We start from the raw sequence: 57671 nt of genomic DNA, 5'->3' as shown, positions 1-57671 counted from the left end.
GAATGCCGCCAGACTCGTCTTGAAACAAATTTTGCTCGATATTAGCGGTTACTTGCATATACATATGACCGATTTGGGATCAGATCGTATAGTCGTCATCATCACGCCGAAAGACGAAAGCGAGGAAGCCGGCAAGGAAGATGTCGCGCAATTGGTTGCTGCGCTAACCGATGTTGCCTTTAATGAGTATCGGATCTCCCTTACTGCGGCATTAAGCGATTCCTTTGCTTCCGTTATGGAGATTAGCCGTTCTTATGAACAATCGAGGCAGGCTTTGGAACACGCCGCATATATGAATAGAAAAGGAATCGTTTGGTTTAGCGATACGCGTGTCGATAGTCTCACGTACTATTACCCGATGGATGTGGAACTGCGATTGATGAGTACAATCAAGGCTGGAGACGTGGGTGAAGCCGAACGAATCGTTCAGTCCGTTATCGAGCAGAATACGCAAAACCGGGAGCTTTCCATGGTGATGAAGCTTCAGTTTATCGGGGAATTGAAAGGCACACTGCTCAAATTGCTTGATCACAAGGCGCTTATGGAAACCAATATGGTTGAGAAAGTCAAAAATCGGATCTTAAGTATCCAGCCGCAGGAAGCAATTGAACTTATTTCGCGCGAAATCAGTGAAATTATCGTAACCCTGTGCAGTCTCATCACGAGTAAAAAGAACGATGCTCATATTAAAACGGTAAAGCAGATTAACGATTATATCGCAGAAATGTATAAAGACCCGGATTTGAATTTATATCGAATTGCCGAGAAAGTGGAGCGTCCTGAAAAATACATCTCCCAATTGTTTAAAGAGGTGACGGGGACGAATTTATCCGATCATTTGGAAAAAGTGAGAATGGACCACGCCGCTGACTTATTAAAGAGAAACACGTATAGTGTTGATGAAATAGCATCGCATGTCGGCTATAATAGTTCACACACGTTTCGCAGGGCGTTCAAACGGGTTATGGGAGTATCGCCCAGCTCGTTCAGACAATCCGCAGAACAATGAAAATCCTAATCGCTCATGCGGTTAGGATTTTTTTGTCTGGAACGGCTGGACGGCGATAATTGGAGGTTCAAAGGGAGAAAATGTCCTGGGAAATCGGGTTATTTGTTCGCAAAACGACGCAATTGTACCTATACGGTGGACGTTGTCCCCCCCTATAATCAGTCGTATGGTAAGCGCTATCAAAAAAATACGGGAGGCACTAGGGGGGAGCGGTTTGGAAGAAAGCATTGTCATTGAAAGCAGACCGGCAGTGCCAAAAGAAAGAGGAGGCTTCTTTTTCTCGGCAGCAAAGAGTTTTAAAAAGCATTGGCAGCTTTATGTCATTGTGGTACCGCCGGTATTATTTTTCCTTGTTTTTAAGTACTATCCGATGTTGAATGCCGTCCTGGCGTTTAAGGATTACAACGTTACCAAAGGAATATGGGGGAGCCCTTGGGTGGGATTCAAACATTTTAAGTTGTTTTTTGATAACCCGATATTTTGGACATTAATGAAAAATACGATTTTAATAAGCGGATATTTATTAATTGCCGGGTTTCCAATCCCTATTTTGTTAGCTTTAGCTCTAAATGAAATACGCAGCGGAAAGTTTAAGCGGCTGGTCCAGTTGGTATCATTTGCTCCCTATTTTATTTCCACTGTCGTCATGGTATCCGTCATTATGCTTTTTCTGGCCCCCAGGCTGGGATTCGTAAATGTCGCTATGCACCATATGGGCCTGCCCTCCATCAATTTTCTCGGAGAACCCGGAATGTTTCGCTCGATTTATGTTGGGTCCGATATTTGGCAAACCGCCGGTTATTCGGCGGTCATCTTTTTGGCTGCGCTCGCCGGAGTAGATCCGGCGCTTTATGAGGCGGCGAAGGTAGACGGCGCATCGCGCTTTCAGAAAATCCGTCATATCGATTTGCCCGGCATCATGCCGACGATCACGATTGTTTTTATTTTAAATGCGGGCAGCGTAATGTCCATCGGGTTCGAAAAGATCTATTTGCTGCAAAATCCGCTTAACAAAATAAATTCTGAAATTATTGCTACTTATGTCTATCAAATCGGATTATTGAACGCTAACTATAGCTTTGCAACGGCAGTGGGTTTGTTTAATTCCGTTATTAATTTGATTCTTCTCCTTGTGGTAAACATGATGGCGAAGCGATTATCCAACACAAGTATTTGGTGAAATAGAGGGGGGAGCCAGATTGAACGCGATGAGATCTACGATTAAGGATTCGGTTGGAGACAAGCTATTTATGATCGGCATTTATACAATATTAAGTCTTGTATTAATCGTAATCCTTTATCCGCTCATTTATATTCTAAGCAGTTCGTTCAGCAGTCCCTCGGCGGTCACATCCGGCCGGGTCTGGTTATGGCCTGTAGAATTTTCTTTCAAGGGATATGCAAGTTTGATGGATAATCCCAAAATCGTGACCGGCTATGCCAATTCGCTGTTTTATACGGCTGTCGGCACGACTGTCAGCGTAGCTCTTACGGTGATGATTGCTTATCCGCTATCGCGTAAAACTTTTTTCGGCCGGAATGTACTGATGATGATGATTACGTTCACGATGCTGTTTAGCGGCGGCCTGATTCCTACCTATCTGGTTGTGAAGCAAATGGGACTTATCGACACGAGATGGGCTTTATTACTCCCTAACGCGATATGGGTATGGCAGGTGATCATTACAAGAACTTTCTTTCAAGCCTCGATTCCGGCCGAATTGATCGATGCAAGCGAAATGGACGGATGCAGCGATATGAGGTTTATGTGGAGCGTGGTGATCCCGTTATCCAAACCGATTCTTGCCGTTCTTGTGTTGATGTATGCGGTAGGTCAATGGAATGCTTATTTCGATGCGCTCATTTATTTGAAAACCGCTAACCTGTTTCCGCTTCAGCTTGTTTTACGCAGCATTATCATTCTCAACAATAGCTCGAATGTGACGGATGCGTTAAAGCTGGTGGAAAGACAGCAGTTGGCGGAGCTTTTGAAATATGCCTTGATCGTCGTGGCAACGCTCCCCGTACTCATTATTTATCCGTTTGTGCAGCGCTACTTCGTACAAGGGATGCTGGTTGGTTCCGTAAAAGGGTAGCGGGAAGAGGGAACGATGCTCGCCTCGAAGAATTGAAAGGGGTGATCTCTATAGGATAATGACAAATGACATTCTTTTGCCTGGCAGACCAATTAAAAAGGGAGCGGTTTTACATGAAAAGAAGATCAATCATCGCATTGTTTTTCGTCTTAATGGCAAGTCTATTTGCTGCCGCCTGTTCGAAAAACGACCAAACACCGGCATCGTCGAAATCTTCTGCAGAACCGGCATCGTCCAGTGCGGCACAAGCCGGCAAGCCCGTAGAGATCAGCGTTTTTGCCCAGCAGGCCAATGACATTGATCTGAATACGAACCTTTTTACGAAACATTTGGAAAGCAAATTCAACGCAAAGTTCAAGTTTGAGATTATCCCCTATGACGGAGCCAAAGAAAAGCGGCAAATTTCGCTTGCAAGCGGCGACTATCCGGAAGCGTATATGTTAACTGCCTATATCGATCAATTCTCGCAAGCTGATCTTCTGAAATTTGGCAATCAAGGTGTCCTGCTTCCGTTGAATGATCTGATTAATCAGTATGCGCCCAATATTAAAGCGGCGATGGAAAAGGATTCCACGTTCAAAAGCTTTATCACCGCCCCGGATGGTAAAATTTATGGACTTGGCGCTTACACACAGTGCTTCCATTGCTCCTATCCGAACAAGATGTGGATCAATACGAGCTGGCTGAAAAAATTAAACCTTGAGATGCCAAAAACGACCGAGGATTTCAAGAAAGTGCTTGAAGCTTTCAAGAAAAACGATCCGAATGGCAATGGCAAAGCCGATGAAGTTCCGCTTAGCGGCTCGATCGAAGATTTCGGCGTGCGCGTCATTCCATTCCTGATGAACGGGTTCATCTACGACGATGACCGTAATTATTTGAACCTCGTTAACGGGAAAGTAGATACTGCGGCCAATAAGCCGGAGTGGAAGGAAGGACTTACTTTTATTAAATCCTTATATGATGAGGGATTGATCGATCCCGGGGCGTTCACGCAAAATGCCGAAGCCTTCAAGAAAATCGGCGAGAACGCAAACGGACAAATTTTAGGTGCGGGCGCCGGCATGCATCCTGCCATATTCGTGAACATCGATAAAGGAAATAAAAATTCCGCCGATTATAATCCTGTTCCTCCGCTTACAGGTCCTCATGGTTCATTGGCAACAAATGACGGAGGCGGTCTGACTCCGGGCGCCAAATTCGTCATTACGAACAAAGCGAGCAAAGAAGCGCAAATCGCATTGATCAAAATGGTGGATTACATGTTTACCATGGAAGGCCAAACGAATGCGGCATCGGGGATGGAAGGCATCGACTGGAGAAGACCGAAGGAAGGCGAGGTAGCGCTCGGCAAAGGCGTTAAGCCTCAAATTGCGACGATTCCTGCCGTTGACGGTCAGCCTCCCCGCAATGCAGGATGGAGCGGGATGGGCCATTTCTACCAGCCTAAGGAATACAGAGACAGCTTCGTGCAAGGGACAGATATTTACGACTCGGCTAACTACGAACGCAGACTGTACGATGCGACGCTCTTATATCAAGGCCATGAGCCGAAGGAACTTTTCCCGATGTGGGCGATTTGGATTGATCCTGCACTCACCGATGAGGCCAGTATTTTACAAACCAATCTTAAGAACTACATTGAGCAAAGCGCGCTTCAATTTATTACCGGAAACAAAGATCTGAATAAAGATTGGGACGCTTATGTAAAAGGGTTGGAGAATTTGAAACTCGGCAGGTATCTCGAAATTTTGCAGAAAGCGTATGATGCCGCCTCTTTTAAAAAATAGCGATGGTTAATGTCAGGTCAGGTGTTTTATCCGGAAATAAAGCATCTGACTTTTTTACGGCGAATTTATTGTGAAAAAGGGGATGAATGATGTGGCTGAACGATGGAATAAAACGAAAAGCCGGCATTTGGTTTTTGGATTCTTGCTGGCGCTGCTTGCCCTCTTGATTCCAAATACGACTATGGTGAACGCGGCCGATAACGGATTAGCTCAAAAACCGTACATGGGCTGGAGCAGCTACAGCATGCAGGTATATCAGAACAGCCCGAATTGGATAACAGCCGCACAAATTATGGCTCAATCCGACGCTATGCATAGGACACTGCAACCCCATGGCTATAATTATATCAACGTAGATGCGGGTTGGAGCGGCAGCACGGATGCATATGGACGGCCGCAACCAAGCACTGCGCTCTATCCGAACGGTATTGGCGAGGTCATTGATCATGTGCACAACAATGGGCAAAAATTTGGTCTTTATTTTATTCCGGGGTTGTCTCCCGCAGTTTACAACGCCAACTTGCCGATTTATGGAACCGCTTGCCATGCGCAGGATATTGTCGTTTTGCCTTTAACGACAGCGGATTATTGGAATTTGGGCTATAAGATTGATTTCTCGAAGCCGTGCGCGCAGAGCTATATCAACTCAATTGCCGATCAGATTGCCTCCTGGGGCGTCGATTTCGTGAAGTTTGACAGCGTAACACCGGGCTCCGGACATAACGATACGTCCATTGATGCGCGCGATGATGTCAGAGCCTGGTCCCAGGCGCTTAAGCCTCATCATATCTGGTTCGAGCTGTCGTGGGCGCTGGACATTAACTACGCGGACACCTGGAAGAAGTATGCGAACGGTTGGCGCGTCGAATGGGATGTTGAATGCTACTGCGGGAAAGCAGGTTTAACCAGTTGGGGGAATATCGCACGTCTATTTCCGAAAGCCGAGCAATGGTGGCGTTACGCCGGGCCTGGCGGTTGGAACGACTTCGACTCCCTGGACATCGGTAACGGTGCGATGGACGGCATCACGCCGGACGAGCGCCAGACGGCCATGAACCTTTGGGCAATATCTTCAGCTCAATTGTATACAGGCAATGATCTGACGAATTTGGATAGTTACGGTATTCAACTGCTGACGAACGATGAAGTTATCGCTGTCAATCAGGCCGGTCATCCTGCACATCCGGTATCTACATTAACCGAACAGCAGGTTTGGTATGCCAATAACGGCGACGGAAGCTACACAGTCGGGCTGTTTAATCTTGGCAGCGCTAACGCGGCGGTCACTGTGAATTGGAGCGATATCGGGTTAAGCGGTGCGGCGTCCGTAAGAGATTTATGGAGCCATTCCGATCTTGGCGTTTATAACACAGGTTACAGCGCGACGAATTTGGCGCCCCATGCTTCGCGGTTGTTGAAAGTGGTGTCTCAAGGAGGCGTATCCTCAATCAATGATGACGATACCGGCATTTCGTATATGGGCAATTGGCAGCGGGACCCGAATCGGGGGCTTGGAGTTGCGCAAACGCTGGCAATCGCAGTAACCGATTCCTTGGCACAGAACAGTGCGATTAGCCCGGCTGCGGCAAGTTTTGACAAGAAGCAGGATTTACAGGCTGATGTGATAACAACGATGACGTTGAACGGGAATACATTGAGTGGCATTGTGAACAATGAAACCGAATTGGCGCCTGGCACGGATTACACAGTATCCGGCAATCAGGTAATCATTAAGAAAGAATATCTGGCTTCCCAACCGGTGGGAACTACCCAGCTTACTTTCAATTTCAGTGCAGGAGCCAGGCCGATTCTCGCCATCGCAGTAAGTGACTCCTCACCTTTGAACAGCACCATCCTTCCATCGACGAGAAATTTCGATAAGCAGGCAACTTTGCAGGCGGATGTCACAACGACATTGAACCTGCAGGGCAATCAACTGATTGGTATCGTAGCCGGGGGGAATCCTTTGGCAGCTGGGACCGAATATTTCGTTTCAGGCAGCACAGTGACAATCAAAAAAGAATATTTGATCAAGCTGCCGACCGGAACGAACAACCTGATTTTCAACTTCAGCGCCGGTCATGCCCAGACGCTCGCCATTGTTGTTAGCGATACCTCCCAAGGGGCTTCTATTACACCAAATAATGACGATCCTGGTATTTCCTATTCAAGCGCTTGGCAGCGAAGTACGAATCGGGGGCTTGGCGATTATTTAAATGACGTGCAATTCACCGAACGGAACGATGAGTACTTTGAATATGCATTTAACGGGACGGGTATTGAATTGATTACAGAAATGGACGCCTCCCAAGGCGACATGGACATTTTTGTAGATAACGCCTTTAAACAAACGATAAGCACCTATTACACCAGCAGATTAGTTCAGCAGCCCGTATATGGGATTTCCGGATTAGCGAACGGTCCTCATACGATTAAAGCTGTCAAAAAATCGGGATCATATATGCTGCTGGATAAATTGAGAGTTTTAATCCCAGATCTGAGTGGTCCATCAACGGGAACTGCGCCAGTTATTGTAAATGACAACGATACGGGGATTACGGTTACCGGAAACATCTATTTGCCTGCGCAGCCGATACCGTCGATACCGTTGGCGTTCGCGGCTCAACTCGCTCCCGCATCCCAAGGCGCCGCGGCTTCCATTAACGATAACAATGCTGCGATTCAATATACGGGCTCATGGGGGTATAGCACGAATAGAGGGCTTGGCGATTACCAGAACGATGTTCACTTCACCGAGACGAACAATGATTATTTCGCCTATACCTTTAAAGGAACGGGGATTGAAGTCGTCACTGAGAAGGATTCTTCGCAAGGGGATATCGATATTTATATAGATGGTGCATTCCAACAAACGGTCAGCACTTATAACGCCAGCCGGTTAGCTCAACAAATCGTATACAGCATATATGGACTGCCGAACGGCTCCCATACTCTTAAAGCAGTGAAGAAATCCGGAACTTTTATGCTGCTGGATAAATTAAACATTGTTGCGGGGGATCTGATCACTCCGACTGCGGGAAGTTTTGATAAAAAACCGGACGCGCAAGCGGATATTAGCATCACGTTGTCATTGGGAGAATACGCATTAGAGCGAATCGACAACGGCAGAAAAACGCTTGTACCAAGTATCGACTATACGTTATCAGGCAATAAAGTAACGATCAAGAAGGAATACCTTGCAGCGCAGCCTGTCGGCATTGCTAACCTGACTTTCATTTTCAGCGGAGATTATCAGAATGACGTGCATGTAACCGAAACCAACGGCGATTCCTTTGCCTACACTTTTAAGGGAACCGGAATTGATGTAATTACAGAAATGGATACCTCGCAAGGCAGCATCGATATTTACATAGATGGGGGATTCCGGCAAACAGTGAGTGCTTACAACGCTTCCCGCTTAGTCCAACAAAAAGTATACAGCGTTTCGGGACTTGCGAATGGTTGGCACACGATTAAAGCTGTGAAAAAATCAGGAATCTATATGCTTTTAGATAAATTGAGCTTCGCCGTTGTACCAGGTCCGATAACAGCCACAGTGAGCACCGCCGATTATAAGGTAAAGCGCACAAAAGCCGCAATTAAAGGCAAGGTTGCAGCAGATGGGGGCGCCGCCGTCACATCACGGGGAATTGTGTACTCAACAGTGCCTTCTCCGGCAATTGACGATAAGGGATCATTACAAGTATCCGCCGGTTCCGGATTAGGCATGTTCAGTGCAAAGCTGACAAAATTAAAGCCTAATACAGTTTATTACGCTAGAGCGTATGCGACTAACTCGGCAGGTACGAGCTACGGGGCTGAGATTCGTTTTATGACGCAAAAGAAATCCAATCAGCAGGCTGAAAATTCGGATGACGATGATGCTGATATCGATGTGAATGATCACCAAGACGTACTTAAAGACGAATAGAAGCACTAAGTCTATGCCTAAGGAAGCCGCGAGCCCTTCACTAGGTTAAAGGAGGGCTCACGCTTCTCATCAAATTGAAAACCTTCAATCATACATGATATATTTATGGGAAAAATGATGGGTGAGGGTTCGATGAGAAGCAAAATTAATCGAGTTAATTTAACGGATGAAATTTATCGGATTGTTAAAGAAGGCATACTGTCTCATAAATTAAAATCCGGAGAAAAAATAAACATTGACCAATTGGCACGCTCTCTGGAGGTAAGCAACATTCCTGTTCGCGAAGCGCTCTCCAGATTGCAATCGGAAGGGTATTTGCATGTTATTCCATTTAAAGGGATGTTTGTTAATCTAATGAGTATTAAAGACTTGAACGAATTATTTGAAATCAGATTGCAGCTTGAACCTCTGGCAGTAGAAAAGGCAACGCTACTCATTCCCGATGACAAACTCAGGGGGCTGCTGGAAACAATGAATGCTCTTAAAATCAATGATTCCTCATACTCAGTTAACGGATTAGAGAGAATAACGGAAATGAATAGTTCCATACATGGTACTATCCTTGAATATTGTGAAAATACAAATTTGAGGAATTTAGTTATTGGATATATTGAACAAATTCAAAGATATGTAAGCTTTATTCAATTAAATCTGGATGTAGATTTCACGAACGTGGAATGGTCGGAACATCATTCAATCTTGGAGAATTTAATGAAGCGGGATCCAAAAGGCGCCTCCGCAGCCATGATCCGTCATTTGCAAAGTTCTCAAAAAAGGACAAATGATCATTTTATGAACACGGGTAACTGAATTGACAATTGGGAGCAGAAGAATGATCGAAATAGCAGGTAAGGAATCGCAGGTCTCCGATGAAAAAAGAATCGTTTTTCTTGGCGACAGCATTACAAATGAAGGTACGTTTATCGCTTTTTTGGACGCATATTTCCATCTGTATGCTTCCAATGTTCATTTTACCTTAATAAATTTGGGCGTTAGCAGCGAAACTGCCTCTGGATTAACAGAGCCGGATCATCCGTTTCCGCGTCCTTGTATCCTTGATCGACTGGCAAGGGCGCTGCAAGAAAGCAAGCCGGATTGGGTTGTTATGGGATATGGAATGAATGATGGCATCTATTCCCCATTTTCCCAAGAAAGGTTTCAAGCTTATCAAAATGGTATTCTTGCAGCAATCCGCACCATCCATCAATACGGAGCAAAAGCCTTTGTCATGACCCCTCCACCATTTGATCCAGAGTCTATAAGCGATTGCGTTCTATCTCCCGATAACCAAGAAGGATACAGCTATATAGCTCCATACGAAAATTACAACGGCGTGCTTCGCTACTATGCGAATTGGGTACTTACTCTTGATACAATTGCCGATCAAGTTGTGAATATTTACGATCCGCTTCTTCAGATGAGAGAACTTGAACGAAAGATTAACCCTAGTTATCGTTCAGGTGATGGTATCCATCCTAACTCAGGCGGTCATTGGATAATAGCTACAACGTTATTAAGCAGTTTGTTTCATACATCTGTAAAACAAATTCCTGATTTTGTAGATCAACCGGAAAAATTGCAATTATTTCAGTTTGTTTTACAACGACACAGGATGTTAAGTTCCGCCTGGAAGGAGCATGTCGGCCATAGTAATCCTAATAAAGAGGAAGCCTTGCCTTTAGAAGTTGCCTTGAGCAGAGGTGAAGGAATAACAGCGCAAATTAAAGTGTGTGTTACGAATTCAAAAAATAATTCATGATGATATATGATTTTTGAAAATTGCGCATCTTTTGATTGCGCAGTTTTTTTGTCGTTGAACAATCTGTATCCGCGTCACTTTAATTCTGCATTGTAAACATTTCATATTGCAATTGAAAAAAAGCTGTGATATATTATGTGTGTAAACGGTACCACATATTGAAATGCCAATAAATATTGGATTTCATTAAAGTTGAGGTAACGATACCATAAATATGAGGTTGGAAGTGAACCCAGGATGGCAACTATTCGCGATGTGGCCAAGTTAGCCGGAGTCTCTGTTGCGACAGTATCTCGTTACTTAAATAAAAGCGGTTATGTAAACGCTGATACGGAATTGAAGCTAAAACATGCGATTGAAAAACTGAATTATATACCCAGTGTTGTTGCAAGGGGACTCGCTGGAAAAAGCACGAAAACAATTGCTTTAATTTTACCCGACATTTCAAATCCATTCTTTCCGGAACTGGCACGGGCGGTTGAAGATGTTGCCACTACATACGGATTCACCGTCATATTTTGCAATTCGGACAGTCAGGTCGGAAAAGAAAAGAAATATATAGATGCGTTGAAGAGTAAAAATATCGATGGGATTATTTTTGCTTCCAATACGCTGGGACTTGAAGATGTAGATAAAATGATGTCCTCTAACATTCCCTTTGTTTGTCTGGACAGGGCACCGACCAATACAACCTGCAGCGTTGTTCGTTCGAACAATCGTGAGGGTGGCCGATTAGCTGTAAATCATCTTCTTGAGGCAGGCTGCAAGAAAATCGGGCACATTTATGGTCCCCAGGATCTGATCCCTGCAAAGGAGAGATTAATCGGATATGAAGAATCCGTACGTACGTTTGATTGGTTCAGCCCAAGCTTAATGGTTCAAGGGGATTTTGGGGTTCACGGTGGAATCCAAGCGACGGAACTGCTAATGAAGCGGCATCCTGATGTTGACGCTATTTTTGCCGGAAATGATTTAATGGCTGTCGGAGCTTTGAAAGCGCTGCATAGAATGGGCCTTAAAGTACCTGAACAAGTGGCTGTTTGCGGATTCGACGGTATTAACATGACCGAGATTACTGAGCCTGAATTAACTACAATCGCACAGCCCATCTATGATATGGGGGCTTTAGTTTCGAGGATTTTAATTAAGAAGATCGAAGGCACCATAGAAGAGGACAAAATTTATGAGCTGGATGTCAGAGTAATCCCAAGAGATTCAACGAAAAGGAGCAGATAACATGAAGGCGCCTCATATAGTTGTAATTGGCAGTTTGAATATGGATATCGTTATTGAAGCGGACAGATACCCGCAACCGGGAGAAACGATTCTTGGCTCAAACGCCAAATTCATACCGGGCGGCAAAGGTGCCAATCAAGCGGTTGCGGCCGCAAGGCTGGGAGCAAGAACGACGATGATCGGAGCTGTCGGAAATGACAGTTTCGGTCAAGAGCTTCTACAAGCTTTAGATAATAATAAGATTAGCAGAAACTCAGTTAAGATCGTGGATGGCACAGCATCCGGAATAGCTTCCATCTATCTTTCAAATGGAGACAATAGCATCGTCGTAGTCCCGGGCGCCAATCATCAATTGCTGCCAGGCGATATCGATCAGCATGACGACATTATCCAGGATGCGGATATTGTTCTGCTTCAGTTGGAGATTCCTTTAGAAACGGTTGTTCATGCTGCGAAAAAGGCAAAGTTATTTGGAAAGACGGTGGTCTTAAATCCGGCACCCGCTCAGTTGTTGCCAGATGAACTGTTAAGTAATGTAGATTACATCACTCCAAACCGATCTGAATTGTGCTTGCTTACAGGGATTCATGCAGATGGCGATGAGTTGGAAACAGCAATGACAAGCTTGATGCAAAAAGGGGCAAGCAACGTCATTACGACTCTGGGTGGTGACGGATCTGCCTTTTTAGAAAAAGGTAAGCTGCACAAAGTACCCGGTTATAAGGTGCCTGTTGTCGACACGACAGGGGCAGGGGATTCGTTTAATGCAGGTCTAGCTTTTTCACTTGCCGGGCAAAATAACTTGGAACAATCCGTGTCATTTGCGGCGAAGGTATCTGCGCTGGCCGTTACGAAGTTTGGGGCTCAAGCCGGAATGCCAAGCATAGAGGAAGTGGAGCTATTTTCGAAAAATTCCAAGGGAGAATCAACATGAAAAAGATTGGAATTTTAAATAGCGAAATTTCTAAGGTGATCAGTGAACTTGGGCATACCGATACCATTGTCATTTGTGATAGCGGGCTGCCTATTCCTGCCCATGTAAAACGAATCGATCTGGCCTTGAAACAAGGCATTCCTTCTTTTATGGATTGTTTGGAAACCGTGCTTTTGGAAATGCAAGTTGAGCAGGCTTTCGTGGCCCGTGAAATGGAACAGGTAAGTCCCAAGCTAAAGAAGCAAATGGAACCATCGTTGAATGGGATACATGTCTGCGAGGTCAGTCATGAAGAACTGAAGGCAATGACACATCAAGCTAAAGCAATTATAAGAACAGGCGAGTTTACTCCATATGCCAATGTCATTCTTCAGGCTGGAGTTATCTTCTGAAAGGAGGAATTGGAATGACGTCCAAGCTGTTGGAAATGAAGGGAATCAGTAAAAGCTTTCCTGGAGTTAAGGTGCTGGAACAAGTTGAATTCACCCTGAATCGCGGAGAAGTTCATGCGTTGATGGGGGAAAACGGCGCCGGCAAATCTACGCTGATGAAAATATTGGGCGGGATTTATACAAAAGATAGTGGAACCGTTTCCGTTAGTGGAACTGTCTACGACATAAATACACCTTCTATGGCACAAAATTTAGGCATTGTTATTATTCATCAAGAGCTGAATATGATTCCGCACTTAACGGTTATGGAAAATATTTTTCTCGGTCGCGAATTCACTTACGGAAAGTCAAGGCTAATTAACTGGAAAAAGATGCGGCAGGAGTCCAATCGCTATTTATCCCAATTGGGCTTGAATATAGATCCGGGTACTATCGTCAACGAGCTCTCTGTAGGCCAACAGCAAATGGTGGAAATTTCGAAAGCTTTATCAATGAATGCCGAAATTCTTGTTTTGGATGAGCCGACGGCCGCACTCACGGACCGTGAAATCGAGGCGTTATTCGAGGTCATCGCTTCATTGAAAGAGAAGGGTGTTGGAATGATTTATATTTCCCACCGGATGGAAGAAATATTCAGGATTTGCGATCAGGTTACGGTCATGCGGGATGGACATTATATTGGAACCGAATACATTGCAAATACGACGATGGACAAGCTCGTTAAAATGATGGTAGGCAGGGAAATTAAAGATCGTTTTCCTAAAGTGAAAGTCGCCCTTGGAGAAGAGAAACTGACGGTCAATGGGTTGACACAAAAAGGGAAGCTTCATGATATTTCCTTTTCAGTAAGAGCAGGGGAGATTGTAGGGATTGCCGGCCTAATGGGTGCCGGAAGAACCGAACTGGCGAAAGCACTATTTGGAATAACCCCGATTGATCGGGGGACGATATCCATTAACAGTCAACCGGTCTCGATTCGAAAACCGATTGATGCTATTCAAGCAGGTATTGGCTTAGTAACGGAAGACCGTAAAGATGAAGGTCTGCTCCTTGCTCATTCTGTTAACGACAACCTGGCCCTTCCGAACTTGAAGCTATTGTCCTCATTCGGTTTCATGAACCGTTCAAAGGAGAGGGAACTGTCCGAATCCATGATTAAAAAGCTGCTGATCAAAACGCCGAACAGTGAGCAGAAGGTCGGCTCTCTTAGCGGAGGCAATCAGCAAAAGGTAGTTATCGGAAAGTGGTTGGCGACGAATCCGCAAGTACTCATCTTGGATGAGCCAACGCGCGGAGTCGATATCGGGGCGAAGAAAGAAATCTATGATCTTATGAATGAGCTTGCTTCGCAAGGCGTAGCTATTCTAATGATTTCGTCCGAGCTTCCCGAAGTGTTGGGAATGAGTGACCGCATACTCGTCATGCACGAGGGTAAAATAAGCGGTGAATTTAAGCAAGAAGAAGCAAATCAGGAAAACATTATGTTAAGTGCAACAGGGGGAGGGAACCGGCATGCAGGTTGATGGTAAAATTTTAAACAAACCCCAAATCGGTAAGTTTCAGAGTCTGGGACCTTTATTGGGATTGTTTCTGATAGTTGTAATTTTGTCGGTAGTTAGCGGTGACTTTTTAACCGTCGGTAATATTTTTAACGTTCTACGTCAAATTTCGATTAATGCTCTTATCGCCTTCGGTATGACCTTCGTTATTTTAACGGGAGGCATCGACCTTTCTGTAGGATCCGTACTGGCTTTATCAAGCACTTTTACGGCAGGCTTAATGGCAAGCGGTATGAATACGTGGCTGGCTGTAGGGATCGGTCTCATTGGAGGAATGGTCATGGGGGCGGTCAACGGTATCGTGATCACGAAAGGTAAGGTAGCTCCCTTTATCGCGACTTTGGCAACAATGACAGTATTCCGCGGACTCACCTTAGTTTATACGCAGGGAAAGCCAATCACGGGCTTCAAAGAGGATTTTGCCATATTAGGAAAGGGATATTTTCTGCAAATTCCAATGCCGATTATTTGGATGGTCATTGCATTTGCAGTATTATATATCATCTTAAAGCATACAACTTTTGGCCGGCGTGTTTATGCGCTCGGCAGCAACGAGGAGGCGACTTGGCTTTCAGGGATCAGCACATCGAGAGTAAAAATTATGGTGTACTCGATAAGCGGTTTATTAGCTGCAATTAGCGGTATCATTCTAACTTCCAGATTGAACTCCGCACAACCGACAGCAGGAGGAGCGTTTGAACTGGATGCGATTGCAGCCGTCGTCCTTGGCGGAACTAGCTTATCAGGGGGAAAAGGTTGGATTGTCGGTACATTAATTGGCGCCATGATCATAGGCGTGTTGGATAACGGTCTTAACCTACTGAATGTATCGTCTTTTTATCAACAGGTTGTCAAAGGTATCGTAATCTTAATCGCAGTCCTGTTAGACCGATCAAAGTCTCGTAAATAAAATTCATTAAAGGGGAGTTTACAATGAAAAAAATGAATCTCATTTTGTCTGCCGTAGTAGCGGTGTTCCTGGTTCTGGCCGGCTGTTCGACGCAATCCAAGCTTGAGGAAGGAGCTTCCACGAAACCGTCTGCTACAACGGACAGCAAGGCGGCTGCCGGTAAAATGACAATCGGGCTTTCCGTTTCCACACTGAATAATCCGTTTTTCGTTACTTTGAAGGATGGTGCGGATAAAGCGGCAAAAGAAGCCGGCGCGAATTTAGTTGTAGTAGATGCGCAAAACGATACAGCGAAACAAATCAGCGGTATTGAAGATTTAATCCAGAAAAAAGTAAATATCATTCTGATAAATCCCACGGATAGCGATGCTATCGTAACAGCCGTACAAGCTGCAAATAAAGCCAATATTCCTGTCATTACAGTGGATCGCGCAGCAAATGGCGGACAAGTTGTTACACACATTGCATCTGACAATGTGAAAGGCGGCAAAATGGCAGGCGACTTTATTTTGAAAGCGCTTGGCGATAAAGGTAATCTTGTGGAACTTCAAGGAATTGCAGGAACTTCCGCAGCGCGTGACCGTGGGAAAGGTTTCCATGATGCTGTGGATGGAAAAGCCGGCGTAAAAGTAATTGCTTCCCAACCTGCTGATTTCGACCGTGCAAAAGGCCTTTCCGTTACGGAAAATATTTTGCAGGGAAATAAAGATGTTCAAGCTATATTTGCCCATAATGATGAAATGGCATTAGGTGCACTTCAAGCTATTCAAGCCTCGGGTAAAAATATTTTGGTCGTTGGTTTTGATGCTACAGATGACGCAGTGAAAGCCGTAAATGACGGGAAATTGGCAGCAACCGTTGCTCAGAAACCGGCATCCATCGGAGACACAGCGGTGAAAACAGCGTTGAAAGTGTTGAAAGGTGAACAAGTAGAGAAGTTTATTCCGGTAGATTTGGATTTGATCACGAAAAAATAAGAATCAGTAAATATTTTGCCAATTTGGCGAATATTGAGTGGCGATGAGCCACTCTTTTTGTTATTGTCAGGATAGAGTTAGATGTTAGTAAGATTGAACAAATAACGGTAATCAAAGGAGACAGCCATGTGCCGAAATATCAAAACACTATTCAACTTCGATCCTCCCGCTACTGACGATGAGATTGAGGCAGCTTCGCTCCAATTCGTGAGAAAGATTTCGGGCTTCACCATTCCTTCTAAGGCGAACGAGGAGGCGTTCAATCGCGCCATTATGGAGGTGTCTGCGGTTGCCCGGACTCTGTTAGACTCACTGGTCACCAATGCCGAGCCACGCAATCGTGAGATCGAAATGGAACGCGCTCGTGCGAGATCTGCGAAAAGATTCGGCATCGGAGATGATTAAAATACATGGAGAAACACTTCAAGCCACCGAAAATCAAGCAACTGATCGAAACATAATTTGCAAGACGAAGATAGGGTTAACACGGCTCTATCTTTTTTTCATGCCCATCAAAATGAAATGCTTCATGGAACCGAAATACTCTGGTTGGAATATCTGGACTATTACTATCTCATGTGTAAAAAGCAAGCTATGGGACGACTTGTTTCAAGTGGCAATTGAAAAGTCGACCATATACAAGGAATTTTATGGATAATTTGAAGCGGGGAATATATACTGAGGATACGGGTATTAGTGACTATTGGGTTGCAGTGATTTTATTTGAAGTAGGTGTTTGTGGATGTACGAATATCATGGTTGGGCGCCCATTCGTGAAACTGCAACATGTGATGATGAAGATAACTTGGAAAATAAAATCCTTAACATTAAGGAATATATTAGAAAATGAATGGTGAGGTGATTTGATTGAAGACATTTGAAAAACGATTCAAAAAAGTAACTGTGAATGGTTTTCAATTCCATTGCGTAATTAATGAATATTTTAGAAATGAGTTTGTCTCTTTTCGGGTATATCCTAGTAATACCAAGACATCTTTTTTTGAAGTATTCTTCTCATGGAAAGAATCATGGTACTTCAACCTTAACTTACCATCTACATGTACAACTTTAATAAAGTATGCTATTGAAAATGGCTGGGTCTACGATCAGGAGAAACAACAGATGAGTATACGACACGGCGACTTTCTTAGAAAATTAATAGAATTACAAGATTGAATACAAAATTAAATGGAAAAAGATTTACAATGAAAACTGACTTTCATTGTATTAGATAGAGGTGAAATAAATGATTTGGGGAGTGATTAGTCAATGACGACATCTTGCGAAATGGAACTAATTCAACGAAGGATTGAAGATGGAGATACTTCCTTGACTGATAACGATATTGTTGAAAAGTATATTTCTTGGCTTCCTAGCTACAATTGTACTACAGCCGCGGAAGGATATTTTTCATTTCTTTCGTCAGTTGCAACATACAAACCTCAATTAATCGAGCCTCTTTTAAAGAAAGCAGTAGAACCAGTTTACTTTTTAGGTTATGAGAATTCCGAGGGTATTATTAGCTGGGCGAGTAAATTTACTGAAAGTAAGAATGTTATCTACATGCCTTCTGATTTAGGTAAAGTATGGCTACTTCAAGAATTACCAAATTACAAAGAATTCATTGGAAAATGTCTGATAGAATATATGAATGAATAAAAATCAGGATTTAATTAGAGGAGCATGGATGAAGATTTTCTTTTCCATAATACTTTGATGATTTCCCCACTAATGGAACAATACGTTCCTGCAGCTCTACGATGAGCGATACAGTGATTATTAATTTTGAAATGAATTCATTAATCGGAGGGGCTTGGATGAAAAGCAAGCAGTATTCCATTTGGATTGAGGCGGAACAGTGGGCTGAAGGAGAGTGGAACATCCACGATGATAACACTGATGCAATAGTTACATTTGAAGATGGCTCAAGATGGGTTGCTTCATTTTATACATACAAAAACATTCAAACGCTTGCTGAAAAGAATCAACATACTGGCGAATGCTTACATGGAAAGTACTATTGGGGAAGTGACATGCTACTTGTAGATGAGTGTAGTCGTAATCGCATTGAAGAAGTGATTGAACATCTAATAACCCAAGGTGATTTTGAAATGATATTCGATAAGTGTGATGAAAATCGAATCTGTACGAATGAAAGCACTATTTTATAAGGGAGAAATTTACTATGGAAGAAAAACAGTTTATTGTTTCCATAGGGGATTATAGGGTACATGACAGCAAGATTGAAGGAATACATTGGGAAAACCAAAATCTAACCGTATCTTTAAGAAGCTTTGACGGCGAAGCGATAGTCGTGAGATTTTACGGCGTAAAAACAATCCATTCCAACAGACCAATTGGTATGATGCTTTATGCTATAAGTGAAATGAAGGAAGATGAACCATTACGCAAGTTTATTTTTGCAAATTGGCATGAAGAAGATGATGCTTTTCTTGAAATCACCGCAGAACAAGTAGACTTTTAAATCCAAATTGAATTGTACTGAGTAAAAGAGCAACTTTATCCTTGGGGTTGATAATGTGATAAATTCTGCCGAAGAGTTTGTGAAATTGAGAAACAGTGAAAATCCTGAGGAATATCTTAGAGCAGCTTGGGATGAAGCGCCATTGGAGGTTTGGCTTGCAGCTATTGAAAAATATTCGGATATGAAATTTTGGGTAGTACAAAACAAAACTGTTCCAATAGAGATACTTGAAATCTTGTCTGATGATCCTGAATCGAGAGTTAGGCACATGGTTGCTTCAAAGAATAGACTGTCTGAAAAGCTTCAATTGAAACTTGCGAATGATAAAGACACTTCGATCAGACAAAGAATTGTTCATAACAAGAAAGCTACATTGAGGGTTTTACAAATATTATCGTTTGACGAAGATGAAGAAATCAAGGAGTTAGCGTCGAAAAGAATAACTGAAAAGCGATACAGATAACGCGAGATAAACCTCGTCCCTTTATAGGATGGAGGTTTTTTAAATTATTTTAATAAAAACATTAAAAGGGAGTGACAACATGACTTCAGTAATTGACTATTACACTGGCTTTGGAGAAAAAGAATGGAGTAGGTTGGATAGAGAACCATTAGAATTTTTGATTAATTTGCATTTTATAAATAAATATTTACCGAAAGGTGGTCATATTTTAGACAACGGGGCTGGACCAGGAAAATATTCAATGTATTTAGCCCAAAAAGGCTTTCGAGTAACTTTAACCGACCTAACTCCTACTCTTGTTGAAATCGCTAAAGTTAAAGCAAGTGAACTCGGATTTATGGGAAAATTTAATGGTTTTTTCGTTGCTGATGCACAAAACTTATCTATGTTCCTTGACCAATCATTCAGCGCTTCGTTAATGCTTGGTCCACTTTACCACTTGCAAAAAGAAGAGGAACGTGTGAAAGCAGTTCGAGAATTACACCGGGTTACACAGAAAGACGGATATGTGTTCGTAGCATTTAGATCAAGAATAAACCATGTATTATATTCTCTCTTGCACCCTACTCACTGGAAGCCCAATGATAATATGGATTCTATAAACGATTTCTTAGATACTGGAATTTTCAACCATAGTGATGAAGGGAGATTCACAGGAGCATATTTTTTCAATATTGAGGAGATCAGAATGTTTATGGAATCAAATGGTTTTGAATTCGTGGACTTAATTGGTTCAACAAATATGGGAGCAGTTTTAAATCAGGAACAATGGGATTACTGGAAGCAAGATGAAAATGAATACTCTAAATTACTAAACTTACTCATTAAAAATGCAAAAGAACCTGCGGTTTTGGGAATGTCTTCCCATTTGCTATATATTGGTCGCAGAAAATAAAAGACTTATTGCATTGTTAAAGATAGAGTTGGAGTTGGCGAACATAGAAAAATTAATTCCCAGAGATAAGTTTGACTTTGAAACTGTGAACGAATTGAAGAAATTAAGCAAAGAATCCTTGAAGTCAATTGTTCCACAGTTAATGGAATTCGATATTATTGAAGATTTAAGAACGGAACTTGAAAGATTTTCATTACATTCTACAGATTATGAACAGTATGTTGGATTAGATGTTGAGGCGCAAAAGATACTTAAGAAAATACACTATCACTAGCGCAGGAAAAGTAATCCAATATATCTCTTTCACCGTCTCGACACATGTGGAGTGCGTGGTAAGGATATATCGAGATGAGAAGCATTGATGTACAAGGGATGAAGAGTTTTTGAGATTATATTCCTGCATTCAAAAAATGCTAGTGGAGTTGAGTGAGGGAACATATATCCCTTTTACGCACAAGGCATGTCGAGTGCGTGGTAAGGATATATCGGGAGGATTAAACATAATAGTCATAAAGCCCTCTTCATTTTGGAGAGGGTTGTTTTTTATTCGCAAAAATTTAATTTAAACTTTATGTATTTCGACTTTATTAGACGGTTTCTCTCATAGACATAGAAACGAATGTTTGGTATATTGGAATTTGCTGGAATAATATATCGAAGGGAGTCAAAAAATGACTTGGAAATGGAGAAAGACAATATCAACTGCAGTACTAGGTTCATTATTACTTGGATTATTACCGCTAGGAGGTGTCTCTGCTGCTACTGTTTCGCCAATTGCTGAGGAGAATGCATATATTCTATCGAGCCAAATTACCCCAAAAAATCATGTTAGGTTACCCATAAAAATCGTCTGTAGCTGGAAATGACGACATGGTTGACATGGAGCCTCTACGGGCATGAATCCCTGCTAAAGGGCGAAGCCACGGGCTTCGCAGAGTCTTGTTAGCCTACTATGCCCGCCCCTCCATGTAAACCATGTCTACTTTTCTGGAAATTCTCGACGGCAGAGCATGACGATTTTTGGGGGGGATTTTAAATGATTAAACACAAGCCTCGTGAAGATCGGGTTGGCGGAAAATCCTCCTGCGCCAGCACCCGCAGAGAAGAAGCGGGGACGGGTGAAGCAGAGCAAGACGCGAAGCCTGCTGCTTCGTCTGGAGACCAAGTGGGATGCGGCGCTTGCGTTCATGCACGATTTCCGGGTTCCGTTCAAGAACAACGAAGAGGAACGGGCCATTCGGATGATCAAGAGCCAGCAGAAGGTGTCGGGTTGCTTCCGCAGTGTCCAGACCTTGCTTAGGATACTGGCGCAAGTATGTATCGATCGTACTTTTCCTTCTACCGATGTTTACTGCAATCGCAGCATTGTCGTGGCCGGGAAGATGGAGACGGACGGTTTGCTCGAACATTCTTCTGCTTTTCTCATGCTTAAGCCTTTGCTCAACGTCTTGCAATTGTTCGCCAATCGTTTTCATTTTTCATCACCCGTCCAGCAGAATGGTCTCTACCAATTCGACAGGATTGGGTGGGACTTCCTTCGATGTAACTTTAGTTCAACTTATATAGTTAGATAAACAGGGTTTTGCTTACTAGTTGATTATGTAAAACAGCGATCTCAGAATTCTTTTCAGTTGTTTATTCTCATTGCAGCAATAGTTTACAACGTTAAATAAGTTTTATATTTCAGAGGGTTAAGAGTTTTTCTAATAAGTATAGGGTGATCAGTTGCTTACGTCGTAGCTTTTGTATAACGATCTAATTTTGATGGTACTGTTGATTTTCACTTCTTCTAAACAAGCCTTAAGAAAAAGGAAGTACATACCCTAAGGAGAATAAAACATGAAAAATTCAAGTATATTTATCAAAATTACAATGAGCATAACTTTCTTAGTAATAGCTTTTTTAATTTTTCAGCCATCGGAAGCAGAAGCGGAAACTGATACAACCCCCCCGAAAATTGTAGTATCGTTAGGCACAAAATCTGTAGATAGACAAACGACTGATGTGTGTCCGTATGTAACAGATAGTAGTGGCATATTGATCATTAAATATGCAAGTGGTTCGCAAACGTCTAGTTATTTTGCAGAAAATGGAACGACCTTAACTAATATTTGTTTTAAAGTACCTGCGACTAGTAAAGGAATTTATACAGTTTATAGTAAAGACAAGGCAGGAAATGAAGCTGTTGCGACAATAGATGTCACATGGGATTCGACCTCGCCTACAATAAAGTTAACCACAGAAACACCAACTTACAGGTACGGGGTTACAGTTAGGGTTATCGCTCAAGATGATCGCTCGATACCACGTATTAAGTGGGCATCTGGAAACCAATCAGCAGCCTACTTTGCTTTAGCAGGAACGGAAATTACAAATCTATCTAACTTAGGACCGAATACTAGAAGTGGGTCTTTTGATGTATCTTACAGTGGTACGTATACAGTTTGGGCAAGTGATTTTGATGGAAATCAAACTATTCAAACTATCACCTTGACGGTCAAGCCAATAAAATTTTCGCTTGATTACATCTTAAGTAGTGATAACCAAATAGCAGCTGTATCCATGACCACATATAGTGAAAAAAGTATAACGGTCAAGAAGTATGCGCGTGGCGAGCAACCGATTAGCTATTTTGCGACAAATGGAACAATAGTAGATGGCAGCAATTTTCTTGTACCTGCGACTGCTAAAGGAGTGTATACATTATATGCTAAAGACATTGCTGGTAATGAGGTCGTCGATACGATAGATGTGACGTGGGATACGATTCCCCCAGTTCTTACTTTAACTCCTAGTACGACTAGTCTAACAAATCATCCCGTCACAGTGAACGTCCTTGTCTCAGATGACAGTGGAGGTGCCCCTAGTTATCTTAAATGGGCAGCTGGGAATCTAACAATTGATGATTTTAAAGCCAAAGGGACAGGAACAGATATCTTAAATAATCGTTCCTTTTCTGTGAAGAATAATGGAATTTATACTGTTTACGCTTCCGATAGAATGGGGAATCAGACAGTGAAAACGATCGAGATAAGTAATATCGACACTTCTCCTCTCACGATGCCAGTTTTTATACCTGATAACTTATCTCAGACGAATCAGAACGTGAATGTGACGGTCAATTACCCATCAGATACGTTTGTGAATGAATACCGAGTTAATGGCGGAAATTGGATAATATATTCCAATCCAGTTAAGATGACGGAAAATGGAACCATTGAGGTTCGATCGACCAATGCGTTAGGCATTAGTGTTGAGAGTTCTTACAATGTAACTAACATTGATAAGCTGCCTCCTACTGCTCCTTTTCTAATTGAAAGTAAACCAGGTTATAAACCATCATCATTTTATATTCGCTGGAAGCAATCTACAGATAATGTAGAAGTAGTAAGCTTTGAGGTTTATGATGGTACTACATTAGTTCAAAGCTTACCAGGTGCTTCTGACAGTTTTACTCTATTCGATGTAAGCCACAATGTTCCACATCCTATTACAATAAAGGCAAAAGACGCAGCAGGGAATGTTTCAGAAGCAAGCAATATTTTAGCTTTATTTATTGATTCACAAGCACCAACAGCACCGACTTCTTTAATAACAACAGGAACAACATCTACAAGCGTAAGTTTAAAATGGAATGCGTCAGAAGATAATTTAGCCGTAACAGGCTACGATATATACAGTCTGACCATGTCACCTACGAATAACCCCAATATAACGGCGGAAGGAAGTGTTGACGGAAGCACAACAACATATACGGTAACTACTTTAGCGGCAAACAAATCTTATAGTCTCTTTGTAAAAGCAAGGGATGCAGCCGGGAATGTATCTGATGCAAGTAAAAAAGTGGATGTATATTTGGATACACAAGCGCCAACAGCACCTGCTTATTTAAAACCAGGAAAAAGAACATCTTCAAGCGTTGAGTTAATATGGGGAGCGTCAGAAGATAACTCAGCCGTAACAGGCTACGATATATACAGAATAACAAATACCGGCCAAAGTGCAGAGATGGTAGGAAGTGTAAGCGGAAGCACAACAACGTATAGGGTTACTGGTTTAAGAATAAACACATCCTATAGCTTCATTGTAAAAGCGAAGGATGCGGCCGGAAATACATCTGGTGCAAGTAATTTAGTGGATGTATTTTTGACGCTAAAGGCACCATCAGGGCTCCTAATTAAAAATAAAACGTCCAACTCGATCAGCTTATCTTGGACAGCACCTGCTGATGAAGAAGTTTATTCTTACAATATTTATAATGGTAGTACACTATTAGGAACAACTAGTGACAATAACTACACTATTCAAGATATAGCAAGTACACTGTATATTCTAAAAACTACAGCGTTAGATAAAACTGGTAATGAATCAAAGGCAAGCAATATCATTTATTATTATACTGGTAATTATCAATATTATTATGATGTAACAGGACGTTTAGACTATATTAAGTTTTCATCGGGTCAAAGGCTAAAATATAACTATGATATTACAGGAAATCTATTAAACGTTCAGCTTCAGGAGTAAATGATAAGCATTTTAAAATAATTATTTACATGAATTTGAATTACTAGTATAAGGAATTTGACCTCTTTGGCCTTTAAGCGTGATGTCCCTGAGCCAATCCGTTCTATACTGTGTTGTCCATTTGTCTTCCAGTGTAATAATTTGAGCTAACATTAATTAATGAAATTGAGGTATTAATTTGATGAAAAAAATACTTAGCCTTCTAACGCTACTATGTCTTCTATCTCAACTTATTCTTCCATTTTCAGCACAGGCAGATAATAGTAACGCATCTCCTCTCTATTCAACTGATGGGAATAAAGAAAATCAAATCTTAACAATAGAATGGCTCAGTCAAAAGTTTAATGTGGACGAGAGTATCTTGTTGAATGAGCTAAATAAAGGATATTCCTTAAGCAATTTGCAGTCAGCTTTACAAATACAGCAAACTTCTAACCAGACACTGGATGCTATTCTCAATCAATTAGATCCTGATGTTAACATTCGTTTGCAGCAATTAAACTATACGGCTGAGCATTTCACAAATAGCGTTCAATCGGACACGTATCAAAACGTCCCCTCCGTTACAGATTACACATATGCAATGGGGGAATTCGTTGACACATCGGGGGCCAAGGTTACGATAAATGATCCCGTTCTCAATTCAAGCGTATTCCAGAATACGTATTCTTCCGGTACAAAGCAATTACGTAATGCTTTGTCTGCATCTTCCCTGCCTTTTCCAACAAGTTACGATCAAGTTGCTGTCAATCATCTTAATGTGAAAGCAGATAATGCGCCATATTCCGTTGGCAATGAAAATATTTCTTCGGTAAGTGGCTCCTTACAGGTGCAAGCGACGGATATGGTTCTTCCTGGGAGAAACGGACTTTCTTTCTCGCTTACCCGCAGATATAACAGTGACGATGCCTCTTACTATGATAAAGGCTATTTCAGCGATTATTCTTATCTTGTCAATTATTTTCCACAATTGGCTGCCAGATTATATTTTAAAGCTCCCTATCAACAGGTCACCAGTTTAGGTGGCGCTTCGGACTTCCAACTTCTCCCGGCATGTTCGGGATGCGAGGGCTTTGTATACCAATCGTTTATACAATACAATGGACAGTATACCAAATGGAATTATAGCAACTATCCTGGACCTCGTGTAGCTGATTTTAATTTTCAAAACAAGAATAAATTGGGGGAAACGTGGAAATATGCAAACCCGAATGATCCCAATGGCTTTATTGCTCAAATGAATGTATCTTTGGGGAACCAGGATTTAATCGTCAATGCCTATCCGACTGGGTATGTTATGGAGACCAATCGGGAAGTTGATTTCGCACATGGGAAATTTTATGCGAATCAATCGAAGCTCAAATATGAAAATAGATTTGCCATTGGCAAAGGATGGAGTTGGGACATTCCGTATATCGAGTTTAAAGATAATAAAACATTTATTCATCTCTTTGGTGGTTCTTCCTATGAAATCGATAATGCCAATACACTGATTGGTTACCCATGGAAGGACTTGACCTTTACTAGGGATACATCAGTGACCGTCAATGGGAAAACATCGTATTATGCTCTGCAATCGCTAAATGGTCAAGTTCAATATTTTGCTTCGGATGGATACCTGATTCAAATTGCAGATGCGTATAAAAATACGATTCAGTTTGAGTATCAGTATGTTTCCTTATACGGTCAAGTTCTTTCCAAAGTTAGAGATGCTATCGGCAATGAGATAGTTATTCAGTACCCTTCTGATTCCGAAGTCAACATTATAGCGGGAAATCGAACTGTCAAATACGACAAAATAAAAGATGCCAAAGGTAATAAGGAGCTGCTATCTCAAGTAACAGATCCCGAATCGAGGAAAACTCAGTATATATACGACACTGTTGCTACTCCTTATGATTTGGTGCAATCCCCTTCTCATTTAGGAGATAACTACACAGCTTTATTAAAACAAATTTATCATCCTACAAAAGCTCATACCGACTATAGTTATGATCCTTTTACAAGAAGCATAGGGCCAAATGCAACAGAAACTGTTTACCGCGTAAAATCAAGAGAAGATGTGGTGACCTATACAGACCTAAGTGTAAAAAAATATAATCATATAGACTATACGTACAATGGAGACGGAGCCGCTGTTCTACAAAGAGGGTTTAGTTTCTCTACAATGATTGATAACGGTAGAATAAAAACTACCCATTTCTATGACAAAGTCTATATTGACGATAAAACGCCGGAGGTTCTTTATAATACTCAAGTTACTCAAGATGACGGAATTCAACAAACCATCACGTCCATGGAGTACAATCGAACCAACCGCTGGCCAACGCCTACTAAAATTACAACGAAGACAGTTCGAAGCGGCAACTCTAGTGCTGATAAGGTTGTAAAACGAGACTACGATGCGTTTGGAAATATGACGAGTGAAACGGATCCGAACAACGTGACAAGCACCTATACCTTTGATGGAACGACACATCTTCTTTCTTCCGTGTCTCAGCCTCTGAATGGAAGCCAGACTCAGCTTGTTCAGTATTCTCGAAACAGTGCGGGCAGTGTCACACGAATGACTGTGGTGAATGAGGCCGGAACATTACTGGCTCAAACCAATATGGGGTACAGCGATGGTTTTGGCAATGTTACTTCGATCACGATAAAAGACGATAACCGTGACATTGTAGTTAATAAGGAGTATAGTGCCACTTATGGAAATGCCTTTTTAACCAAACAATACGTTAATGTGACGGGCGTTGATTGGAAAACGTCGACCATTACGGAACAAATGGAGTACGATAAATCCCTAGGAAAAATGATGAAATACACCGATGGCAAAGGCTATCAAGTATCGTATGGATATGATAAATTAGGACGTGTTAAGTTAGAAACGTTCCCAGATAACAGTAATGTTACGCTAACCTATGACGATACTTATAATAAAGTGACCACGATCGACCAAACGGGACTGACCACCTTTACGCAGTGGAATGCATTGGGGTGGAAAGAGTCAGAGGGTATTAGCGGCAGCGGTTCTGTCACTTATGATTACGATGCATATGGGCGTTTGGCATGGAGTAAGGATACCCTCGGCCATACCACTAATTACGAGTATGATTTATGGGATCGGCAGACACAAACGAAGTATCCTGACGGTTTTACCGCGGCGGTGTCCTACGATGATATCAATTTTACCAAGACGGCTACGGATGCTGAGGGCAACCAGACCAAGGAAACGTATGATCTGTTGAACCGATTGACAAAGAAAGAATGGTTGAAAACAAAAGAGAATACTAAGCTTGCAGATTACACGTATGATTATGTGGGCAATGTGCTTACGAGCACGGACGGCGAGGGCTATACAACGACATACACATACGATGTGTTAAGCAGATTAACATCTGTAACGGATGCGTTGTCTCAGACTACTTCTTATGCGTATAACCTTGCCAATAAGTTGACCCAAATCCAATATGCAGATGGAAAAAAACTACAAAAAAAATATGATGAAATGGGTAGACTTATTAAAAAGACCGATCCCTCAGAACTAAGTGACAAATACTACTACGATGCAAATAGTAACTTGAGTAAGTACGTGGATCGCAAGGGACAAACTCAGACATACGGCTATAATAATCGGAACTTCCTGACAAGCAGCGTTTCCAGCAATGAAACGATTTCATACAGTTATGATGCTGCTGGCAGACGTTTGACGATGCAAGATGGAACAGGAATCACAAAATATGACTATTATCCTTTAACGAAGCGCCTGAGCACACTCACCTATCCGGATGGAAAAACAATATCGTACCAATATGATGATCAGGGCAATCGAACCCAAATGATCGATCCGTTTGGGAACAATACGACATACAACTATGATGTTCGTAACCGGCTAACGGATGTTGGCGCAGCAAAGAATAACTGGGATGCCAGCTATACGTACAAGAAGAATGACTTGTTGTCTACCATCTGGCAAGCCAATAACTTAACTTCAACGTTTGATTATGACGGAGCTAATTTGACCAGCTTGACCGAAAAAAAATCAGGAGGGACAGTCGTCAATACGTTTAGTTATGAATATGACAATAACTTTAATCAGAAAACCAAAACAGAAAATGGTACAATCAACTCGTTCACATATGACCCGTTAAGCCGCATTCATACGTCCACCCAGTTTAACGAGCAGTATACGTATGATACCCGCGGCAATCGTCATACCCTTCAAACGAACGGAACGATGAATCTAAATAGAGCGAGCTACATTTATGATGACCGCAACCGCCTAACTGAAGCTGTAACTGATGATGGCAAATACGTATCTTATCGCTATAATGGAGATGGGTTGCTGTACGAGCGTACAGAAAATGGGCAGACAATACGCTACTATTACGATGGCGCGAATATGATTGCCGAGGGTACAGTAAACAATGGTGTTGCTGCGTTAAAGGCCAGATACATCCGAGGGAATGGATTAGTTGCCCGTTCAGATGCAAATGGAAATAAGCAATATTACCTATCAAATGGCCACGGAGACGTTGTAGGACTCACTGATAGTTCAGGAAATACACTGAACTCGTATAGCTACGATATGTGGGGCAATATTATCAGTCAGAGTGAAACTGTAGCCCAGCCGTTTAAGTACAGTGGAGAATTCTGGGATAATAGTACGAATTTGCAGTACCTGCGTGCGAGATGGTATGATCCAAGTGTAGGGCGGTTTATTAATGAGGATACGTATGAAGGTAAGTTGGATAGTCCGTTAACTTTGAATCTTTATACGTATGTGCAGAATAATCCTTTAAAATATCACGATCCAACAGGTAACAAAGTTTGGCTCATTCATGGAACATATTCATCACCAGTCACATGGACTAATGATTTCCGCGAGTACATTAGTGGTGTTTTTAATGAGCAGTATGAAGCATTGAAGTGGAGTGGTGAAAATAAAGATGAAGCTCGAGTCGAAGATGCTAACGATTTGGCAGAGAAAATTACTGCTTGGCACGATCAGAATCCGAATGAGCCAATACGTTTAATTGGTCACAGTCATGGAGGGAACGTGTCTATAATGATTGCAAACAAACTAGCTGAACGTGGAAAAAAAGTCGATACGCTTGTAACAATCGCAACCCCAGTAAGGGAATATCAACTAAATACAGAAGTAGGCCAGCATATTAATGTCTACAATAATCATGACGTTGTTCAAATTCTTGGTGGAGATGTAGATTTAAAATTACGATCATTCGAAAATGCAGAAAATGTTAAGGTGGATTTACCTTTTTGGCGGTGGCATGCATATTTTGGTATTTCAAACCATTCTATTATGCACAGTAATGTTAAAACGTGGAAAGAGTATATTGAACCATTGTTGAAGAAGAAAGAATGATGCGGACATGGGTAGCGATTTACGGAGGTGATTAACAATTCCAAACTATATAAAAATTACATGGTGGATTTCTATTGTGGTCAATATTGTAGCGATTATTTGGTTTATTCTAGGGGCCTCAGCTAACTTTCAACGAAGCTTAGATCTTGTGGGAAGGCTTACACTGATAGTTTTTTGGATTCCTGCAATTCTTCTAGTCACTTTATCCATTGTTCTTCTGGTAATAAAGTGGTTTCCAGCTAGAATGACCAATATTGGATTCATTCTTATTATAGTTGCCCACTTGATACTCTCGGCACCACTATTTATAACAGTTGAGACAACAGGTTGGTTGTATGATGATATTAGTAGTGACCCTATTCATACAACCGCGGATGGAAAATATGAGTATCGACTCGAGCTGATCAATCTATATCAAAAAAATAGTCGTGAGCAACTGATGGTCAGGAACGTTAAAACAGGCGAAGAAAGTTTTGTTCCTATCGAATTAAATTCTAAAGAAATGGATGGCATTCGAGGAGGTGGGAATGATTGGTCTTGGGCAATATTGAGTCCTACGGAATCATCGGATATATATTTACTCATAACAACAGAGGTCCTCAGTATGCCTCAAAAGAAATTTATCGTAGATATAAAAGATGGTACTTCTAAAAGAATAGAATGATTTAAATTTATGTGTCACCACAATGCGACTAACCCTCGTGTTGTGGTTTTTCTTTATCCGCCGCTACACCGCTAACAACAAAAACAACCGCTCAGAGAATATGAGCGGCTTAATAAATTTAAATGTAAAATATACAAATCTCCACCTCATATTCACATCAAAAAATAACCGGGAACACATCGTAATCAATTCTTCTTTTATGTATTTCCACATCACCCCATAAACACAAATAAAACCTTGTAATCTAGGTTTTCGCTGTGATATCCTATAAAAGTGTGTGTCCAAAATCTGACACGCATCTATTTTCCTATTCCCATTTCAGGAGGCGTCTTTCATGCTACCATTTTTTAAATTTCCACCCTAACAGTAGCAAGCGTAAATCATCGTGATATTCATAATTTACATTTATAAATTTATCACGATTCACGGTAAAAAACAAGCAATTTTTAATCTGTTTTTGTATTTTTTATTTTGAATTTTTCGCAGTAGAAACGTGAAATCCCTTGTCCTATAAGCTTTTTTCGCAAAACGAGATTTTGTCACAGACACATCTCTGCTTAAGTCATGCATTTTTTATTAATTATTATATCATACTTTACTTTAACTTGGGGGTAAAATAGTTGAAACAAAAACAATGCAAAGTATATAGGTTTGGACGAGAATGTATCTCTGAAGGAGCAATAACTACTGAAAATTTAGATGCACATCAAATTACATTGACCGATAGCTTTCTCCTCTTTGCTTTTGAATGTTATAAGAATGAGAGATTGATGGATGGGCAACTCATAACGGAACTCATCAAGGTTATGCTCCCCCACTCAGAAGAAGCAGCCAAACTTGAATGGGAGCATGGATTAACCTTCAATGGTTATCGATACTATGCGTGGTTTGCCACAACTGGCGGTATGAAAAAAGAAGAACCGACTGGCAAGTGTGAAACGATATTCATTCGAGAGGATTATCGAGCTTTTGCAGAAGAGTTTGAGGATTTAATTTCTTTAGGGAAGTTTAAGGAAATCGAAGATAGCAAAGAAAAAATCTGCATCAATAAAGATATCCTCAGCCGAATATCCTTAGCTGTTAGCAGTTGTTATATCGCAGGAGCTATGCCTGATTTTATTGTATTGCCCCAACCTAAACACAGGATAATCAAGGATTATAAGACTGTGGGGAAGTTTTCCAAGCAGGTCGATGGTAAGACATGGATAGATTATACATTGGTAAACTATCCTTTCAATAAAGATATTGACGTTTTCGATGGAGGCTCCATTGCCACTCCAAAAGTATTTTCACAAATTGGGGAAGCATTGGGGTTGGATTATTCAGCCGAATTTGCCATCATCAGAGGTTACGGAATTGGCATCAAAGGTATGATTACAAAGTTTGATATTATCGGATATTTGAATGCCACCTATACGGAGGATACGGCATATTGCAGAAAAGTAAACGGCCAATTTCAACTATTGGATATGTGGAATCAGTGGCAAACCGTAACGGACAATACGATGCTATTGAACGAGAGTATGGTCAAACTGGCTACATATTATGACTCCAACAAAGGCGAGAACATGAGTACCTATAAGCAAAGACTCGCTACAGTTGATCCCAAGTATAAGGATATCATCGGTAAACTCTATGTCACAAAGGTTAATAAACGAGATGCGGACATTGAAAATTACAGACGAACCAATTATCAATTACTCAATGCGCTGGCATTAAGCAAGGCCGATTATTTTGAATTAATAAAAAACGAAGTTAGGTCTTATAAGAAAATTCTAAAGCCATTCGATAAATCCAGCGACAAGGATGAATGGACAATCCATATCGATGCGATCCGATTGTTTTTCAAGAATATCGTCAAAAACGACAATGAAGACAGCATGGAGTTTCAGGATGAAGTGAGGAGCATGAGTCAGAATGTCGCCACAAAGTGCGAAGAGCTGCTTCATATATCTGAAGATTTTGTGAAGTTGCGCTATGTCAGGGCGACTCTCGCCAGACTGATCGAAAAGAAATGCCGAGAAATGGCTAGCGGCAAATTTACAGTGAAAGCGAAGTATCCATATATCGCTGTATGCCCCCTCTCCTATCTCAATTGGGCGATCACTCGCCATCAAGGGAGTAACGGACTTCAAGCTGGAGAGTTCTACAGCGCAGATTGTCATTATGGAGATACAAGAACAATCGCAAGGAATCCATTGTGTGCCTATTCCGAAGTTCATAACGTATCATTTGTCAGACATGCAGAATTGGATAAATGGCTGAGTCCTTGTCGTGAAATCATTTACTTCAATCAGCAATCGGATATATTGGCGCTCATGTCATCGGCAGATACGGACGGAGATGCTTGTACGGTAATTGATAACGAAATCATCAAGAATGCAGTCGTTGTTCCGAAAGATGGCAAGTATTTCATCAATAAAGATGATGGACATAAAGAGTTAATGGCATATAACTCAGCTAACAGGTTCCTGGCTACCTATAAAGCAAGTGGTAACTTGATCGGAAAAATTAGCCTAAAAGCAGCCAGTATTAATTCCAACAGCCAAGCAACGCCAGATTACTACGACATGCTGAACGATAAATTCTTCTTTTCGTATGAGCTGAACGACATGGAGATTAAGAAAGACTACGTAAAAGGTAAACTTGACAGCGGTGAATGGGTTACGACTTATCGAGCAAGTGAGCAGCATAGAGAGCTTATTCGGCAGCGGTTCTTTGAGAATGAAAAGGACATCTATGCTGTGCTGTATAATGCTATGGTCAGCATAGATGCTCCGAAGACGCTCTACTTCCCAAGTTCCGCTGATATGGAAATGATCAATAAGAAGTATGGCCGGAAGGCATATTTTTTGCAGTTTCGTGAGAATAAAGAAGATGTCGATCTCAATCAGTATGAGTATACCTATGGGCTATTGGATCATTTTACAAAAGAAATCAAGAAGCAATTATTGAACGACATTGATGCTATGCAGACGGAGTTTGCTAACCGAGCGCAACTCATACAGGAAAAACTAGTTAATGGCGATTACAACGTAAACGATTATGTCGCCTGTTCCGCGGCGATTGGTGAACTTTATAACGGATATACAGGTGAAAGAGAAAATGCCGACAAGCAAGCTTCTAGCAGAAAGAGAATGCAGGATAAGAAAAGAAAACAAGAGGAAAAACGTGGAACCTGGGATCAACATAAGGACGAAGAATATGATGCCATGATCAAGCAAATCAAGGCTGAAAAGTATCAGAAGTATAAAGAAATTGACGCCACGTATATCGTCCTGTCCGATGCAATCATGGGGAAATATGACATAGCGACAGTAGCGAATGCAATCGCCAATTTGGAAAATTGTACAGAGAATTTCATCATCACTCTCTTCTATCCCGTGTTTGAGTATCTCAATCAGAAATTACAGAACAATCGGTATGGATACAGAAAAGATGCAGATGGGAGCATTTCGTATTTGGGCGAACGTTATGTGAAAGTTCCCATCGGTGTTGTTGAGAATAGCAACATCGTGAAGAAGCTTCATGTCGAAGAGAAGACAAGGTTGAAGGTAATTAGCATTAAAGCTGACATAAGAGCTAGGGTGCTGGAGAAGTCAGTCATTCCATTCATTGAATCTGAATTAAAGAATCAGCAATATATCGAATTTGGTATTCAGGCGGATGCTGGAAAAGTGATATTGTCGAGAGATGATAAAAAAATGCTGGAGGTATTTCCTGATTGGATACAGATCAAAGCGTATAACCTGCTAACATGCAGCAGCGTCAAAGTTGAAATTTTGGTTGATGTCGCGAAGACCAAGAAAAGTTTAAAGTTAACTGTAACTGAGATCCATGTATAAGGTGGGCAAGCTTACACTAGGGTCACTAACACTTTGTGTTAGCTCCCTCGTGCAAGTCGTCCCGACCCATTGTTGTGAAGTATCATTCAAATTTACAGATACTCAAATTGAATCAAAGGAGGGGAAACGATATGAACTATTTTTACTGTTACGATGGTCAAATGATGCGGAAATTGCAGGATAAAAATATCCGATACATTACTCGCGCTTTAACTATCGATAAACATCAGAAATTTTGGCTGTATGAAATTAACAATGAATTTCAACAAGCATTAAAGGAAATTAAGCATATACAAATGTAAGGAGTGAGTCTGTGGTAGTGAATCAACATAATGAAATTGAGAAAATGTTTGCATATCTAGATAAAGACCGTCAAGGGAACTTGAATATGGATGCATTTAAAGAAATCAGCAACGTATTTCTTAAATTGTATGATGAATACAAAATTCAATTTGCACAATTTTCAAGCGGCATGGAACAAAATGGGAAAGTTTCTTGGGTTTGTGACGCTAGTATGGGACATGGTAAGTCAACCGTTTTAGAATGCTTCTTGAAATGGTTAATAGACGAGCCGAAACCAAGACAGCGTGCTCCAGTTTTACTGGTCATTCGAGAGAAATTGGAAGCTGAAAAATTAGCAGTCAAATTGAATGAATTTAAGGCTAATTCCTGTTTGAAATTAGATGCGGAGAACAGGGAAACCATGGAAAAGTACGTCAATTTATATCAAGTTATCATTATCACACATAGCCGTTTGGACAATTTAGCGTTAGGAATGGGTAAAAACCGTCTATACAAAGTTTGGGAGCAATATGAAACCATTGATTGGGCGTTTGGTGGCACGAATGAACCGAAGTTGATCAATAAGAGCCACCGTTTATTAATTGTAGATGAAAAACCTACGTTTGTGAATGCAGCTACTTTTGATGTCGGTCAAGCTAATAATTGCCTCAAATGGTTCGACAGTATCATTAAGGATGAAAATGCTGATCCTGTTTCCATGCAATCTATTCGGACTTATATCATGATGCTGATGCTTGAACAATTGGAGAAAAACCCCACAACTGTTACGACAGCATTAGCAAGCCGGTTGGATAAACAAACTGACAGACATAAACGATTAATAAATCTCATTGGAAAAGCAATAAAGGATAGAAAAATGGCCGATCTTAATGAGTTCAAAACGATGAAATTATTTAGCAAGCTCTTACGTAAAGATGGTATCGGGCGTATTGACCGCTATAAAGAAAAATCCAGAATCGGGATGAAAATAATCGTATCTGAAAAAATTGATTACAGTAAACTTGGATTAAACATGCTTGTTCTGGACGGTACTTGTCATGCAAATAAGATACAATACCAAATGTCTAATTTTAAATTACAGCATGTAAAAAATTTCAACAACTATGCACGATTAACGTTACATCAGCGTGGAATAAAAACGAGTGCGAGCGCAAGAACAAAGGAAAGTGAATCCGTACAGGAAACAATAGCGAATGATATCAAAAAACTTCGCTCACAGTATGGAGATCAAATGTTTATTATTCCATTGGACTCGGATATTGAAAAATACCGCAAATTCGAGGTTTATTCAAAATCACATTTGAAATACTACGAGGATACCAATCAATCTAAGAAAATTCATTTATTGAATACAACAGGAAAAAACTATCTCCTTACTTACAAATCACTGTATTTGACTAGCCTTCCCAGAATGCATCCAGATTTCTATAAAGAGATAGGAATTGCATTTTACGGCGATGATTTGAACCTAGAATTTAATGAGGACAATCATTCTTTAAAATGGTTTGCTGATCATCGACTTGATGAGATTTACAATGGAATGATCTATGCCGAATTGTTGCAAATCATCCATAGATGTAGTTTGAGAGTTATTGAACCGTCACGTTTAAATGATGAGATTCATATCTACATTGCGTTTGACGATTCTAATGGTAGTGATGTCCTAGAGTTTATACAACCGTTTTTATATAATATGAATTCGTTATACTTGTTTAAGCAAGCAGAGGTTGAACGTGCGAATTTGAATAATATTATAAACTATGGTGTTAGGGATGGCGCGGAAGAATTTATTCGAAAATCCGACGAGTGGATTAAGAATAATGTTTCGACCATAAGGAATTCATTCAGGGAAATTTTAGTGTCCGAAATAGGTAAGAAATCTGACGGTGATGATAAATTAGGAGAGAAATTCAGGAAGTTCATTCAAAGACATAAGGGCAAATTGGATGAGTTAAACGAAGTATTCAATCAGTATGGATATCAAATTAAAATGGGCGAGAATCCTAAAGGTAGACCAGCATATGTTTTACGCTCATGTCATTGAAAGTTTACCATGTTTAATGGCACGAGTTTCCTCTATATAATAGAAAAGGAGAGCCATTACATTTATCGAGATGATGCATTCCGAAAAATCCAATTCAAGAATCTTAACTTGCACACTTTTCTATAATAATATATATAAGAAACAGTGCAAGTTGAGAGATTTAACTTAGCCGCCCATGGGGTTGGGTGTGGGAGGGGAAACGGCGGCAGCAATTTATAAACGTAGCAAAGCGGAGTGAATAAATTGGTGGAGTGTTCCCCTATCCCACAGAGTCATATGTATAAATTTTGATTATTATTTTTTCATTTAATTATTCTTGATCATTCCATATGTATGGGCTTGTCAGCCCGTAGATAGGCAATTGTGTGATGGAAAAATTTTGGTTTATCATATGTTGTCAATCAAACAATTGAATGAATAATTGGAGCCGTATTCGTATGGCTCTTTTTTGTTGTTTAAAATTTGGAAAGTGTCATGTCCCCTTTCCCTACCCAAAAAGAGGTGAGCAAATGAGCAAATTGAAATGGTACAACAATTTAAAATATTGGACATACCAGATGCAGTATGATGATTTAAAATGGCGATTCAAGAAGTCAATTTAGAAAATGAACATTTATGGGAACTCTAGCCGAATGTTAGGGTTCTTTTCTATTTGGAGAGGAGAAGGAATTATGGATATTTTACTATTATTAGCGAATTTGTTTGGAATCGTTGTCATCATCATTGTTTTGGAAGAAGTATATAAAGGAATTAGAGGGTTGGTGAGATGGATTGGAAATAAGATGGCTAGACGTAAATAGGCTAATACCCTACGTAAATAATGCAAGGGACAATGAGAAGGCCGTAGATAAGGTTGCGTCAAGTATTCAGAATTATGGATTCAAAAATCCAATCCTGATTGACAGTAACCATGAAATTATAGCTGGTCATACTCGCCTATTAGCTGCTAAGAAACTTGGGCTGAATGAAGTCCCGACGATCCTGGTGGATGATTTGACGCCTGAACAGGTGAAAGCCTTCAGAATCGCTGATAATAAAACGGCTGAATATGCAGAGTGGAATTTTGAATTGTTGGCTCAGGAGATGCAAGAATTAAAATCGGCTGATTATGACTTGAGTTTGACTGGCTTTGACTGGTCGGAAGCTGAGAAATTGCTGGATGAATTTCATACAAGTGATGATCCAGAGGAAGATGATTTCGACGTTGATGAGGCATTACCAGATGATCCAATTACACGTAAAGGCGATGTTTGGTTATTGGGGAAGCATCGGCTCATTTGCGGAGACAGTACGAATGAACATGATATGGCAACATTGATGGATGGTAAGAGAGCCCGATTGATCGTCACTGATCCCCCTTACAATGTGGATTATACAGGTAAGACGAAAGATGCGCTGAAAATTGAAAACGATAAAATGGGCAATGATCAATTTTATGAGTTTTTATTGGCTGCTTATACAAGAATGTATGAGGTTGCTGATGATGGAGCGAGTATCTATGTGTTTCATGCGGAAACGCAAGGCATTAGTTTCCGATTGGCATTTAAAGCTGCTGGATTTAAATTATCTCAATGTTGCATTTGGGCGAAGCAGACAATGGTGCTCGGACATTCTCAATATCATTATATGCATGAGCCAATTATTTTTGGATGGCGTCAAGGAGCTGCTCATTACTGGAACTCGGATAGGAAGCAAACTACCCTGTGGCAATTTGATCGTCCTTTCCGAAGTGAGCATCATCCAACTTCAAAACCCGTTCCCCTTATCTCCTACCCTATCAAAAACTCAAGCAAAATTGGTGATATTGTACTTGATCCATTTGGTGGCTCAGGTTCGACTTTGATTGCATGTGAAGAGACTGATCGGATCAGCTATACATGTGAGTTAGACCCGAAATATGCAGATGTGATTGTTAAGCGGTATATTGCCCATATTGGTAGCGATAGTGAAGTATATTTGATTCGGGATGGTGTGAAGTATGGGTATCAGGATGTTGTTGCTGAGTCGGCTAAGTCAGAGGTATCATGTGCTGACTAAACCGAAAGGGTGATCCTATGGACAAAGCGAAGATCAATATGGTGCTTCAATTTTTACGAGATATGCGGATGGAAAGGGTTAACGTACTTGGGGAAGATGAAGCCAAGGAGGATAATGAGCAGATTCAAAAGGTGATTGAGGATATCGAATTGTTTTATGAATGGGAGTTGCAGGGTCAGGAATAGGGGCTGAGAAATCAGTCCTTTTTATGTTACAGGGAGGAAGTATGTACCTTTTTGTTGAAAATAGATAAATCGGCAAAGCTCGTGTTTAACGTTCAAGGCAGGATAGATTAATTAGAGAGTCAAATTGTTTACCAATGCATAGCATCTATATGAAATAAAAATTGAGGGTGAACACTCCATGATGAATCAAGAATTGATAAATGCGTTCAAAAATAAAGATATTGAGATTGTTAAAACATTAATATCTTCAGGTATCGACTTGAATTATCGAGCCCCGGGAACTGCTACATACTTAGATTACAGTTGGTGTGGATTTCGCGAGTATGACTTTGAAATAGTAAAGTTGTTGATTGACAATGGAGCGGAACTTAATGAATCACACTCCCCTGCAATTGTTTGTGCATCTAGAAGGGGGAATATTGAAGAAATACAATATGTACTAGACCGAGGAGCGAACATTAATGCAACATCTCATGTGGGAACATCAGCTTTATGGCACGCTTCTTATGATGGAAATATTGATTTAGTGAGGTTTCTGCTTCGCAATGATCTAGATATTCATAAACACGGAGGCATTGCCCTCCAAGTTGCGTCATCAAGAGGGAATCGGGAGATTGTCCAACTGTTGGTGGAGGAAAAAGCTAATATCAACTATCAAGTGTTTGACAAACACTCGGATGAATCCAATACTCCTCTCCATTATGCCGTTCTATTTGGACATTTAGAAATTGCTGATTTCTTATTAAAAAATGGTGCAGATCCTGTATTAAAAAACCATTTTGGTTATCGTCCGTACTCCCTAGCAAAAAAACAAAAAAATAAAGAAATAATGGATTTAATAGCTTTTTATGAACCAAAAGAACTGCATGATTTGGATAATAAGATAGCAGAAATTAAAAGTGCGGGGTTGCCAACTGTAATCATAAAAGGTCTCGGTGAGAAAAGAAAACGTGTTGAACTTTCCGACTCGAAATATATAAATTATATCGAGTTTTGTTCAATCATGGATGTTACAGAGATAGAGTTTGAAGGTACTAAGATGTTAAATCTTCTATTTGAAGTTGATGCGTATGATTCACTCGGATTTTTGGTGTGGATTCCATCAATGAAAGTGCTTGGAAGCTATGATGTTGAACACCAAAAAATGGTGATTCTCCATAATGTAGATTGGAAAAAATTTAATAAGTCTCCAAGTGTGTTTATTGACCACATTTTCGATGGTACATACGAGATTGATGAAGAAGACTGAATAAAATAGTCATGCTTGTTCTAACGAAGAGTTGAATGGATGCAATGAATTTGAAACAAAACAACTATATGTAAAAATATAAAACCAGTCTATGCAGTAATTGCATAGGCTTTTTTGTATTGGAGGTGAGGTGATTATGGCAAGAGAAAAGAACCCAAAGAAGCCAACCAAGTATGAATTGAACGTGTTACCGCGTCTGGATGAGATCAAGCAATGGGTCAAAGAAGGCATAACGGATGAAGAGATAGCTGTCCGGCTGGATATACACGTTTGGACAATAGGTGACTATAGAAAGAAGCATCCGAAATTTGCAAAAATAATGGAACGTCCATCGAAATATGAAACCCATATTGTACCGCGATTTAACGAGATTCGAGATTGGTGCCAAGAGGGATTAACCAATGAGCAAATGAGTGAGAAATTAGGCATCCATCCTGCATCGTGGTATGAGAATACCAATAAGCATCCCGCGTTTGCCGAGCTAATAAATTGGAGCAAGTCTGTTACTATCAATCGAGTGGAAACTTCACTTTTTAAATTGGCAATGGGTTATGAATATGAAGAAATCAAAACTATTGTTGAAGAGGACAAAAATGGCAAGAAGCGAACCCGTATCGAGAAGATTAAGCGCCATCAGCCCCCTAACCCTACAGCGATGATCTTCTATTTAAAGAATCGCGCTCCAAATGAATGGAGTGACCGCCGCGAGATTGTTGTCGATACGAAAACACTGGAGCAGCAACGCAAGCAACTATTCCTTGATATGATCGAATCTGATGCAATAGAAGCCGAAGGTGAATTACTGGAGGAATCGGTCATGGTAGACGATGGATTCGAGGAGCCGGATGACGATACTCCTTAAGGTTATGTCGTCACTAATTCGATAGATAAACGCCAGTTTCAGCCCGAATAATCCTCCAAAATCGCCCATTTACACTGCATAAGATAAGTTATGTGAGTCTTGACTCTCTCCCCTGCCCCACGCTATCATGTGACACAATGATGCGAAAGGTGGGGGCGCTATGCCGTATTTACAAGGGTTTGAGGCGTATTTACGGAGTAAGGATCGGAGTGAGAATACGATTTCCTGCTACATTCGGGATACGTTGCAATTTGTGGCTTGGTATCGAGGGAAAACGGAGTATGGATTAGAAAAATTAATTGAACTGGATGGCGTAGAATACAAAAAGTATCTGCAAAGTACCGACCAAGCTGTTATCACGATCAACCGCAAGATAGCCAGCATTAACGTATTCTGTCAGTGGATGCACAAACAAGGCTATATACAGGAAGCCATACATATTGAAGCGATTAGAAACAAGGATACTAGACAATATAAAGGATTAGAAGATAAGGATTTGTGGAAGTTGAGAAATGAGATCCATCGTTTTGGTAATCGCATGCACATTTGCATGATTGAAATATTAATTGGAACCGGCATACGAGTAAGTGAATTGGTCGGCATTAGGCTGAAGGATATTGACCTGTCCGAACGTAAAGGAACATTGATGGTATATGGCAAGGGAAACTCCTTCCGAACGATACCGATTAATAAGGAAGCGCGAAAAGCGATAACGAGATATTTGGAAGTCCGGCCAGAATGTGAATCCGAATATTTATTTATCGGGCAGCGCGGCGCATTAGAGCGGAATGCAATTAACTTGATATTAAACAAATATGGTGATCGGGTAAATGTGAAGGTGACTCCCCATATGCTGCGCCATACTCTGGCGTATAGGTTAGTAAAAACGACTCCTCTGACGACGATTCAGCAGATACTCGGCCATGATCATGTATCAACGACGAATATCTATACTTTGACTACACAGCAGGATATGGAAATGGCATTGGCGAATATTGAGTGGTGATGAGCCGCTCTTTTTGTCGTTGTCATGGGAGGGGTACTTCTAACGGTGAAACTGGAGCCGCCAGCAGGTGGTGCAGAAATTTTTTTGATGATTTTAAGGAGAAAGTACAACTATTGAGAAGTTTTAGTTGTCCTAAAATAGGGTGAAGATTAGAGGGGGTAAATAGCTTGATTGTGAAGGTCGATTTTGGAATGCACCAAGAGTTTATTTATATCGCAGATGAACTGGGGGAACGAATTGAACTACTACAAAAGGAGTTTCTTGAATGGCTATATAATAAAGAAATAGATCATAAGTATTGGATTTATAGGGATGGATGTAAATGGGGTGTTAATTATAGAGCATCCGCTTTTGTAGGGTGGTTAAATGATAAGATGACGGTAGCCAAGGAATCCATATTACTTGAAGGTAAGCAATTTCCTTCAACAAAAACCATTTATTTTTAAAAATCTAATTCATCGACATAATGAAAGGAGCCAAAATCATAGAGTTTTTAAACACAGAACAACAACGGCAGAACGCATTACTCAGACACTATATGGAGAAGCACTTCAAGCCAGCTAAAATCAAGCAACTGGTCGAAACCTTTTCCTTCTCCGAACTTCGTAAATTAATTGGTGAAATAGACATTGAATTTTTTGCCCTGTGCTATTTTCCGAAATACTTTGATCGAGAGTTTGGACAGTTTCACAAAGAGCTATTCATAGAGTTAAAACATATGCTTGCCAATGCAGGACTGATTACGGCTTTCGGACTCCCTCGGGAACATGGAAAGTCTACGATCAGTTCTTTTTTATTTCCGCTATATGCGACTCTTTATGATAAATCTCAGTTCACGCTCATTATATCTGCAACGGAGCAGATTGCCCTCCCCTTTCTGGATATGATCAAGGATGAGCTTGAAACGAATATGATGCTCATAGAGGATTTTGGTATCCGTAAAGGAAGCAGATGGAATTCGAATGAGATATGGCTTCGGAGTAAAAGTGGATTAGATTCTTGCATCATGATTCGTGGGATCGACGGTTCACTTCGTGGCATCCATTATAAGCATCACAGACCGACATTGGTTTTGATGGATGATCTACTCAAGGAAGATACAGCCCGATCTGAAACGAAACGTGAACAAATTAAAAGCACCTTTACAGATGTCATCCTCCCTATTGGTACGCGGGACACGAACATCTTAATCTGCGGCACAATTCTAAATGAAGAAGACTTGATGGCTGACTTACTCAAAGGGAAAATACCTGGTGTCAGAAGTATCCGTAAATCAGCAGTCATTCAATTTTCCGAACGTGATGATTTATGGAGTGAATGGGAAGCCAAATATAATAATTTGCAGGACGAAGACAGGGTTAACACAGCCTTGTCTTTTTTTCATGCCCATAAAGAAGTAATGCTCGAAGGAACCGAGATATTGTGGCCTGAATACCTCGACTACTATTATTTAATGTGCAAGAAACAGGCAATGGGAGAGAAGAGCTTCTATAAAGAATTACAAAACGATCCGCGCTCAACAGACGAGTACATTTTCCAAAATCTCATGTATTGGGAGAGTCTGCCTGAGTATGAGGAAATGGAGAATGCCATGTACATTGACCCCGCAATCAAAGCCGGTAAGAAAAATGATTACTCGGCTATCTCGATTATCGGGCAGCATCGAAAGACGAAGCAAATTTATGTGATTGACGGTAACGTGTATAAACTGCTGCCGGATGATTTGTTTCAAGTGGCAATTGAAAAGTTGAGCATATATCCAGTGGATAAGATTGGATTTGAAACGGTAGCTGCCCAAGATTATATGAAGCAAAAGTTTGAGGAAGCGCTATGGAAGGTTAGCATACGTAAGCACGTTGAAAGTGTAAACAGCCGTGGGCAGAAGCATGAGCGGATTATCAGCTTGGAGCCGGATATCAAGAAAGGACACATCCTATTCAATCCAGCTAACATCCAGTATAACAATCAAATTAAGGATTATAACAGGAATTGTAAATACGATGATGCAGTAGATAGCCTACATGGGGCAGTAAAAATGGCTCAAGAGGTTAAAAGTTTAAAGTTTTATGATCGAAATTTACTATTTTGAAAGGAAACGATGAAATGCAGATTACCGAAACGATGATTCAAGAATGTTTAAACGAACTCAATCGAGCAGCCATAGCGAAACAGAAATATTTTGATTACTACAACGGTCAACATGCGATTCTGAAGGATTACGCGATGCAGGAGAGCCGAAGCAACCGCAAACTGATATTCAACTTCCCAAGAAAATTCGTCGACAATGAAGTAGGATATCTCCTCGGCAAGCCAGTCAACTATGTATCAAAGTCGGATCACGATGAAATCACTCATAAAATGGATCTGCATATGAGCCATTGGGATAAGGAGCATAACATCAATCTGCGGAAACAAAGTGAAATATTCGGGGAGAGTTATGAGTTGAATTACATTGATTCCGATGGGCAATTTTCAGCAACGGTTCTCTCCCCGCTTAATGCTTATGTTTTAGAGGATGGAACCGCGGAACGAAACGTGCTATTGGGGCTACACAAGTTTACTCGACGATTTGATGACAAAGTTTACTTGGACGTTTACACCGACAATGAGATTTTACATTATGAAATCAGTAGTGAACTCCAATATATCGGCAAACATAATCACATCTTTGGAAGAGTCCCTCTTATCCCCTGTCCAGCCAATACGGAGAGGAAAAGCGGCTTCCAAGATGTGATTTCTTTGTTTGATGCGTATAATGCGCTCAATTCAGATTTGGTTAATGAAATTGCCGACCACAGAAATGCTTATTTGGTTATTGAGAATGCCAAGTTGGAAGCAGAGGACTTACTCAACATGAAGAAGATGGGCATTATTCAAGTTCCAGCGGGAGGTAAGGTTAGCTGGCTTACAAAAGAAATCAACGATTCGTTCGTAAAAAACGAATTGGACAATATTGAACGTAAAATCTTCGACATGATGGATCAGGTTAATTTTAATGAAAATTGGGCATCAAATACCTCCTCCCTTGCACTCCGAAACAAACTGCTCAATTTGGAGAATCGAGTAGCGATACGTGAAGCATTAATGGAAAAAGCGATCAAGCAGCGTCTACGAAATTTCTTCACGTTTCTGCATATAAAAGAAGGCGTTCAGTACGATTACCGGGATATCGCTGTGAAGTTCACCAGAAACTTGCCAACTGATTTGCCGGGAGTAGCTGATGTAATCGTGAAGCTGCAAGATGTGGTATCGCAGGAAACTTTGCTCACGCTGCTACCTTTTGTCGAGAATCCGAAGCTGGAATTAAATAAATATCACGCTGAACAGCAACGTTTAGCTAATGGAATTGGAGAAGTACAGCATGCAAAATAAAAACAAAATTAAACAACTCGTCAAAAATAACTGTGCCTCCTATCTGGGCGATAAACATGGCATCTCGAATTATTGTTGCTGGAAAGATGGCTCATGCGTATTTTTTAGACAAGATGATCAGCTAACAAGTTGCCGATATTTTGAAAATGGCGTGTTGCCAATGGATGAAAAGTTGGAGCGCGAATATAAGATGGAACGGAATATGGAGGTGGAGTCTAAGGCAGCCAAGCCAAAGGTTAATTGTAAGAAATGTGGTGAAACATTCTCGGCTAATTCTAACCGGCAAGCTTACTGTGAAAAGTGTAAGCAAAAGAATCGTAATGAAAAGTCCAAATTATGGATGAGGCAGATACGAAAAAAACAGGCTTAATGTTGTTCATTAGAGCTATCAAAAAGCCATATAAATCAAGGGGAAAATATAGGCAAAAATGAGGGTATGGTATGTTTGTACCTTTTCCTCGTTTTTATGATTTCTAAAGAACAACATTCCGTTGCCAGAAAAATCTCATCCAAAGCAATCGAAATGACGGGTGCGGCAGATACGACAAAAGCAAGCTTGATGTTGTTCATTAGGCGCATCAAAAAGCATTATAAATCAAGGGCAAAATATAGTCCAAAATGAAGGGTTAAGGGATTTATACCTTTTCCCCATTTTTACAGTTTCTATTGCGTAACATTCTTGTCCTGAGTATGACGTTAAACTGCTCCAAAATAAAAATCATGCGTGTTCGGTTCAGAAGAGTCGAATGGGCTATAAAGGAGATTAATGAAAATGAACGTTAATGAGGTTAAACAATTTATCGAGGACAACAAATTAAATGAGGAATTGCAATCGTATCTTCAGGGCTTGAATCCTTACAGCGTTGAAGGTATCGAGCAATTCATCCAATCCGACAAGGAAGTCAAGAGTTGGTTCGACAGCACCGTCGATAAGCGATCAGCAAAGTCATTAGAAACGTGGAAGTCAAATCATCTGGAAAGTTTACTGGATGCGGAAATTAAGAAACGTTTTCCTGCAAAGGATGAAAAAGAAATTGAAGTCGAGCGTTTACGTGCCGAAGTGGAGAACATGAAGCAAGAAAAACTCCGTGAGCGATTAACGAATCAAGCCATCAAAATAGCCAGCGAAAAGAAACTTCCACTCTCATTAGTGGATTTTTTTATTGGCGCAGATGAGGATAGCACGACAACAAATCTGGATGTACTCGAACAGTCACTCCAATTGGCGGTTCAGCAGCAAGTCGAACAACGGCTTAAAGGCGACGGCTATACGCCTCCTGCTGATCCAACAGGGAAGACATTCACGATGGATGCCATCAAAAGTATGTCCCAAGACGAAATCAATAAGAATTGGGAACAAGTCAAACAAGCCTTACAAAACAAACAATAAAATGAAAAGGACAAGGTGAAAACATATGTCAGTACAAAATTTTATTCCAACCATTTGGAGCGCACGTTTAAATGAAAGTTTTAAGAAAAATCTCGTTTTTGGAAATTGTGTCAATCATGATTACGAGGGCGAGATCAAAGGACAAGGCTCCACGGTTAAAATTAATTCGATTGGTGCCGTAACCATCGGTAACTATAACAAATCTACAGGCATCGGTAATCCGGAAGAACTTGACTCTACGCAAAAAAATCTGGTCATCGATCAGGCGAAGTATTTTAACTTTCAAATCGATGATGTAGATAAGGCTCAAGCCAATGTTAATCTACTGGATGGCGGGATTGTCGAAGCATCCTATGGACTCGCTAATGTGGTCGATCAATATATTGCTGGATTTTATACGGAGGTTAAAGCTGGCAATACCATTGGTAACGATACGACGCCGATTGTTCCGACGAAGGACACAGCTTATGATTTACTTGTTGATCTGGGCGTCATTCTCGATGAAAACGATGTACCCGAAGGAGATCGTTTTGTCGTGGTTCCTGCTTGGTACTACGGCCTCCTTGTCAAAGACCCTCGCTATACGAAAGATGCTAATGTGATGCGAACAGGCTTTGTCGGCAATATCGATAATATGGCGGTTTATAAATCCAACAATGTGCCTCATACAGCGGGAGCCAAATATAAAATCATCGCCGGTCATAAAAGTGCCATCTCATTTGCAGGACAAGTGGATTCAGTGGAGGCTTATCGTCCTGAGAAGCAGTTTTCCGATGCCCTCAAAGGCTTGCAGGTGTTTGGAGCAAAATGTATCAAACCTGAAGCATTAGCTGTGCTTACGGCAAACAAGTCATAATCGAGAACTCATTATATATAGAAGAAACACGTTCGGGGTGTCCGTCTTGGATGCCCCCATTTTCATTTCAGGAGGCTGATGTACATGTGGTTTTTAAATAAAGAGACAGGATTAAAGTGGGAAGTTGTGGATCAGGAATTAATGCTTCGATTGCAGGCCAACGCCAACTATGAACACATAGATGAACCCAAACAAGAAACGAAACAGACTAAGCGCAATGAGAAAGAGGTTACGATATGAATGGACAATTAGATCTGATGAAACGGCTGCTTGGCATAGAATTAACGGACGTTTCGAAAGACGACATTCTCGCGCATTACTTGAACAAGGCTAGAAGTAATATTCTTGGCTACTGCAACATTGGCCTCCTCCCTCCTGCTTATGACGAAGTAGTTGTCGATTATGCGGTATACCTGTATAAAAATAAGGATTCAGTCGGTCTTACGGACAAACAGGAAGGTGAACGCTCAGCCAAGTACGAGCCGGGTATTCCAGAAAGTATTCGACTCGCCCTTCCCCTGCCAAAAATACAAGTGGGCTATTGAGCATGTTCAATGATACAAAACTGGAGATTCTGGATTCAGTCAATTTGGCAATGATAAAAACAATTTATGCAGATGTGCAGCCACATAGTAAAAGCATCTCTTATGAAGATGGATATACGTTAGAAATCACTCATCGAGCCTTTTGCGATCAGGCATCTGGTTTACACTGGAACAGTTACGTCCGAATTGCCGATCACATTTTCATCATCTTGGACTTGAAGGAATGGAGCGATTATCTGGAACTGTATTTGTATCGTTGTAAGCCAGACTTTGCATAGGAGGAAACTAATGACACGAAGCATAGAACCTTTGCTGGACTTTTTCCTTCGAGAGAAAGGTGAACCTGTACATATAAACGGCGTGCAACAGTTAGCGCTAATCCGGGATGCAGACAATAACATACAGTCAACTGATGAGAAAATCATCCGAACTGTAACTCTCTTACATACTGGTGATTTTATTGATTATCGGAATGAACGTTATTTAATCACAAGTGAAATAGATCGTAATGAACATTCGTATCGCGGCAGAATGCGTAAATGCAATTATAGCATCGCATTTAACTTTCAAGGCAATGTGAAATGGTTTGATGCCCTCGTAGAAGGGAAGACATTTTCAATTCATGATGAAACAGTGATATCGATACCCGAGGGGAATATTAACGTTTATTTGCAGGATAGCGCCGATACAAGGGATATTGTGCTAAGCCAGCGCTTCTACAATACGCATCAGCCTTTTAAAGTGGTTGGCATAGATCGTACTGTAAAAGGGATGATCCAACTAAGCTGCATACTGGATTTAAAATTAGTAGAAGATGACGTAGATAATAACATAGCTGAGCGCTGGAAATATGAGATTGCTCATAACTACGAATTAACGATAGATAATGGAGCGACAGCAAGTGTGCTGATCCATGATACTTTACAGTTGAAATGTACAGTTACGGACAATGGCTCTCTTCTCCCCCATGCACCGATTGCCTTCACTTCAAGCGATCCGAATGTAATCAGCGTGGATCATCAAGGCAAGGTTACGGGGCTGCAAATTGGGCAAGCGACAATTACTGCAAAACTGACCTATCATCCAAACGTTCAGGCTGAGATCCAAATTACAACAGTTGAGGCTCTGACGCATAATTATTCAATTTCGATAACCGGCAATTCAACAATAAGAATAGGTCAAAGCGGTTCTTACATCAGCCATGTTTATGATAATAGCAATGAGGTGTTTGATCAGTCGGTGCAATGGAGTATTCGAAACCAGGATAACTCCACACCTATTATGGCGACAATTACGGCAAGTACAGAAAATAGCATAACGATTAGAGCAGGAACTTCATCCAGCTATGTGAACAAATACATCGTATTGTCTGCCACCTTATCGAGTGACCCAACTGTAACAATTGAGAAGACGATTCAACTTAAAAGTCTATTTTGATTTCATACATATTCGGCTTGCCCTTTTGGGTAGGCCATTTTTTATTTTCAATTATAAAAGGAGCCAATTACATATGAAGAAAAAATCCATCGACTACATGCTCAGCTTGAGCCTACTCAAACAACTGAAATCCCAAAATCTAATCACCGAAGAAGAGTTTTTGGAGATCGATTTATTGAATAAAAAATCCTTCAACAGCCCGTAGATTGGGTTGAAATGGACTTGATGATGTGCCGGGACAATTATAACATGTGACTGCAAAAGGAATATACGTTAAGGGGGAAATGTATGGCAAAAGTATTAAAGAAGGTTGTTGTCGTACCAATTAGGACATTAGAGACACTGGATGGGATTCAGCAGATTCAAAAGAAACGAGTCGCAGCATATTGCAGAGTCAGCACGGAGCATTTGGAGCAAAAGGAAAGTTACGAGAACCAGCTACGACATTATACGAAATATATTCAAAATAATGCGGATTGGGATTTCGTAGATGTCTACGCGGACGAGGGGATTTCGGGTACTGGAACCAAGCATCGAACCGACTTTAACCGAATGATACCGGATGCTAGAGATGGTAAGATTGATTTGATATTGGTCAAATCGATATCGAGATTTTCAAGGAATACATTAGATTTGCTCAAGTATGTGCGCGAACTGAAGAGTCTGGGCGTAGCTGTCCTATTTGAAAAAGAAAACATTAACACACTCGAATCTTCCGGCGAAGTCTTCCTGACGATTTTCAGTTCCATTGCCCAAGACGAGAGTCGGAACATTTCCGAAAACTCACGTTGGGGTATTCTGAAAGGATTCCAAAACGGCAAAGTATTCTGCAACACCACTCGCTTCCTTGGCTACGATAAAGACGAACATGGCGAACTGGTCATTAACGAAAAAGAAGCCGCGATTGTACAGCGCATCTACGAGGAGTATCTGGAGGGCAAAAGTTACGAAGCTATCGCCAAAGGCTTGATGCGAGACAAGATCAAAACGATCACCGGCGGCGATAAATGGTGGGACTCTTCAATCACGATTATACTCACCAATGAAAAATATTACGGAGCCTTGCTTCAGCAGAAAACAGTCACAGTTGATTTTCTCACCCATAAGCGCATCAAAAATCACGGACAAGAACAGCAATATCTCATTGAAGATAACCATGAGCCAATTATCTCCAAGGAAATGTTCGAAGCGGTGCAGAAAGAAAAAGAGCGCCGCGCTATGCTGAAGGGCAATACAATGGGCAAACGTAAAAAATACTCCAGCAAATATGCACTGAGCAGCAAAGTGTTCTGCGGATGCTGCGGAGCCAACTTTAAACGGCGTACATGGAACAGCAACAACGCATACAAAAAAGTCGTATGGCAATGCAGAACTTATGTCAATGAAGGTAAAGAAGCATGTGCTGCCAAGGCGGTTGATGAACATGTGCTACAGGATGCATTTGTGCGAGTGTTTAACCGAATGCATGAAAATAAAGATGGATTTATCCAAACACTCAAAGCAAATATTGAAACAATCTTGTCCAAGCGATCAGGCCATGAGCCACTGCTTCAATTGGAGCAGAACATGGAGCAACTAAAGACCGACCTCAAGGGATTGGTAAATTTGAAGCTTCGGGATCAGATTGACGAGACGGTGTACAATGAAGAAAACGCTCGGATATCCCAAGAGTTGGATACACTTCGTCAGAAGAAAGCTCTCCTTGAGAAAGACATCGATCAAAAAGCCCAAATTACACAACGTGCTCATGAAATCATACAAGTAATGAATGCGCGGCAGGATTTATTAGAACAATTTGACGATGACGTATTCCATGCGCTGGTTGAGAAGATAACCCTTCTCTCGCCAGCGCATTTTGTTTTTACCCTGAAAAGTGGACTAGAGATGGAAGAAATCATCGAGTAACCTAAAGTCTCAAGTATCCAACAGCGACAGATAGCATGGGTCGATTCCATGCTGTTTGCTCGTTAATATTCCAGACGATTCTTGTTCAGATACAGATTTATTTCCTTCATCATCCCCATGCCATCCTTAACCCCTCTCAAATAAAGCCATTCCTTTTCAGCCGATTGCTGATATTGAACAGCCTCCTCCCACTCCAGCACAATCACCAAAGCAGATTCATCTACTTGGCTTTTCAAACTCGTTAGCAATTTTGAAGACTTTTTGATTAATGGGACAATGTGCTCCTGCTGCTCCACGATGAGCGATACATCATCAAACCTCTGACGTAACCCCTTAACAACCCATTCCGGCCAATCTTCCATGTGTCTCTCCCCTTCCCTTCTTCGAGTGTGTGTATGTTAACTCTGATGGGACGGGATGGCAAGTTCATTTTAATAAACAATTCCTCATTCATTCTTCAGACATATGGTATAATTTTACTACTTGCATGAGTATCACTCAAGGCGGGCTTAAAGGTATTAGATTCTATTTGATGAGAAAACTTGAAATTGAAGGCGGTATTTATATTGGGGAATTATGTTACAAACGACTCGATAGATAGTAATTTTAGTATGAGTAATGGAGGGTTCACAGTTTTTCTTACTGTACTAGGTTTAAGTGGCTCTGTTCTTGCTACTACTAAAAAAGAAATGGAATTAATATTGTGGTTATTGGAACACGATATTGAAGTAAGAGGTCTTGGAAATGGTGGTTTTGATGTAGCTGAAATGCCTTGGGAGCATACTAATTTTGATACTGAACAAGGGTTTTTAATTGATGTAATTAAAGGTGCAAAATCTAAATTGGGATGGGATAAATTAAATTATAATCCTAATGAAGAATTAGTATTTGGGTTTCTCAATAATTTCATGGAATTAATATCAAAATTTGACTCTGAATATATTGATGATAAAGAATATCGCGAATGGATTAGTGATAGCATTGCAGATTATACTTTTAATCCTTCAGAAGGATATCAGAAATGCGATAGACACGGGATTCTACTTCACTTTGGTGGTTGTATTGCTTGTAATGATAAGGCATAACAACACCACACTAAAACAATTAGATGAAAGCACGATTTTATTTGAAGGAGAGTGGGATATGTGAATGAGGAAAAACATGTTGAAAGCGAATCTTCTAATAAATCGTTTATTTGGTGCTTGATTGGAAACATCATTCAGGAAAGATATTATGGCGAAAATAAAGAAATAAAACAAGGAACAAAGAAATTCAGTCCAAATGCTAAAGTATACTGCTTTCCTCCACTTTGGGGTGATGGCTATGAAGAAATAAAAGTTATTGGCAGGACAAAGAGAAGGAAGAGTTTTCAAACAGTCATAACTTCCTCTAAATACATAACAAATTGGCGACTTCAAAAAGTATATGAGCCATTTATTATCAGGAAAATGAAGGAAAGTCGTGGTTGGACTGATTCGGAAGAATCAAAAAAAAATATTGAAGAAATGTTAAAATGGCTACCAAAAATAACGATGAAAATCAAAAAACGGTGATTTTCTAGATAAATGAGCAATTTAGCAATTTGATTGCGGAGGGTTATATGCTTCTATATAAAATGATACATGAAATAAGGTCAAAAGAGGATTTCATTAAGTTTCTTTCCGCCCTTAGGAAGGACTTAGCTACAAGTAACGACGATTGGGAAAATCCAACGTTAGAAAGATACCTTGAAAATGTGGAAGCATGGATAGGAACAATGGATAGTTACTATAACAATACTAATCAACCCATTCCAGAGCAACCATCATGGAAGATGCTTGCTGATATTCTATACGCATCAAAAATATACGAGTAATAGGACATAGAATTTATAAGAAACCCTATAGAAGAGGTTGGAGCATTATAACATGACAAAAAAAACAAAATTCTTATCGTATGGCGGTTCTTTACTCTACGCAATAATCGTTTATTTACATATTGGATATAAGTGGCAATTCCTCGCTTTGTGTTTAATTTCACTCTTATTATCATTCTTGGTTGATGAGCCAAGTAAAACTTACATTAGAAAATTAATTAAAGTGTTTCTTTTTATTCTATTTGTTGGTTCATTAATGTTTATTGCAATTGCTTTATTAATGGTTTTAGCAAAGTATTTGTTCAAATAAAGAGCAATTTTATTCGTTGGGGATGATTCGTGAATTTATGAAAATGTTATGGTGCTGGCGATGCAATAGTGAAATGCCCATGTTAGAAGAAGATGAATACACAAGGATATATGAACTTTATGGGGAATGTTTCAAAGCAACAAAAGAATTTAGACAAGAGCATAGTCTGCCACTTGATAAGATTTCGATGAATGAGAGATTTAGTCCTGTTGTTAGGGAATATGAGAAAATAACAGGGATTGCAGGGGTGCATCATAATGCAATAATGCACCATAGGTTTTCGCTTTATGGAGAGCCATGCAAATATTGCGGAAAACCATTAAGAACGCCTAGTGCGAAGCTATGTGCCAAATGTGGCAAGTATAAATAAAACATGGATTTCATTCTGCTAAGGTCAGGATAAAAAGTGTCTTATTTCACCAATAATCAGGAAGTGACGAAATGAAACTTATCGGTAGTAAAACTGAACAAGACTTTAGACGGCAGTTAATAAAATCGAATGAAGCTTTGTTTAATGAACAAGCTGGAAATAAAACAGAAATAAAGACATTACGAAAACATTTTCCTAACATGATTACAGTATATGTAATAGATTGGACACCTGAACAAGCCGAGGATATTTATACATATCTCATTAACACTGATATAGTTGCAATTATTGAGACTGATCGATTAGATTCAAGTTCTGAACCAATTATTAAAACTATGATGCTTTCAGAATATATGAAAGGTAAAAGTAAGATTAATCGTATAAAAATAGCTGTAGCTCTGGAGTTGGCTCGAAGTGATTTGAAACGAAATGAAAGGCATGAGGGTTGAAATTAATGGATATTTCATTTCAATAAAAGAGAAGTTTTATCGAAGTGAAGGCGGCTAAAAATGCAGTGGGATAGACTACCAGTAAAAACTAATAGGGCTAGAGACATGGAGTGGCCTATGGTTCCACATTTTTCAACAATATAACTGCGAAAATTCTTGCGGATGTGGTATAATTTTACTAATTGAGCGAGTTGTGGATCGCATAAGAAACCTTAAATAAAATTAGAACTCGTATTCAAATGCGAAAAGAGGGGCTTATATGTATCTTGATAGGGTTAAAGAAATCCAAGATGAGATAGTTAGCGTTGCTCAAAATGCCCGTACATATAGAAAAGCCGTTGAGCAAGATGCTGCATATGAAATCAAAGATGTATCCAGACAAATAGTTATTAAAAGGCTTGAAGCATTGAACTATTCAGATGTAATTTTGATTGAATCTGTTATGTACATAGGTCGTGACGAATATATTCTTAAAGATCGCTATGAGAGTCTTAATGACTACTATAGAGAAGTAGAAGAGTTCTATGAGCGCTTTGACGCAAACAAAGCCTTAGGGAGCATATATAAGTTTCTTGAAGGCAAAGATACAAAAGAGATTGTTATTGATCATATGCTTGCTAAGATGCCTTTTGCTGATTATTTAGAACAGGGTCTGCATGTGTTAAAAGTTAGGCGAATCGTATAAATAGATTATTTATCGGGGTTGTATCATGAAGGATACTCTAAAATTCGTCTTTCATGTGTGTCTGGAGCTATATTAGTTTGTGATCCTTTTTTGTAAGAGTATTTAGCATAACGCTATAGTAAATTTACAATAAGTACTAAAGTACAAACAAGGAGTAAAGTTGTGAAAATCAAAAAAATTAACATAAAAAATTGGAGATCTATCGGTGAGCAGCCAGGTGTATCCCTCGACCTTGGAAGCAAAGAGTTCACCCTCGTATATTTTCCTGTAAATTGTTCGTGGCGAAAGGTTCAAATAATAAGCCACTTCTTCAATCGTCATTAACCTGTCGGATATCACCCCCTAGAATTGCTCGGTTACATTATAAGAAGAAAGATGTCATGGTTTAACAAAGATTGAGTAAAGATCTCAACCGCAAATATCTGTAAATAATGCGAGAAAGCGAAGGTAACCATTTAGTCTTTCTTAATGATGGAATCTAGTGATTTTGGGTACATGGTAATAATCGAGATTGCTTCGATTTGGTTATAAAATTGCCTCCTCGCAAATTTTCTTTCATAGGTATTCAATTCTAATTTTTTTTGTGCGGAGCTAACAAGGGAAAAGTATATTTTTTTGATAAAAACCCAAATCATTAGGTACTGGCTACCACCACCCAAGGGTGATTGATACCTTCCTTAAAGGGGAATAGAAAAACATGACGAATAAATGTAGTATATATCGAATGATGTAAGGGAGTGGGTTTAATGCCATTTAGCGCAAATGTATATAAAGTATTGATTGCGTCTCCTTCCGATCTGAAGGAAGAAAGGAAATTGATTACTAATGTAATAAATAATTGGAACGCAATTAATTCTGAAGAGTATTTGATGGTGCTTCTTCCCGTAAAATGGGAAACACATTCGTACCCTGAACTTGGGGATAGGCCACAAGGATTGCTAAATAAACAATTTGTAGATAGCTGTGATATCCTTATTGGTTCTTTTTGGACGAGGATTGGTTCCCCAACAGGTGTAGCTGAATCGGGTACTATTGAAGAAATAGAACTTATGCGCAGTAACGGAAAAATGGTAATGTTATATTTCTCATCGTTACCAGTTGAGCTTGATTCAATCGACTTTAAGCAATTAGAAGCGCTAAGAGCATATAAAAATAGTTTAATGAGTAAAGGGCTATTGGAAACTTACGGGTCATTATCTGAATTGGAAAAAAAGATAACTGACCATCTAACTTTTGTAGTAAGAACGCTACAAAGTAAAAAATCTCAATCCAGTGTTCCCCTCTCCCAACTAGTCGAAGAATATTATGAAAAGTGGAACGAGATAAAAGAGAATTCACCTTCTGCAGTAGCAATCAAGGACTTCCTTGGTAAGTTTAGAGATGGTATTGAAAATGCGAATCTAAGCAAAATTAACGGGCAGGAAGTTCTTCTTACTATTAAGAATGCTCAGTCTTTCATTATTACCGATATAGATTCACAACGAAAACTATCTAAAGTTATTGATGCAATTTTTTCGGAATTGAATGATACGTTGTGAAAGGCAGGGTAACTAGATATGAAGGTAAGTAAGTTGGGGTCTTCAGAATTTATCTTCAATATTTTTTCTGAGGTGTTTGGAAGTAATTTATCTAAGTTAGAGGAAAAAACACTTCATAAATTTATAAAATATGTCGAGGTGGGAAAAAAGAAATATAGCAAAACAAAAACAATACTTTATAAAGACAAGCCAGTTCCATTGCAAGATTTTTATATTGATATTACTCTAAAATGTGAAGAAGATTTAATTGATTCAAGCCATCTTAGTTCCATTCTTAGTATAAATAATTGCGGCTCTTCGCTCTACTGGATGGGTAATGCCACATAAAATAGGATCATAGTTACCTCGGCAATTACGAGTTTCTTAAAAAATGGTATAAAAGGGAAAAGGGTTAGAGACGGATTTAGGACCTGCGTGC

At 40.4% G+C, this 57671-nt stretch carries 57 protein-coding genes (1 of these 57 running past the window's edge); 55 read left to right on the top strand and 2 right to left on the bottom strand.

Annotated features, from left to right (window positions below; all coding sequences use genetic code 11):
• The 46 genes from AC3G2T_RS02935 to AC3G2T_RS02710 form a co-directional block, all read left to right on the top strand.
• Window positions 1-1009, top strand: partial view of a helix-turn-helix domain-containing protein gene (locus AC3G2T_RS02935; RefSeq protein WP_488434478.1) — the 3' portion only. 1292 nt of this gene lie to the left of the window's left edge; 1009 of the gene's 2301 nt are visible here — the last part of the coding sequence; its start codon lies off the left edge, out of view; its stop codon occupies window positions 1007-1009.
• 325 nt (window positions 1010-1334) lie between these two features.
• Window positions 1335-2189 carry an ABC transporter permease gene (locus tag AC3G2T_RS02930; protein ID WP_488434723.1) on the top strand — a complete coding sequence of 285 codons (855 nt, stop codon included), beginning with the start codon at window positions 1335-1337 and terminating at the stop codon, window positions 2187-2189.
• A gap of 28 nt (window positions 2190-2217) precedes the next feature.
• Window positions 2218-3105: a carbohydrate ABC transporter permease gene (locus tag AC3G2T_RS02925; RefSeq protein ID WP_488434722.1), complete on the top strand. Its 888-nt coding sequence runs from the start codon at window positions 2218-2220 to the stop codon at window positions 3103-3105.
• A 113-nt stretch (window positions 3106-3218) separates the two neighbouring features.
• The gene (locus AC3G2T_RS02920; RefSeq protein ID WP_488434477.1) at window positions 3219-4895 is read left to right on the top strand and encodes an extracellular solute-binding protein; all 1677 of its coding nucleotides are present in this window, start codon (window positions 3219-3221) and stop codon (window positions 4893-4895) included.
• Between the two features lie 91 nt (window positions 4896-4986).
• A complete protein-coding gene (locus AC3G2T_RS02915; protein ID WP_488434476.1) occupies window positions 4987-8826 on the top strand; it encodes a X2-like carbohydrate binding domain-containing protein in 3840 nt (1279 codons plus the stop codon).
• Window positions 8827-8958: 132 nt separating this feature from the next.
• Entirely contained in the window at window positions 8959-9636 is a 678-nt protein-coding gene (locus tag AC3G2T_RS02910; protein ID WP_488434475.1) for a GntR family transcriptional regulator, read from the top strand.
• A gap of 22 nt (window positions 9637-9658) precedes the next feature.
• Window positions 9659-10585: a GDSL-type esterase/lipase family protein gene (locus AC3G2T_RS02905; protein ID WP_488434474.1), complete on the top strand. Its 927-nt coding sequence runs from the start codon at window positions 9659-9661 to the stop codon at window positions 10583-10585.
• A 237-nt stretch (window positions 10586-10822) separates the two neighbouring features.
• Window positions 10823-11821, top strand: a complete 999-nt coding sequence (locus tag AC3G2T_RS02900) for a LacI family DNA-binding transcriptional regulator (protein WP_488434473.1) — start codon at window positions 10823-10825, stop codon at window positions 11819-11821.
• Window position 11822: 1 nt separating this feature from the next.
• Window positions 11823-12755 (top strand): ribokinase, encoded by a 933-nt coding sequence (gene rbsK / locus AC3G2T_RS02895; protein ID WP_488434472.1) that lies wholly within the window; start codon window positions 11823-11825, stop codon window positions 12753-12755.
• Window positions 12752-13147, top strand: coding sequence for a D-ribose pyranase (gene rbsD / locus AC3G2T_RS02890; protein ID WP_474681299.1), 396 nt, complete (start codon window positions 12752-12754; stop codon window positions 13145-13147). The genes rbsK and rbsD overlap by 4 nt, the downstream gene beginning before the upstream one ends.
• A gap of 14 nt (window positions 13148-13161) precedes the next feature.
• The gene (locus AC3G2T_RS02885; protein WP_488434471.1) at window positions 13162-14670 is read left to right on the top strand and encodes a sugar ABC transporter ATP-binding protein; all 1509 of its coding nucleotides are present in this window, start codon (window positions 13162-13164) and stop codon (window positions 14668-14670) included.
• Window positions 14660-15616, top strand: coding sequence for an ABC transporter permease (locus tag AC3G2T_RS02880; protein WP_474681297.1), 957 nt, complete (start codon window positions 14660-14662; stop codon window positions 15614-15616). The genes AC3G2T_RS02885 and AC3G2T_RS02880 overlap by 11 nt, the downstream gene beginning before the upstream one ends.
• A gap of 23 nt (window positions 15617-15639) precedes the next feature.
• Complete coding sequence (gene rbsB / locus AC3G2T_RS02875; RefSeq protein ID WP_474681296.1) at window positions 15640-16593, top strand: ribose ABC transporter substrate-binding protein RbsB; 954 nt, start codon at window positions 15640-15642, stop codon at window positions 16591-16593.
• 126 nt (window positions 16594-16719) lie between these two features.
• A complete protein-coding gene (locus tag AC3G2T_RS02870) occupies window positions 16720-16998 on the top strand; it encodes a DUF2277 domain-containing protein (RefSeq protein ID WP_488434470.1) in 279 nt (92 codons plus the stop codon).
• A gap of 337 nt (window positions 16999-17335) precedes the next feature.
• Window positions 17336-17443: an Imm7 family immunity protein gene (locus tag AC3G2T_RS02865; protein WP_488434469.1), complete on the top strand. Its 108-nt coding sequence runs from the start codon at window positions 17336-17338 to the stop codon at window positions 17441-17443.
• A 419-nt stretch (window positions 17444-17862) separates the two neighbouring features.
• The gene (locus AC3G2T_RS02860; protein WP_474681293.1) at window positions 17863-18252 is read left to right on the top strand and encodes a hypothetical protein; all 390 of its coding nucleotides are present in this window, start codon (window positions 17863-17865) and stop codon (window positions 18250-18252) included.
• Window positions 18253-18410: 158 nt separating this feature from the next.
• Window positions 18411-18764, top strand: coding sequence for a hypothetical protein (locus AC3G2T_RS02855; RefSeq protein ID WP_488434468.1), 354 nt, complete (start codon window positions 18411-18413; stop codon window positions 18762-18764).
• A gap of 14 nt (window positions 18765-18778) precedes the next feature.
• Window positions 18779-19078 carry a hypothetical protein gene (locus AC3G2T_RS02850; protein WP_488434467.1) on the top strand — a complete coding sequence of 100 codons (300 nt, stop codon included), beginning with the start codon at window positions 18779-18781 and terminating at the stop codon, window positions 19076-19078.
• Between the two features lie 85 nt (window positions 19079-19163).
• Window positions 19164-19541, top strand: coding sequence for a hypothetical protein (locus tag AC3G2T_RS02845; protein WP_488434466.1), 378 nt, complete (start codon window positions 19164-19166; stop codon window positions 19539-19541).
• A 79-nt stretch (window positions 19542-19620) separates the two neighbouring features.
• Window positions 19621-20436 carry a class I SAM-dependent methyltransferase gene (locus AC3G2T_RS02840; RefSeq protein WP_474681289.1) on the top strand — a complete coding sequence of 272 codons (816 nt, stop codon included), beginning with the start codon at window positions 19621-19623 and terminating at the stop codon, window positions 20434-20436.
• 13 nt (window positions 20437-20449) lie between these two features.
• Window positions 20450-20710, top strand: coding sequence for a hypothetical protein (locus AC3G2T_RS02835; RefSeq protein ID WP_488434465.1), 261 nt, complete (start codon window positions 20450-20452; stop codon window positions 20708-20710).
• Between the two features lie 781 nt (window positions 20711-21491).
• Complete coding sequence (locus tag AC3G2T_RS02830) at window positions 21492-22010, top strand: IS66 family transposase (protein ID WP_488434464.1); 519 nt, start codon at window positions 21492-21494, stop codon at window positions 22008-22010.
• A gap of 265 nt (window positions 22011-22275) precedes the next feature.
• Window positions 22276-24963 (top strand): fibronectin type III domain-containing protein, encoded by a 2688-nt coding sequence (locus tag AC3G2T_RS02825; protein ID WP_488434463.1) that lies wholly within the window; start codon window positions 22276-22278, stop codon window positions 24961-24963.
• 181 nt (window positions 24964-25144) lie between these two features.
• Window positions 25145-30346, top strand: coding sequence for an RHS repeat-associated core domain-containing protein (locus AC3G2T_RS02820; RefSeq protein WP_488434462.1), 5202 nt, complete (start codon window positions 25145-25147; stop codon window positions 30344-30346).
• A 76-nt stretch (window positions 30347-30422) separates the two neighbouring features.
• Entirely contained in the window at window positions 30423-31010 is a 588-nt protein-coding gene (locus tag AC3G2T_RS02815; RefSeq protein ID WP_488434461.1) for a hypothetical protein, read from the top strand.
• A gap of 620 nt (window positions 31011-31630) precedes the next feature.
• Window positions 31631-34855, top strand: coding sequence for a hypothetical protein (locus tag AC3G2T_RS02810; RefSeq protein WP_488434460.1), 3225 nt, complete (start codon window positions 31631-31633; stop codon window positions 34853-34855).
• Window positions 34856-34986: 131 nt separating this feature from the next.
• Complete coding sequence (locus AC3G2T_RS02805) at window positions 34987-35157, top strand: hypothetical protein (RefSeq protein ID WP_488434459.1); 171 nt, start codon at window positions 34987-34989, stop codon at window positions 35155-35157.
• Between the two features lie 11 nt (window positions 35158-35168).
• Window positions 35169-37202, top strand: a complete 2034-nt coding sequence (locus AC3G2T_RS02800) for a hypothetical protein (RefSeq protein WP_488434458.1) — start codon at window positions 35169-35171, stop codon at window positions 37200-37202.
• A 671-nt stretch (window positions 37203-37873) separates the two neighbouring features.
• Window positions 37874-38002, top strand: coding sequence for a hypothetical protein (locus tag AC3G2T_RS02795; protein WP_488434457.1), 129 nt, complete (start codon window positions 37874-37876; stop codon window positions 38000-38002).
• Window positions 37974-39239, top strand: a complete 1266-nt coding sequence (locus tag AC3G2T_RS02790) for a DNA modification methylase (RefSeq protein WP_488434456.1) — start codon at window positions 37974-37976, stop codon at window positions 39237-39239. Before AC3G2T_RS02795 ends, AC3G2T_RS02790 begins: the two co-directional genes overlap by 29 nt.
• Before the next feature lie 17 nt (window positions 39240-39256).
• Window positions 39257-39424 carry a hypothetical protein gene (locus AC3G2T_RS02785; RefSeq protein WP_488434455.1) on the top strand — a complete coding sequence of 56 codons (168 nt, stop codon included), beginning with the start codon at window positions 39257-39259 and terminating at the stop codon, window positions 39422-39424.
• 178 nt (window positions 39425-39602) lie between these two features.
• The gene (locus tag AC3G2T_RS02780) at window positions 39603-40673 is read left to right on the top strand and encodes an ankyrin repeat domain-containing protein (protein WP_488434454.1); all 1071 of its coding nucleotides are present in this window, start codon (window positions 39603-39605) and stop codon (window positions 40671-40673) included.
• Window positions 40674-40809: 136 nt separating this feature from the next.
• Window positions 40810-41535 (top strand): transposase, encoded by a 726-nt coding sequence (locus AC3G2T_RS02775; protein ID WP_488434453.1) that lies wholly within the window; start codon window positions 40810-40812, stop codon window positions 41533-41535.
• 160 nt (window positions 41536-41695) lie between these two features.
• Window positions 41696-42541 carry a tyrosine-type recombinase/integrase gene (locus AC3G2T_RS02770; RefSeq protein ID WP_488434452.1) on the top strand — a complete coding sequence of 282 codons (846 nt, stop codon included), beginning with the start codon at window positions 41696-41698 and terminating at the stop codon, window positions 42539-42541.
• Window positions 42542-42708: 167 nt separating this feature from the next.
• Window positions 42709-42987, top strand: a complete 279-nt coding sequence (locus AC3G2T_RS02765) for a hypothetical protein (RefSeq protein ID WP_488434451.1) — start codon at window positions 42709-42711, stop codon at window positions 42985-42987.
• Window positions 42988-43007: 20 nt separating this feature from the next.
• On the top strand, window positions 43008-44630 hold the full coding sequence (terL, locus tag AC3G2T_RS02760; RefSeq protein ID WP_488434450.1) for a phage terminase large subunit: 1623 nt from the start codon (window positions 43008-43010) through the stop codon (window positions 44628-44630).
• Between the two features lie 14 nt (window positions 44631-44644).
• Window positions 44645-45913 carry a phage portal protein gene (locus tag AC3G2T_RS02755; protein WP_488434449.1) on the top strand — a complete coding sequence of 423 codons (1269 nt, stop codon included), beginning with the start codon at window positions 44645-44647 and terminating at the stop codon, window positions 45911-45913.
• The gene (locus tag AC3G2T_RS02750; RefSeq protein ID WP_488434448.1) at window positions 45903-46283 is read left to right on the top strand and encodes a cysteine-rich VLP protein; all 381 of its coding nucleotides are present in this window, start codon (window positions 45903-45905) and stop codon (window positions 46281-46283) included. The genes AC3G2T_RS02755 and AC3G2T_RS02750 overlap by 11 nt, the downstream gene beginning before the upstream one ends.
• 402 nt (window positions 46284-46685) lie before the next feature.
• Entirely contained in the window at window positions 46686-47303 is a 618-nt protein-coding gene (locus tag AC3G2T_RS02745; protein WP_488434447.1) for a DUF4355 domain-containing protein, read from the top strand.
• 25 nt (window positions 47304-47328) lie between these two features.
• Complete coding sequence (locus AC3G2T_RS02740) at window positions 47329-48159, top strand: phage major capsid protein (RefSeq protein WP_488434446.1); 831 nt, start codon at window positions 47329-47331, stop codon at window positions 48157-48159.
• Window positions 48160-48243: 84 nt separating this feature from the next.
• Window positions 48244-48399 carry a hypothetical protein gene (locus AC3G2T_RS02735; RefSeq protein ID WP_488434445.1) on the top strand — a complete coding sequence of 52 codons (156 nt, stop codon included), beginning with the start codon at window positions 48244-48246 and terminating at the stop codon, window positions 48397-48399.
• Window positions 48396-48704 (top strand): phage head-tail connector protein, encoded by a 309-nt coding sequence (locus tag AC3G2T_RS02730; protein ID WP_488434444.1) that lies wholly within the window; start codon window positions 48396-48398, stop codon window positions 48702-48704. The genes AC3G2T_RS02735 and AC3G2T_RS02730 overlap by 4 nt, the downstream gene beginning before the upstream one ends.
• Before the next feature lie 2 nt (window positions 48705-48706).
• Window positions 48707-48982 (top strand): hypothetical protein, encoded by a 276-nt coding sequence (locus AC3G2T_RS02725; protein ID WP_488434443.1) that lies wholly within the window; start codon window positions 48707-48709, stop codon window positions 48980-48982.
• A 10-nt stretch (window positions 48983-48992) separates the two neighbouring features.
• Window positions 48993-50141: an Ig-like domain-containing protein gene (locus AC3G2T_RS02720; protein ID WP_488434442.1), complete on the top strand. Its 1149-nt coding sequence runs from the start codon at window positions 48993-48995 to the stop codon at window positions 50139-50141.
• Between the two features lie 73 nt (window positions 50142-50214).
• A complete protein-coding gene (locus AC3G2T_RS02715; protein WP_488434441.1) occupies window positions 50215-50346 on the top strand; it encodes an SHOCT domain-containing protein in 132 nt (43 codons plus the stop codon).
• An 83-nt stretch (window positions 50347-50429) separates the two neighbouring features.
• A complete protein-coding gene (locus tag AC3G2T_RS02710) occupies window positions 50430-52046 on the top strand; it encodes a recombinase family protein (protein ID WP_488434440.1) in 1617 nt (538 codons plus the stop codon).
• Between the two features lie 62 nt (window positions 52047-52108).
• Here the strand turns inward: AC3G2T_RS02710 and AC3G2T_RS02705 are convergent, their stop codons facing one another.
• Window positions 52109-52408, bottom strand: a complete 300-nt coding sequence (locus AC3G2T_RS02705; RefSeq protein ID WP_488434439.1) for a hypothetical protein — start codon at window positions 52406-52408, stop codon at window positions 52109-52111.
• Window positions 52409-52612: 204 nt separating this feature from the next.
• Here AC3G2T_RS02705 and AC3G2T_RS02700 point away from each other — a divergent pair, with 204 nt between their 5' ends.
• The 7 genes from AC3G2T_RS02700 to AC3G2T_RS02670 all read left to right on the top strand — a co-directional run bounded on the left by AC3G2T_RS02700 (window position 52613) and on the right by AC3G2T_RS02670 (window position 55715).
• Entirely contained in the window at window positions 52613-53131 is a 519-nt protein-coding gene (locus tag AC3G2T_RS02700) for a hypothetical protein (RefSeq protein WP_488434438.1), read from the top strand.
• A gap of 60 nt (window positions 53132-53191) precedes the next feature.
• Complete coding sequence (locus AC3G2T_RS02695) at window positions 53192-53599, top strand: hypothetical protein (RefSeq protein ID WP_488434437.1); 408 nt, start codon at window positions 53192-53194, stop codon at window positions 53597-53599.
• A 47-nt stretch (window positions 53600-53646) separates the two neighbouring features.
• On the top strand, window positions 53647-53901 hold the full coding sequence (locus tag AC3G2T_RS02690) for a DUF7660 family protein (protein ID WP_488434436.1): 255 nt from the start codon (window positions 53647-53649) through the stop codon (window positions 53899-53901).
• 52 nt (window positions 53902-53953) lie between these two features.
• Entirely contained in the window at window positions 53954-54211 is a 258-nt protein-coding gene (locus AC3G2T_RS02685) for a hypothetical protein (protein ID WP_488434435.1), read from the top strand.
• A 79-nt stretch (window positions 54212-54290) separates the two neighbouring features.
• Window positions 54291-54581, top strand: a complete 291-nt coding sequence (locus AC3G2T_RS02680; RefSeq protein ID WP_488434434.1) for a hypothetical protein — start codon at window positions 54291-54293, stop codon at window positions 54579-54581.
• Between the two features lie 71 nt (window positions 54582-54652).
• Window positions 54653-55030 carry a hypothetical protein gene (locus tag AC3G2T_RS02675; RefSeq protein WP_488434433.1) on the top strand — a complete coding sequence of 126 codons (378 nt, stop codon included), beginning with the start codon at window positions 54653-54655 and terminating at the stop codon, window positions 55028-55030.
• 259 nt (window positions 55031-55289) lie between these two features.
• Window positions 55290-55715, top strand: a complete 426-nt coding sequence (locus tag AC3G2T_RS02670; protein ID WP_488434432.1) for a hypothetical protein — start codon at window positions 55290-55292, stop codon at window positions 55713-55715.
• A 102-nt stretch (window positions 55716-55817) separates the two neighbouring features.
• Here AC3G2T_RS02670 and AC3G2T_RS02665 read toward each other — a convergent pair whose 3' ends face one another.
• Window positions 55818-56036, bottom strand: coding sequence for a helix-turn-helix domain-containing protein (locus tag AC3G2T_RS02665; protein WP_488434431.1), 219 nt, complete (start codon window positions 56034-56036; stop codon window positions 55818-55820).
• Window positions 56037-56461: 425 nt separating this feature from the next.
• On the opposite strand from AC3G2T_RS02665, the gene AC3G2T_RS02660 reads away from it, so the two are divergent.
• Entirely contained in the window at window positions 56462-57253 is a 792-nt protein-coding gene (locus AC3G2T_RS02660; protein ID WP_488434430.1) for a DUF4062 domain-containing protein, read from the top strand.
• Between the two features lie 18 nt (window positions 57254-57271).
• Window positions 57272-57580 carry a hypothetical protein gene (locus AC3G2T_RS02655; protein ID WP_488434429.1) on the top strand — a complete coding sequence of 103 codons (309 nt, stop codon included), beginning with the start codon at window positions 57272-57274 and terminating at the stop codon, window positions 57578-57580.
• Window positions 57581-57671 lie beyond the last annotated feature (91 nt).

The sequence above is a fragment of the Paenibacillus sp. sgz302191 genome (genome assembly GCF_057749925.1).
Note: the sequence above shows the minus strand (reverse complement) of the source record. Positions and strands in the feature narration are given on the sequence as shown.

Coding starts and splice junctions, on each gene's coding strand:
- AC3G2T_RS02925 (WP_488434722.1), top strand. CDS start 2,218: ATGAGATCTACGATTAAGGATTCGGTTGGAGACAAGCTATTTATGATC.
- AC3G2T_RS02920 (WP_488434477.1), top strand. CDS start 3,219: ATGAAAAGAAGATCAATCATCGCATTGTTTTTCGTCTTAATGGCAAGT.
- AC3G2T_RS02910 (WP_488434475.1), top strand. CDS start 8,959: ATGAGAAGCAAAATTAATCGAGTTAATTTAACGGATGAAATTTATCGG.
- AC3G2T_RS02905 (WP_488434474.1), top strand. CDS start 9,659: ATGATCGAAATAGCAGGTAAGGAATCGCAGGTCTCCGATGAAAAAAGA.
- AC3G2T_RS02900 (WP_488434473.1), top strand. CDS start 10,823: ATGGCAACTATTCGCGATGTGGCCAAGTTAGCCGGAGTCTCTGTTGCG.
- rbsK (WP_488434472.1), top strand. CDS start 11,823: ATGAAGGCGCCTCATATAGTTGTAATTGGCAGTTTGAATATGGATATC.
- rbsD (WP_474681299.1), top strand. CDS start 12,752: ATGAAAAAGATTGGAATTTTAAATAGCGAAATTTCTAAGGTGATCAGT.
- AC3G2T_RS02885 (WP_488434471.1), top strand. CDS start 13,162: ATGACGTCCAAGCTGTTGGAAATGAAGGGAATCAGTAAAAGCTTTCCT.
- AC3G2T_RS02880 (WP_474681297.1), top strand. CDS start 14,660: ATGCAGGTTGATGGTAAAATTTTAAACAAACCCCAAATCGGTAAGTTT.
- rbsB (WP_474681296.1), top strand. CDS start 15,640: ATGAAAAAAATGAATCTCATTTTGTCTGCCGTAGTAGCGGTGTTCCTG.
- AC3G2T_RS02870 (WP_488434470.1), top strand. CDS start 16,720: ATGTGCCGAAATATCAAAACACTATTCAACTTCGATCCTCCCGCTACT.
- AC3G2T_RS02865 (WP_488434469.1), top strand. CDS start 17,336: ATGTACGAATATCATGGTTGGGCGCCCATTCGTGAAACTGCAACATGT.
- AC3G2T_RS02860 (WP_474681293.1), top strand. CDS start 17,863: ATGACGACATCTTGCGAAATGGAACTAATTCAACGAAGGATTGAAGAT.
- AC3G2T_RS02855 (WP_488434468.1), top strand. CDS start 18,411: ATGAAAAGCAAGCAGTATTCCATTTGGATTGAGGCGGAACAGTGGGCT.
- AC3G2T_RS02850 (WP_488434467.1), top strand. CDS start 18,779: ATGGAAGAAAAACAGTTTATTGTTTCCATAGGGGATTATAGGGTACAT.
- AC3G2T_RS02840 (WP_474681289.1), top strand. CDS start 19,621: ATGACTTCAGTAATTGACTATTACACTGGCTTTGGAGAAAAAGAATGG.
- AC3G2T_RS02825 (WP_488434463.1), top strand. CDS start 22,276: ATGAAAAATTCAAGTATATTTATCAAAATTACAATGAGCATAACTTTC.
- AC3G2T_RS02820 (WP_488434462.1), top strand. CDS start 25,145: ATGAAAAAAATACTTAGCCTTCTAACGCTACTATGTCTTCTATCTCAA.
- AC3G2T_RS02805 (WP_488434459.1), top strand. CDS start 34,987: ATGAACTATTTTTACTGTTACGATGGTCAAATGATGCGGAAATTGCAG.
- AC3G2T_RS02795 (WP_488434457.1), top strand. CDS start 37,874: ATGGATATTTTACTATTATTAGCGAATTTGTTTGGAATCGTTGTCATC.
- AC3G2T_RS02785 (WP_488434455.1), top strand. CDS start 39,257: ATGGACAAAGCGAAGATCAATATGGTGCTTCAATTTTTACGAGATATG.
- AC3G2T_RS02780 (WP_488434454.1), top strand. CDS start 39,603: ATGATGAATCAAGAATTGATAAATGCGTTCAAAAATAAAGATATTGAG.
- AC3G2T_RS02775 (WP_488434453.1), top strand. CDS start 40,810: ATGGCAAGAGAAAAGAACCCAAAGAAGCCAACCAAGTATGAATTGAAC.
- AC3G2T_RS02770 (WP_488434452.1), top strand. CDS start 41,696: ATGCCGTATTTACAAGGGTTTGAGGCGTATTTACGGAGTAAGGATCGG.
- terL (WP_488434450.1), top strand. CDS start 43,008: ATGAAAGGAGCCAAAATCATAGAGTTTTTAAACACAGAACAACAACGG.
- AC3G2T_RS02755 (WP_488434449.1), top strand. CDS start 44,645: ATGCAGATTACCGAAACGATGATTCAAGAATGTTTAAACGAACTCAAT.
- AC3G2T_RS02750 (WP_488434448.1), top strand. CDS start 45,903: ATGCAAAATAAAAACAAAATTAAACAACTCGTCAAAAATAACTGTGCC.
- AC3G2T_RS02745 (WP_488434447.1), top strand. CDS start 46,686: ATGAACGTTAATGAGGTTAAACAATTTATCGAGGACAACAAATTAAAT.
- AC3G2T_RS02740 (WP_488434446.1), top strand. CDS start 47,329: ATGTCAGTACAAAATTTTATTCCAACCATTTGGAGCGCACGTTTAAAT.
- AC3G2T_RS02735 (WP_488434445.1), top strand. CDS start 48,244: ATGTGGTTTTTAAATAAAGAGACAGGATTAAAGTGGGAAGTTGTGGAT.
- AC3G2T_RS02730 (WP_488434444.1), top strand. CDS start 48,396: ATGAATGGACAATTAGATCTGATGAAACGGCTGCTTGGCATAGAATTA.
- AC3G2T_RS02725 (WP_488434443.1), top strand. CDS start 48,707: ATGTTCAATGATACAAAACTGGAGATTCTGGATTCAGTCAATTTGGCA.
- AC3G2T_RS02720 (WP_488434442.1), top strand. CDS start 48,993: ATGACACGAAGCATAGAACCTTTGCTGGACTTTTTCCTTCGAGAGAAA.
- AC3G2T_RS02715 (WP_488434441.1), top strand. CDS start 50,215: ATGAAGAAAAAATCCATCGACTACATGCTCAGCTTGAGCCTACTCAAA.
- AC3G2T_RS02710 (WP_488434440.1), top strand. CDS start 50,430: ATGGCAAAAGTATTAAAGAAGGTTGTTGTCGTACCAATTAGGACATTA.
- AC3G2T_RS02705 (WP_488434439.1), bottom strand. CDS start 52,408: ATGGAAGATTGGCCGGAATGGGTTGTTAAGGGGTTACGTCAGAGGTTT.
- AC3G2T_RS02690 (WP_488434436.1), top strand. CDS start 53,647: ATGCTTCTATATAAAATGATACATGAAATAAGGTCAAAAGAGGATTTC.
- AC3G2T_RS02685 (WP_488434435.1), top strand. CDS start 53,954: ATGACAAAAAAAACAAAATTCTTATCGTATGGCGGTTCTTTACTCTAC.
- AC3G2T_RS02680 (WP_488434434.1), top strand. CDS start 54,291: ATGTTAGAAGAAGATGAATACACAAGGATATATGAACTTTATGGGGAA.
- AC3G2T_RS02675 (WP_488434433.1), top strand. CDS start 54,653: ATGAAACTTATCGGTAGTAAAACTGAACAAGACTTTAGACGGCAGTTA.
- AC3G2T_RS02670 (WP_488434432.1), top strand. CDS start 55,290: ATGTATCTTGATAGGGTTAAAGAAATCCAAGATGAGATAGTTAGCGTT.
- AC3G2T_RS02665 (WP_488434431.1), bottom strand. CDS start 56,036: ATGACGATTGAAGAAGTGGCTTATTATTTGAACCTTTCGCCACGAACA.
- AC3G2T_RS02660 (WP_488434430.1), top strand. CDS start 56,462: ATGCCATTTAGCGCAAATGTATATAAAGTATTGATTGCGTCTCCTTCC.
- AC3G2T_RS02655 (WP_488434429.1), top strand. CDS start 57,272: ATGAAGGTAAGTAAGTTGGGGTCTTCAGAATTTATCTTCAATATTTTT.